General features: G+C 46.3%; 56 protein-coding genes and 1 tRNA gene (1 of these 57 only partly in view). 31 read left to right on the top strand and 26 right to left on the bottom strand.

Annotated elements, in window-relative coordinates:
* Nucleotides 1-174 precede the first annotated feature (174 nt).
* Genes CALK_RS06040 through CALK_RS06005 form a run of 8 tightly spaced genes read left to right on the top strand, consistent with a single transcriptional unit; the run spans nt 175 to nt 6,768 of the window.
* Nucleotides 175-411 carry a hypothetical protein gene (locus tag CALK_RS06040; protein WP_022636780.1) on the top strand — a complete coding sequence of 79 codons (237 nt, stop codon included), beginning with the start codon at nt 175-177 and terminating at the stop codon, nt 409-411.
* A 39-nt stretch (nt 412-450) separates the two neighbouring features.
* Complete coding sequence (locus tag CALK_RS06035; protein WP_022636779.1) at nt 451-2,457, top strand: motility associated factor glycosyltransferase family protein; 2,007 nt, start codon at nt 451-453, stop codon at nt 2,455-2,457.
* Between the two features lies 1 nt (nt 2,458).
* Complete coding sequence (locus tag CALK_RS06030; protein WP_022636778.1) at nt 2,459-2,770, top strand: hypothetical protein; 312 nt, start codon at nt 2,459-2,461, stop codon at nt 2,768-2,770.
* Nucleotides 2,757-3,686, top strand: coding sequence for a 6-hydroxymethylpterin diphosphokinase MptE-like protein (locus CALK_RS06025; protein WP_022636777.1), 930 nt, complete (start codon nt 2,757-2,759; stop codon nt 3,684-3,686). The genes CALK_RS06030 and CALK_RS06025 overlap by 14 nt, the downstream gene beginning before the upstream one ends.
* 44 nt (nt 3,687-3,730) lie before the next feature.
* Complete coding sequence (locus CALK_RS06020) at nt 3,731-4,069, top strand: hypothetical protein (RefSeq protein WP_022636776.1); 339 nt, start codon at nt 3,731-3,733, stop codon at nt 4,067-4,069.
* Between the two features lie 55 nt (nt 4,070-4,124).
* Nucleotides 4,125-4,508, top strand: coding sequence for a flagellar protein FlaG (locus CALK_RS12150; protein ID WP_022636775.1), 384 nt, complete (start codon nt 4,125-4,127; stop codon nt 4,506-4,508).
* Between the two features lie 18 nt (nt 4,509-4,526).
* Complete coding sequence (gene fliD, locus CALK_RS06010) at nt 4,527-6,383, top strand: flagellar filament capping protein FliD (RefSeq protein WP_022636774.1); 1,857 nt, start codon at nt 4,527-4,529, stop codon at nt 6,381-6,383.
* A 13-nt stretch (nt 6,384-6,396) separates the two neighbouring features.
* Nucleotides 6,397-6,768: a hypothetical protein gene (locus CALK_RS06005; RefSeq protein WP_022636773.1), complete on the top strand. Its 372-nt coding sequence runs from the start codon at nt 6,397-6,399 to the stop codon at nt 6,766-6,768.
* Here CALK_RS06005 and CALK_RS06000 read toward each other — a convergent pair.
* Both CALK_RS06000 and CALK_RS05995 read right to left on the bottom strand, forming a co-directional pair.
* The gene (locus CALK_RS06000) at nt 6,765-7,934 is read right to left on the bottom strand and encodes a class I SAM-dependent RNA methyltransferase (protein ID WP_022636772.1); all 1,170 of its coding nucleotides are present in this window, start codon (nt 7,932-7,934) and stop codon (nt 6,765-6,767) included. The two genes, CALK_RS06005 and CALK_RS06000, sit on opposite strands and share 4 nt — an antisense overlap.
* Nucleotides 7,909-8,742: a 50S ribosomal protein L11 methyltransferase gene (locus tag CALK_RS05995; protein WP_162146706.1), complete on the bottom strand. Its 834-nt coding sequence runs from the start codon at nt 8,740-8,742 to the stop codon at nt 7,909-7,911. The genes CALK_RS06000 and CALK_RS05995 overlap by 26 nt, the downstream gene beginning before the upstream one ends.
* A gap of 219 nt (nt 8,743-8,961) precedes the next feature.
* Between CALK_RS05995 and CALK_RS05990 the strand changes: the two genes are divergently transcribed.
* A tRNA-Arg gene (locus CALK_RS05990) sits at nt 8,962-9,038 on the top strand.
* A 487-nt stretch (nt 9,039-9,525) separates the two neighbouring features.
* Here the strand turns inward: CALK_RS05990 and CALK_RS05985 are convergent.
* The 8 genes from CALK_RS05985 to CALK_RS05950 form a co-directional block, all read right to left on the bottom strand.
* Entirely contained in the window at nt 9,526-10,206 is a 681-nt protein-coding gene (locus tag CALK_RS05985; RefSeq protein WP_022636770.1) for a hypothetical protein, read from the bottom strand.
* Nucleotides 10,207-10,216: 10 nt separating this feature from the next.
* Nucleotides 10,217-12,832, bottom strand: a complete 2,616-nt coding sequence (locus tag CALK_RS05980; protein WP_022636769.1) for a TonB-dependent receptor domain-containing protein — start codon at nt 12,830-12,832, stop codon at nt 10,217-10,219.
* Between the two features lie 179 nt (nt 12,833-13,011).
* Nucleotides 13,012-13,767: an energy transducer TonB gene (locus tag CALK_RS05975; RefSeq protein WP_022636768.1), complete on the bottom strand. Its 756-nt coding sequence runs from the start codon at nt 13,765-13,767 to the stop codon at nt 13,012-13,014.
* Nucleotides 13,767-14,222, bottom strand: a complete 456-nt coding sequence (locus tag CALK_RS05970; RefSeq protein WP_022636767.1) for an ExbD/TolR family protein — start codon at nt 14,220-14,222, stop codon at nt 13,767-13,769. Before CALK_RS05970 ends, CALK_RS05975 begins: the two co-directional genes overlap by 1 nt.
* Complete coding sequence (locus CALK_RS05965) at nt 14,219-14,686, bottom strand: biopolymer transporter ExbD (protein ID WP_022636766.1); 468 nt, start codon at nt 14,684-14,686, stop codon at nt 14,219-14,221. The genes CALK_RS05970 and CALK_RS05965 overlap by 4 nt, the downstream gene beginning before the upstream one ends.
* On the bottom strand, nt 14,683-15,240 hold the full coding sequence (locus CALK_RS05960) for a MotA/TolQ/ExbB proton channel family protein (protein WP_275574369.1): 558 nt from the start codon (nt 15,238-15,240) through the stop codon (nt 14,683-14,685). The genes CALK_RS05965 and CALK_RS05960 overlap by 4 nt, the downstream gene beginning before the upstream one ends.
* Nucleotides 15,152-15,349, bottom strand: a complete 198-nt coding sequence (locus CALK_RS12845) for a hypothetical protein (RefSeq protein WP_022636764.1) — start codon at nt 15,347-15,349, stop codon at nt 15,152-15,154. Before CALK_RS12845 ends, CALK_RS05960 begins: the two co-directional genes overlap by 89 nt.
* A 158-nt stretch (nt 15,350-15,507) precedes the next feature.
* Complete coding sequence (locus tag CALK_RS05950) at nt 15,508-15,969, bottom strand: DUF302 domain-containing protein (RefSeq protein ID WP_420806142.1); 462 nt, start codon at nt 15,967-15,969, stop codon at nt 15,508-15,510.
* A gap of 278 nt (nt 15,970-16,247) precedes the next feature.
* Here CALK_RS05950 and CALK_RS05945 point away from each other — a divergent pair, with 278 nt between their 5' ends.
* Together CALK_RS05945 and CALK_RS05940 are read left to right on the top strand one after the other, a co-directional pair.
* The gene (locus tag CALK_RS05945) at nt 16,248-17,102 is read left to right on the top strand and encodes a TIGR02147 family protein (RefSeq protein WP_022636762.1); all 855 of its coding nucleotides are present in this window, start codon (nt 16,248-16,250) and stop codon (nt 17,100-17,102) included.
* Nucleotides 17,089-18,195, top strand: coding sequence for a hypothetical protein (locus tag CALK_RS05940; protein WP_022636761.1), 1,107 nt, complete (start codon nt 17,089-17,091; stop codon nt 18,193-18,195). Before CALK_RS05945 ends, CALK_RS05940 begins: the two co-directional genes overlap by 14 nt.
* Nucleotides 18,196-18,245: 50 nt before the next feature.
* Here the strand turns inward: CALK_RS05940 and lysS are convergent, their stop codons facing one another.
* Entirely contained in the window at nt 18,246-19,721 is a 1,476-nt protein-coding gene (lysS, locus tag CALK_RS05935) for a lysine--tRNA ligase (protein ID WP_204365300.1), read from the bottom strand.
* A 190-nt stretch (nt 19,722-19,911) separates the two neighbouring features.
* On the opposite strand from lysS, the gene CALK_RS05930 reads away from it, so the two are divergent.
* From CALK_RS05930 to CALK_RS05855, 15 genes are all read left to right on the top strand, one after another.
* Nucleotides 19,912-20,517, top strand: a complete 606-nt coding sequence (locus tag CALK_RS05930) for a V-type ATPase subunit E (RefSeq protein ID WP_022636759.1) — start codon at nt 19,912-19,914, stop codon at nt 20,515-20,517.
* Nucleotides 20,518-20,522: 5 nt separating this feature from the next.
* Entirely contained in the window at nt 20,523-21,326 is an 804-nt protein-coding gene (locus tag CALK_RS05925) for a DUF2764 family protein (RefSeq protein ID WP_022636758.1), read from the top strand.
* Between the two features lie 21 nt (nt 21,327-21,347).
* Nucleotides 21,348-23,189, top strand: a complete 1,842-nt coding sequence (locus tag CALK_RS05920) for a V-type ATP synthase subunit A (RefSeq protein ID WP_022636757.1) — start codon at nt 21,348-21,350, stop codon at nt 23,187-23,189.
* Nucleotides 23,186-24,508, top strand: coding sequence for a V-type ATP synthase subunit B (locus tag CALK_RS05915; protein ID WP_022636756.1), 1,323 nt, complete (start codon nt 23,186-23,188; stop codon nt 24,506-24,508). Before CALK_RS05920 ends, CALK_RS05915 begins: the two co-directional genes overlap by 4 nt.
* Before the next feature lie 37 nt (nt 24,509-24,545).
* Nucleotides 24,546-25,145, top strand: coding sequence for a V-type ATP synthase subunit D (locus tag CALK_RS05910; RefSeq protein ID WP_022636755.1), 600 nt, complete (start codon nt 24,546-24,548; stop codon nt 25,143-25,145).
* A complete protein-coding gene (locus tag CALK_RS05905) occupies nt 25,142-27,022 on the top strand; it encodes a V-type ATP synthase subunit I (protein ID WP_022636754.1) in 1,881 nt (626 codons plus the stop codon). Before CALK_RS05910 ends, CALK_RS05905 begins: the two co-directional genes overlap by 4 nt.
* 20 nt (nt 27,023-27,042) lie before the next feature.
* A complete protein-coding gene (locus CALK_RS05900) occupies nt 27,043-27,504 on the top strand; it encodes a V-type ATPase subunit K (RefSeq protein ID WP_022636753.1) in 462 nt (153 codons plus the stop codon).
* Between the two features lie 541 nt (nt 27,505-28,045).
* Nucleotides 28,046-28,714 (top strand): sulfur carrier protein ThiS adenylyltransferase ThiF, encoded by a 669-nt coding sequence (gene thiF / locus CALK_RS05890; protein WP_081698025.1) that lies wholly within the window; start codon nt 28,046-28,048, stop codon nt 28,712-28,714.
* Between the two features lie 15 nt (nt 28,715-28,729).
* Nucleotides 28,730-28,921 (top strand): hypothetical protein, encoded by a 192-nt coding sequence (locus CALK_RS05885; protein ID WP_022636750.1) that lies wholly within the window; start codon nt 28,730-28,732, stop codon nt 28,919-28,921.
* 122 nt (nt 28,922-29,043) lie between these two features.
* A complete protein-coding gene (locus CALK_RS05880) occupies nt 29,044-30,300 on the top strand; it encodes a bacteriohemerythrin (RefSeq protein ID WP_022636749.1) in 1,257 nt (418 codons plus the stop codon).
* The gene (locus CALK_RS05875) at nt 30,300-33,365 is read left to right on the top strand and encodes a hybrid sensor histidine kinase/response regulator (protein ID WP_022636748.1); all 3,066 of its coding nucleotides are present in this window, start codon (nt 30,300-30,302) and stop codon (nt 33,363-33,365) included. The genes CALK_RS05880 and CALK_RS05875 overlap by 1 nt, the downstream gene beginning before the upstream one ends.
* Nucleotides 33,366-33,374: 9 nt before the next feature.
* Nucleotides 33,375-34,967: a bacteriohemerythrin gene (locus tag CALK_RS12145; protein ID WP_022636747.1), complete on the top strand. Its 1,593-nt coding sequence runs from the start codon at nt 33,375-33,377 to the stop codon at nt 34,965-34,967.
* Nucleotides 34,964-35,425: a chemotaxis protein CheW gene (locus CALK_RS05865; RefSeq protein WP_022636746.1), complete on the top strand. Its 462-nt coding sequence runs from the start codon at nt 34,964-34,966 to the stop codon at nt 35,423-35,425. The genes CALK_RS12145 and CALK_RS05865 overlap by 4 nt, the downstream gene beginning before the upstream one ends.
* Complete coding sequence (locus tag CALK_RS05860) at nt 35,422-36,450, top strand: protein-glutamate methylesterase/protein-glutamine glutaminase (RefSeq protein WP_022636745.1); 1,029 nt, start codon at nt 35,422-35,424, stop codon at nt 36,448-36,450. Before CALK_RS05865 ends, CALK_RS05860 begins: the two co-directional genes overlap by 4 nt.
* Nucleotides 36,447-37,265 carry a CheR family methyltransferase gene (locus CALK_RS05855; protein WP_022636744.1) on the top strand — a complete coding sequence of 273 codons (819 nt, stop codon included), beginning with the start codon at nt 36,447-36,449 and terminating at the stop codon, nt 37,263-37,265. The genes CALK_RS05860 and CALK_RS05855 overlap by 4 nt, the downstream gene beginning before the upstream one ends.
* Nucleotides 37,266-37,269: 4 nt before the next feature.
* On the opposite strand, the gene CALK_RS05850 is transcribed toward CALK_RS05855, so the two are convergent.
* The 8 genes from CALK_RS05850 to CALK_RS12840 form a co-directional block, all read right to left on the bottom strand.
* Entirely contained in the window at nt 37,270-37,683 is a 414-nt protein-coding gene (locus tag CALK_RS05850) for an Hsp20/alpha crystallin family protein (protein ID WP_022636743.1), read from the bottom strand.
* A 157-nt stretch (nt 37,684-37,840) separates the two neighbouring features.
* Entirely contained in the window at nt 37,841-38,632 is a 792-nt protein-coding gene (locus tag CALK_RS05845) for a DsbA family protein (protein ID WP_022636742.1), read from the bottom strand.
* Entirely contained in the window at nt 38,629-39,672 is a 1,044-nt protein-coding gene (locus CALK_RS05840; RefSeq protein ID WP_162146705.1) for a right-handed parallel beta-helix repeat-containing protein, read from the bottom strand. Before CALK_RS05840 ends, CALK_RS05845 begins: the two co-directional genes overlap by 4 nt.
* A gap of 106 nt (nt 39,673-39,778) precedes the next feature.
* Nucleotides 39,779-40,135, bottom strand: a complete 357-nt coding sequence (locus CALK_RS05835) for a response regulator (RefSeq protein WP_022636740.1) — start codon at nt 40,133-40,135, stop codon at nt 39,779-39,781.
* Nucleotides 40,136-40,144: 9 nt separating this feature from the next.
* Entirely contained in the window at nt 40,145-40,603 is a 459-nt protein-coding gene (locus tag CALK_RS05830) for a chemotaxis protein CheX (protein ID WP_022636739.1), read from the bottom strand.
* A gap of 306 nt (nt 40,604-40,909) precedes the next feature.
* Nucleotides 40,910-41,623, bottom strand: a complete 714-nt coding sequence (locus CALK_RS05820; RefSeq protein ID WP_022636737.1) for a hypothetical protein — start codon at nt 41,621-41,623, stop codon at nt 40,910-40,912.
* Between the two features lie 97 nt (nt 41,624-41,720).
* Nucleotides 41,721-43,142 carry a magnesium transporter gene (mgtE, locus tag CALK_RS05815; RefSeq protein WP_022636736.1) on the bottom strand — a complete coding sequence of 474 codons (1,422 nt, stop codon included), beginning with the start codon at nt 43,140-43,142 and terminating at the stop codon, nt 41,721-41,723.
* 78 nt (nt 43,143-43,220) lie between these two features.
* Complete coding sequence (locus CALK_RS12840; protein WP_022636735.1) at nt 43,221-43,361, bottom strand: hypothetical protein; 141 nt, start codon at nt 43,359-43,361, stop codon at nt 43,221-43,223.
* 163 nt (nt 43,362-43,524) lie between these two features.
* Between CALK_RS12840 and CALK_RS05810 the strand changes: the two genes are divergently transcribed.
* Complete coding sequence (locus CALK_RS05810; RefSeq protein WP_022636734.1) at nt 43,525-44,325, top strand: undecaprenyl-diphosphate phosphatase; 801 nt, start codon at nt 43,525-43,527, stop codon at nt 44,323-44,325.
* On the opposite strand, the gene CALK_RS05805 is transcribed toward CALK_RS05810, so the two are convergent.
* On the bottom strand, nt 44,303-45,070 hold the full coding sequence (locus CALK_RS05805; RefSeq protein WP_022636733.1) for a UDP-2,3-diacylglucosamine diphosphatase: 768 nt from the start codon (nt 45,068-45,070) through the stop codon (nt 44,303-44,305). The two genes, CALK_RS05810 and CALK_RS05805, sit on opposite strands and share 23 nt — an antisense overlap.
* A gap of 36 nt (nt 45,071-45,106) precedes the next feature.
* Complete coding sequence (locus tag CALK_RS05800) at nt 45,107-45,295, bottom strand: hypothetical protein (RefSeq protein WP_034636982.1); 189 nt, start codon at nt 45,293-45,295, stop codon at nt 45,107-45,109.
* A 181-nt stretch (nt 45,296-45,476) separates the two neighbouring features.
* Here CALK_RS05800 and CALK_RS05795 point away from each other — a divergent pair, with 181 nt between their 5' ends.
* The 4 genes from CALK_RS05795 (at nt 45,477) to glgA (ending at nt 50,451) form a co-directional block, all read left to right on the top strand.
* Nucleotides 45,477-47,234 carry an AMP-binding protein gene (locus CALK_RS05795; protein ID WP_022636732.1) on the top strand — a complete coding sequence of 586 codons (1,758 nt, stop codon included), beginning with the start codon at nt 45,477-45,479 and terminating at the stop codon, nt 47,232-47,234.
* 13 nt (nt 47,235-47,247) lie between these two features.
* Nucleotides 47,248-47,889 (top strand): HAD family hydrolase, encoded by a 642-nt coding sequence (locus CALK_RS05790; RefSeq protein WP_022636731.1) that lies wholly within the window; start codon nt 47,248-47,250, stop codon nt 47,887-47,889.
* Nucleotides 47,886-48,890, top strand: a complete 1,005-nt coding sequence (locus tag CALK_RS05785; RefSeq protein WP_022636730.1) for a hypothetical protein — start codon at nt 47,886-47,888, stop codon at nt 48,888-48,890. Before CALK_RS05790 ends, CALK_RS05785 begins: the two co-directional genes overlap by 4 nt.
* Before the next feature lie 73 nt (nt 48,891-48,963).
* Nucleotides 48,964-50,451 carry a glycogen synthase GlgA gene (glgA, locus tag CALK_RS05780; protein WP_022636729.1) on the top strand — a complete coding sequence of 496 codons (1,488 nt, stop codon included), beginning with the start codon at nt 48,964-48,966 and terminating at the stop codon, nt 50,449-50,451.
* A 6-nt stretch (nt 50,452-50,457) separates the two neighbouring features.
* Here glgA and mnmE read toward each other — a convergent pair whose 3' ends face one another.
* The 5 genes from mnmE to argS all read right to left on the bottom strand — a co-directional run.
* Nucleotides 50,458-51,822, bottom strand: coding sequence for a tRNA uridine-5-carboxymethylaminomethyl(34) synthesis GTPase MnmE (gene mnmE / locus CALK_RS05775; RefSeq protein WP_022636728.1), 1,365 nt, complete (start codon nt 51,820-51,822; stop codon nt 50,458-50,460).
* Between the two features lie 72 nt (nt 51,823-51,894).
* A complete protein-coding gene (locus tag CALK_RS05770; protein ID WP_022636727.1) occupies nt 51,895-52,494 on the bottom strand; it encodes an iron-sulfur cluster assembly scaffold protein in 600 nt (199 codons plus the stop codon).
* A gap of 12 nt (nt 52,495-52,506) precedes the next feature.
* Complete coding sequence (locus tag CALK_RS05765; protein ID WP_022636726.1) at nt 52,507-53,682, bottom strand: cysteine desulfurase family protein; 1,176 nt, start codon at nt 53,680-53,682, stop codon at nt 52,507-52,509.
* Nucleotides 53,683-53,775: 93 nt separating this feature from the next.
* Nucleotides 53,776-54,591 (bottom strand): HEAT repeat domain-containing protein, encoded by an 816-nt coding sequence (locus tag CALK_RS05760; RefSeq protein ID WP_022636725.1) that lies wholly within the window; start codon nt 54,589-54,591, stop codon nt 53,776-53,778.
* Nucleotides 54,592-54,726: 135 nt separating this feature from the next.
* On the bottom strand, nt 54,727-54,950 hold the 3' portion of the coding sequence (gene argS, locus CALK_RS05755; protein ID WP_022636724.1) for an arginine--tRNA ligase. 1,537 nt of this gene lie beyond the right edge of the window; the window shows 224 of its 1,761 coding nt (coding positions 1,538-1,761); the start codon falls outside the window, past its right edge; it ends in the stop codon at nt 54,727-54,729.

The following is a 54,950-nucleotide window of genomic DNA, read 5'->3' as shown; positions in this document are numbered from 1 at the left end:
AGCAAGCATCGCAATCTATGCTTGCCCAGGCAAACCAAGCACCCCAAGGAGTTTTGCAACTGCTACAGTAAAAAAAGATGGGAGTCTCAGGGAGGAGTTTTTACTCCTCCTTTTTATTTGTCTTTTTCGTACTGATAACATATACTTACTGTATCTATTATGAGGAGGAATATTGTGGATAGTCAGATATTTGACAGTCTGGATACGATTTTTCGTGAACACCGATTCCAAGAAGGTCATAGAGGCCTCACCGCTCTTATAGAAACCTATCTAGAGCAGGCACGACCAGACGAGCAGAGCCACCTGGCAGAATACCTCTCCATCTATGAAGACGCCTTGCATAATAAAGACACGGTTCGTCTTCTCGATGTACTCAACTACTTCATTCGTCCACTTCTCTGCACCTCGTAAGTTTTTTGAAAGGTTTTTCATGGATACATACGCAAAAATATGCAGGCTCTTGGCAAAACACAACGAAAGATTTGGGAACGACTTGACTCATTTTCCGACTTCTCTCAAAGCCCCCTGTATTCCATAGATACAGTGCAAGAACAGCCCTACCTTCTGCGGCGACGGAACAACTCTGAATATATCCAATTTACCAGCATGATGAATCCCCAAGGAGAAGCAGTTCTCTACGCAGATACAATCGACTTTTCAAAGAACCGCATTTCCGTTATTCAAATCGGTGTGGGTTTGGGGTATAAGGCACGGGAAATCCTGAACCGACTTAATAGCAAATCCATTCTATTTCTCTGCGAAGAAGACCCCCATCTCATTGTGGAGTTTCTTCGACGTCACGATGTCAGTCAGGCCATAGAAAAAACGCAACTGCTTTTCATATCCTCAGGCATAGAGTCCTACCCCATGGAACAGCAAATCAAAGAATTGGCGTGTGTGTATTTTCCCAATATGACCGCACCCAAGCGTGCGATTACCTTTCCCGTATATGATCCCGCCTATATTCGATTCTCCCGCACAGTTCTGCAGCGACTTGAAGAGGAGAAAAACTATGTGAAATTTGGCATGGGAAACAGCGTAGATGATACTCTGGTGGGGCTGAACAACTACTTGGCGAATCATGAATATCTTCTTACGCATGTGGGGATTCGTGAATTTATGAAAACTGCCCAGAAGCGTTACCGGAATAAACCCGCTGTTATTGTTGCCTCCGGCCCCTCCCTCAACAAAAACATATCACTCTTAAAAGAAATTGATGATCGCTGTCTGATATTATCCTGTGACGGCTCCATGAATCTCTTGCAAAAACATGGGATTCGGGTTGATGCCGTGGGATCTGTTGAAAGAATAATGTATACCTATGACTGTTTTTATCGAGATGCCACCTTCCCTGAAGAAACAGTAGTGGTAGCACCGACTGTGGTACAGCCTCCCCTTCTCGAAAAATTTTCCCGAGGTATTACCTTCCCCAAAGCGGGAATACCCACGGCAGAGTGGGTCAACCAATTCAGTGAAGATGCAAAGGGTTCTATGATCTGCGGCCCCTCCGTATCTCACATGCTGTTTAGTTTTGCATACCAAGGCGGATGCGACCCAATTATCCTCATTGGACAGGACCTCGCCTACTCAGAAGAAGGCTACTCTCATAATTCCGAAGCTGAGGCGGTACAAAAAAAAGTTGACACCATGGATGATCTGGAGCATTACGTTGAAGACTATGCAGGAAACAAGCTGCGAAGTACCGATGTCTGGACCAAATTTCTTAAGGCATATGAGAACATGATCCAGCTGACCAGGAATACCACCGTAATCGATGCAACTGAAGGCGGTGCATACATCCGTGGTACAGAGATTCTTCCCCTCCGTGAGGTTATTGACACCTACATTGCTCCCTCTGCTCCCATCGACCCTTTACATAGAGTCTACGACGAGTGGGAGATGGATACAGACCTCTATGAACGATCACGGATACGGGCTGTACAGAAAACAGAAGAAAAGATTGAGGAGTTCCTAACGTTTCTTACCGATGTGGAAACCCTCCTGGACATGCTTGAGGAAGCACGTGAGATTTGTGATGCAGGAATTACCACACAAAAGCAACTCGACTTTATATACGACACCATTGATTTTGGTGGCAAAGAACTTCTCAAAACAATTCGTGAAACTCCCATGTATAATATTCTCTTCCGTTACTACATTCAAGTGGCAATCTACTCGTTAAATACTGTTGATGGAGAACATTTTACCGAAGATAATATTCTGAAAAACATCCAAATTCTTGACGGGCTCTATAAAAAAATTGAGTTGTATGCGAAGAAAACCGTAAAAGTACTTCTCACGCACCACCGTTCCTTCTCGATATCTGCCACAGAGGAGCTGAAAGAAGCGGGAATTACACCGCGCGACTACGCACTTCGTGCAGAGGAATTCTCCGATGAGACCTACGACCTTCCCTTTCGGGTATTTTATGGAAATCAAGGAGTGAAAAAACCGTAGTATGAGCCGTACCCTTGCCACCATCATCGAAGAGATTCAGCTCTTGACAGAGGAATTCTACACCAATGGAGCGGAAGCACAGGCATTTCAGCGCGTGGTTCCCCTCCTCGATGAAGCCCAGGAGATTCTCCATGCCCTACACCATGAACCATCCTTGACAAACTATTACGAGTGGCTCCACAATATACTTCTCTTGTTACAGGATGCTCTTGACTTTGATGACTGGATAAAAATAACCGACCTTATCAGCTTTGAACTGCGTGAATTCTTTCTTACCTGTCACTCCCGGGGGATTCTCTGTGATCCTGAATAAAAACGTTCTCATCCAAAAGATACGCTCAGCCTTTCCTCCAACTTACACCACGGAGTTTGACACCCTTTCTCGCAAGGAGGAAGGCTCCTATTATCGCTCCTTTTACAGTTCATATAACGCTCCGCTTTTGGGAAAACTCTTTGCACAAAAGAACTTCCACCAAAAAGGCGACTACTTGGTCTATGGCCTCGGAGCGGGGCAATATATATTTGAACTGCTCGAAGCGGGGTTTTCCGGCACTCTCTACCTACTGGAGACTGATCCCTACCTCGTAAAACATCTTGAGGAGACCTCCCGTATACTCTCTCTTCTTGAAGACACCCCTCAGATCGTCTTTGCTCTATGCACAACCCAAGCAGAGCTCCACCAATTTCTTCACCGTCTTCCCACCACACTCCATGTCAGATACTTCCCCGGTTCTCTGAATACCATTGCGTCCCCCCTTACGGCACTGCAACACTGGCTGCAAAATCGACGTATCGACCTTGCCAACACCTCTGAAGAGCAAGAGCACTTGTTTGATGAAAACAGCAGCCACAACCACGCACGAAACGATCCAGATTTTACCACCACCATTCTCCCATCTCTCCATACCCTGCCCCTCCTCATACTCATGGGTGGCCCCTCCCTGCATGAAGCACTTCCGTACCTATCACAATTGCGTCCATATTTTGTACTGCTCTCTACCAGCAGAAACGGCTCCCTTTTAGCAGAGGCAAACATCCTCCCTGATTTCTGGATCGATATGGATCCATGGCCAAAACACAAGGTGTGGAGCCGTCTTAAAACGGCTGACCCACGAGCCGGCCTTATCTATCTTGATACCACCTCTACGCTCATTCATTCATACTTCTCCGGAAAAAAGTACATCCTCTATTCCCACACGTCCTCTCCAGGAAAAAAACAATTCCCTTAGGGCATTCCACCGTAGGATCCCTTGCCATAGGTATCGCCAACGCCATGGAGGCTTCGCAGGTTGTGCTTGCCGGCCAAGACCTTGTATTTTTCGAAAACAGATCTCACGCCACGGGCCTCCAAACACAACGCACCCTCAGGAAAACGGCCCCATCTCTCGGGTGTAATGATGGAGTGAGTCGCCCCAGTTCTCCCGAATTCATCCGTTTTAAGGAATCTCTGGAAAAGCAGCTCTCCCGCAGTGCTGCTCCATGCTATACCCTCTCTGAAAAAGGGGCGAAATTACAGGGCGTATCCTTCATATCCCCCAAGGATCTACAAAAATCGTGCTCCCACGGAGCGCAAGTGGCAGAGTTTCGCAAAAAACTCGGGCAGATTCAGTAAAAATGATAAAAGAATACGTAATTATACCGATACATATACTAGAAAGGGAGGAGCCATGGAGATACAAAACAGACCTTCAGCAGAACAAAATCCTACGGCTTCACTGTCGCGAACATCGGCATTGCAGAACGAACATCCCCAAGCATCTCGCCATGTCCATTCCCACGAGGAAGAAGCTGCAACAGCACCTCTTAGTGCACTAACGGATGAACATGCCAACAGAATGATTGAAGACAGTATTGCTCAGGCAAATAAAGTGTTGGAAACCTATAATAGAAGAATTGACCGTTCGGTTCATGAGACTACAAAGGCGATGATATACCGAATTTGGGATACAGAACGAGATGAGATTGTAAAAGAGTTCCCCCCGAAAAAAATTCAGGATATGATCTCAAAGATGTGGGAACTTGCTGGCCTTGTTGTGGACGAACAAGCCTAACTTTTCACGGAGGAAGCTATGGATGCCTCAAGAATGAGTGGCCTTATATCAGGCTTTGATACAGATACAAAAGTACAGGATCTAATGAAAACCTATCAACACCGTGTCGATCGGGTTGAACAGGACAAGACCTGGGTTGAGTGGCAGCAGGAGGAATATCGTAACACAATTTCTGATATAAACTCCTTTCAGAACTCCTATTTTGATATTTTGAACAGTGAGTCCAATCTCCGGTCTCCCCGTGCTTTTAACGAGTTTGAATCATCGGTCACTCTGGGTGGCACAGATACCCCTATTGTATCGGTGTCCGGACAGTCCCATATCTCCGATTTTAATCACAAGATTAGTGAGATCTCACAACTTGCCACGGCAGATACATGGCGCGGCGATTCAGTAATCCCCTCCATTGAGGGAGAAGGTCTCCATGTCCCCTCCGTAAACGACCTGATTAGCAATGGGTATGACACCATTGGAATTAGTGTAGACGGTACTACACGCAACATTACTCTTTCGGGCAACTATGACACAGCAGAGGATTTGGCAACCGATCTTCAAGAGCAAATAAACACCACCTTCGGCGACGACGTTATGGATATCTCCGTTGATGGAGGAGAGCTTCAGATAACCCCCGGAGCAGGACACTCCGTGCGACTCCTTTCGGTGGATGCAGGGGTTCTCGAAAATATTGGGTTTTCAAGTGGCGATAAAAACTATATTTCCACCACGGGAGAAATTCACGAGGTCTTTGACCTTGCTCCGGGAGAAACCTTCGAATTTGCCATCAACGGAGAAGAGTTTTCCTTCTCGTCTGACACCACCGTACGCGAATTTATGAATACGGTAAACTCCTCACAGGCAAATGTCAACCTCACATATAACTCCCTTGAAAACCGCTTTATTCTTATGAGTGATGAGACCGGTGTTTCAAATAATATTTCCCTTGATGATACAGACGGGTTCTTTGCGGATCAATTACAGATTACCAACTCAACAAATCCAGGGCAAAATGCACAGTTTACTCTCAATGGTGTCACCACAACGCGAAGCAGCAACACCTTTGAAATAGACAATGTTCGGTATGAACTCAATAACACCTACGATGGCAACATGGGGGATATTGATATTGAGATCAGCACAGACACCCAAGCAATTATTGACAAAATCACCTCCTTTGTAGATGATTACAACGCCCTTATTGAGGATATTAATGCCAAAACTGGGGAACGACGAAGTTTTGAGCACCGCCCCTTAACTGTCGACCAGCGTCGTGCCATGGATGAGCATGAAATTGAGTTGTGGGAGGAACAGGCCCGCCGCGGATTATTAGGCAGGGATACCCAACTGGAAAGTATGACCACTCAGATGCGCCGCGCCCTTGCTGATCCCGTAGAAGGAGTAAGTATTACCCTTTCCGATCTGGGTATAACAACATCACGAAACTATCTTGAACGGGGAAAGCTGGAGGTAGATGAGGACAAGTTGCGTCAAGCCCTCGACTCAAACTACAATGAAGTGGTAAACCTCTTCACCCAAACATCCTCTGTGCGATATAACGATTGGGAGGATCGGGCAACCCGGCGAAATGAGCAAGGCATTGCTGAACGACTGAACGATATCATGCAGGATTATACCCGGACCACCCGTGATAACAACGGTCAAAAGGGGATTCTTGTTGAACGTGCAGGGGTTGAAGGAGATACGAGCTTCTCAAATAATACTCTCTCAAAACAGTTGAAAGAGTTTGATACCCGCATTGCAGACCTTGAACGCACCCTTGCCGAAAGAGAAGCCTACTACTACAATCTCTTTGCCTCCATGGAACAAGCCATGGCGCGAATGGATAGCCAGGCTGGCGCACTCATGAACATGATGTAGGAGCATGCCCACCATGACGGCAGATGATCTTATAAAACAGATATACAAAAAAACACGCCTCATGGTAAGCAGTTTAGACGATGAGGATGTGGCGCTCTTCAATACCACCGTTGAAGAGCGCGGCGAGCTTATTCAGAAATATGAAACCCTCTCTCAAAAATCAGCTTCAACACCGGCCGTCTCCACGGAATCGCAACAGCTGCTGAGAAAAATTCAGCAGGAAGATGTACGTTGCCACCAAATTTATGAACGACTATACGAAAAATACTCACGGGAGTATTCCTCAATTCTGGAAGATATACACACCCTTTCACGAAAGAAGAATGCCTCACGAACCTATCTTGCAAAACCACAGGCAGGATCTCTCTTCGACCAGCGCCACTAACCCCTTTTCAACACTACTGCTGTCTCCAGATGCGCCGTGTGGGGATACATATCAAAGAAAGCACAGGCCGTAAGCTCATACCCCCTGCTTCGGAGAAAGCGAACATCTCGAACCTGTGTAGAGGGATTACAGGAGACATACAGGATATGTTCCGGTGCCAGCCTTATTAGCCCTTGCCGAACCGTTCGAGAAAGTCCTGGGCGCGGTGGATCTACAATTACCGTGGAGTATTCTCCTCTCTGTGCCGTGGAAAAAAAGCGCTCCGCTGACATACCACAGGCCTGGCCATGATGTATTCCTGCTCGATACATATTTTCCTGTGCGCGCCGTGCCATGGTCTTTGATGACTCCACAAGACATACCTTATCATAGCGATGCCCATGATGGAGCGCAAACAGTCCCGTCCCGCCAAAAAGATCGAGAAGAGAGTTCCCTCCCAGGGAATCTGCCTTCCACTGTGCCAAGGCAGAATAGAGATATCTATTACCTTGAAAAAAATCAGTACCCCGTAGCTCCACCTCTCCAGCGTCGGTAAAAAGAGAGCCGGAGGCAGATGACCAGTTTGCAAGGGGAGGAGAAGAGAGCACTGCCCTGCCTGTATCAAGACACATAACTCTGCGGGGCGGATTCGTAATCCTCTGCAGAATAGCCCCCTGATGTTCGAGAAGTTGCGAAAGGGAGGGAGTGAGAAGCGGGCAGGAAGTAATCTGTACCACCTGCCGACTCTGTTTTTGATAGAACCCCATTCCCTCTCCCTGCGGAGAGAGATTCAACTGACACCGCATGCGATAATGGCGGTCCGGCCCTGTGATAACCTCTATTTCAGGAAAGGTGTTGCACCCACCTACGCGCCGAAGCAGATCTTCAAAAATGTCTTTCTTAAATCTCGCCTGAGCCGCAGGGTGTATATGTTGCCAATCACAGCCACCGCACACTCCAAAATAGGGACAAAAGGGAGCAACGCGATGATCTGAAGGGTGTTCTACAGGAACAACACTCTCATAGACTGGAATACCGCCCTGTGTACGAAGATATCGGCATAAAGCTGTCTCTCCGGGAAGCAGCCCCGAAACAAACACAACCCCCGCAGCGGTACGACATAACCCCAAGCCGCCGAAGATCATCTTTTCACAGGTGAGCTTACCCTCGGAGACGAAATCGGCCATACCACCACTCTCCTTTTGTTCCTTCATGGCAGAGAACAAAACCAACCTTCTGAGCAAAGCTGACAACCTCATCCCGCTCTTCACACAAAATGCCGCTCCAGAGGAGGACACCCCCCGGCCGAAGATAGGAGGGAAGCTTTTCTACAATGGGACAGGAGTGTTGCTTAATAATATTTACCACAACCGTATCATAGGGGGGATGAGCAGAAATTGTGCTCAATGTACCAATGTCGTATGAGATGTGACAAGCACTTTTGTTCTGTCCAAGGTTTTCCCGTAAATTATCTTCACAGGCGGGGTCAATCTCAACACCGTGGGCATGGGTATATCCAGCAATTGCTGCAACAAAAAGGAGAATCCCCGAACCGGTGCCAACATCAAGAAGACGGTTTCCCTGCTCTGCAAGAACTGCTGCGGCAGCCAATTGAGTTGTCTCATGATGCCCCGTTCCGAAGGCCATCTTCGGTTCAATCTGTATCCAGTGCTGCCCCGGGCGTATAGACGGTTCTCTCCACACCGGCGAAACAACGATATCATCGGTAATCCACACTGGCTCAATACTTTCCCGCCATTTACTATTCCAATCATACTCCCTCTGCTCCTGCACGGTAGAAGGTTCATAGGCGGCAACCCCATGGTCCGCCACAGATTGTGCGGCAGAACGGGTTTCAAAATAACAAGTAAGCTCCATAGCATCGGGACGTGACAGTTCTTGACACGCAGACATGCCCTGTGCGTAGAGTATGCCAAGAGTCTCTTCATACGCCTCTATGGGCACAGTGATTTCTATATAGTACGTACTACTCATGATTCCCCTTTGAAGATATGAAGGAAAATATATCGTCGTGACAAAAAAGGGGTACCCACAGGAAATCATAGAACCTAGGGGAATTCCTCCTTCGCAGAAAACAAACTCTATCAGAAGAACACTTCGCAACTTTTTTTGCGAGTCCCCACGAAAAATTACGCATGGGTATCTACAGAGCCCTTGCCTCACAGAGGAAAAGAAACTATTTTATGCCACCTTGCACCAGTAGCTCAGCTGGATAGAGTGACGGTCTCCGAAGCCGTAGGTCGCAGGTTCGACTCCTGCCTGGTGCACCACCATAATGTGTCCGATGGTATGTAGATTTCTCGGACCATACTTCCCCGGGGACGCTGGGGCATATCCTCAAAATAATCCCAGAGATTCAACCAAATAAAAAAGCCCGAGCGAGCCTCAGCACCATTTTCAATTTCATACGCAAAAAGCGTATCACCACTATTTTTCACTGAGACGGGGGATACATTGGGAGTATTCTCTCCGTATTCGACAAAACGATAGAGCTCATGACGCTCTCGCGAAGTACCCCGGCCCGTACCGGAAAGACCACCAATGGCAGAATTGAGGCTGATTGTCTCTTGTCGCGGCGATGTATGAATACAAATATACCAGGTAAAGGAATCATCCTAAGGAATCATCCTGTGGAAGAAAAAGGGTATCCCCGATGGGTATAATCGTATCTATGTCAGAAAAAGAGAGGGGGGATCCAGCTGTGCGAGTTCCCCCAAGGTACAGTTGGTCCATGCGCGGGTTTTCATTGATAAATACCTAGGGAATATGATCAAAGCGTGAGTGGTACCGAACATATCCATCGTACCGCCGGGGATACCCCGCCTCAACAACGGCATCACCGGGGAGGGTCAAAATGAGGCGATACTGGGTTGTCAACATTTGCGAAAGGACCTCAATAAAAAGTCCCGGTTCCCCAACAGGGAGAGATTCCACGGCATCGGGGGTCTGAGAAAGAGCTTCGAGAAGATCAATAAGGTCTGTAGTCTTTGTTGAAAAATCCCAATCACTCAAATCAAGGGGAATATTATGATCACGGATAAAGACAGAAAAATCCTCTGGATGCTGCTCACTGGTATATACAAGGGAGTCGGGAATTTCATAGGTCATGCGAAATACCTGGGCTCCCGCAAGAGAGTCGGGGATCTCCTCAAGGGTAAGCCACGGCAGGTACATTGTGTCACGAATACTCCTGTTGCCGAAGAGATTGGTCACAACATTCCACGAGACCTCCCAGGTCATATCATCAACGGTAACGGGGTGTCCCGCAAACACAGCATACAGCACCGCCGTATCTCCGGGAGAAAGATCTGGGTCTTCCAGAGAGAAATCGATAATACGGATCATATCATGATGAACCTCGTCATAGCGGTAGAAAAAATCATCCGTACACCCAGTCAGAAGAATTATGCAGAAAAACAGAAAGCCGCGTATATTCATGTTCAGACTCCTAAAAGGCAAGGGTAAAACCAGCGTCAATGAGGGGGATCATGGAGATATCCTGCCGCTCTTTATAAAAATCATCCCACAGGGTAAACTCAGGATTTTTATGGAAAAACCAAGAAATATTCTGAATATCCACATGGGAGGTCAATATGGTACGTTCAAAAATCCATTGTTTCTCGGCCCGCAAATCAACCTTGAAAAAGGGATCCTTCCTGATAGAGTTTTCCTCACCCGATATCCGTCCGATAGATTTACCCTGTATGTTTTCATTTCCAATACTCACGGGCGTATCGGGGTTTCCCGTGGTATAGTGCATCCGACCGCCCACCTCCCAATTATTGGGAAGGGAAAAACTTCCCACAAGTTGGAGATTATGTGTCTGGTCTTGGTCAAAGAGGCGATACTCCTCTTTTTGCACATCCCACCGCTCACTTCGAGAGAGCGTATAGGCAAGCCATCCAAAAAAGCGTTCTCCCCTGTTGTGACGAAGCATCAATTCCATACCGTAGGTTCTGCCCGTTTCATCGGCTATAAAAAGATTCTGGTTTATATTCTCACGATCAAAATCATCATCAGAATTCTGCATACGGGGAATATCCCACTGCATATTGTAGTATCCTTGAATATCGGTGGAGATACGATCTGTAATCTGCCACTCATGGCCCACCACATAGTGGGCCGCCTTTGTTGCGGGAAGATCAGGATTTCCCCATGTTTCATGGGTGACAAAGCCAAAGGGTTGGGGTGACTGATTATAGGTACCCGCCGCAGCCTTCAGTACATGCGCATCCGAAAGGGAGTACCGTGTAGAGATACGGGCAGAGGGTTCACCTGAGTAGGGAATCCTGCGTCGTCTGGAATATTCCCAAAAATCTGGAAACCAGGCCCCTTCATGGTGTAGCAAGCCGTAGTGGTCATAGCGAATCCCCGGAATAACAAGCCAGTTCTCACGGGGGCGCAATTCCGCATAGACATATCCCCCAATACGGTTCATATCTCCCGTGAGGGTATCACGATTTACCCCATGCACCCCCAAAATATCAAGATAGAGATCATAGCTGCCCAGAGTAACATCTGTTCCCACATGAAGGGAGACTGATTCGGAAAATGTTTTAGAAAGAGTATTTTGAATATCCATACCGTGTACGGTGAGATCCTGCATAAAAAATCCGAAGGCGGCATTATAGGTTTTCTGCTGAAGCAGACTAAAGGTCAGCTCATTGGAAAGGTTTTCGAAAAGGCGGCTTTCCAGAGCTGTGGTAAAACGCACAAAGGAACTGTTATTCTGAATTTTATCAAGATGATCCATATCATCACTGCCAGCAGAAAACTCCTCCTCCCGGAGGTGTATCTCCAACGAATCATACGAACCATAAAGGGAGGTTCTTACGTGATGATCCGGTGAAATAGCATACTCAATGCTGGCAAGATAATCCCAATAAAAGGGAGTTAAGGAGACATCTGGTCCATCCTCAATATTATCAAGTACCGCCGAGGCAATGTCGCCAAAATAGCTTCGCCGGGCAGAGGCCATAATACGAAGATCATCCCGCAGGGGGCCCTCAACAAAGAAATAGGCATCAAGACTACTTGCTCCTACTTTCCCATGGAAGCGATCATCCCGAGCTCTGCGGGTTTGTACATCCACCAGTCCACCAATAGCTCCACCATGACGGACACCCCATCCGCCAGGATAAAAATCAACCGCCTCTATGGCCTCTGAATTTACCACGGACTTCAACCCGCCAAAGTGATAGAGCTGAGGAATTTCCACACCATCAAGGAGAAATTTTGAATCCCAAAGATAGCTTCCCCGTACGGAAATATTTCCACTGCCAAAACTAAGCCGCGCCACACCGGGAAGAGCCTGTACAACCCGTACAGCATCTCCCGATAATCCGGGTACCCGCTGTACTTCCGCAGCGGGGAGTGAACGCCGGCTTACCTCCCGTTCCTCCTTGCGGTAATAGGCCACCACTTCATAGTCATCATAGGAACGTGCCGGTATATAGTAGGTTACAAGGAGTTCTTCCCCTGCACTAATTGCTTCCTCACGACGGAATTCTTCATACCCTCCGGAAACAACCCGTACTGAAAGAGAACAAGCCGGCAGAGAGGCAAAGGAAAAACGCCCCTCTGAATCGGTCTCGGTAATCAGACGTCCCGCTTCAAAATCCTGTCCGTGAAACTCCCCGATACGCCGTAGATATACCTCCAGCGGAACGGCGATATCCTCTGTGTTACGAATATTTTCTAGGACTACCAAAGCATTTGCCATAGGCCGGCGAGTCCCTCGCTCACGGAGGCGCCCTTGAAAGTTTATCACCTCCTCCGTATCTGCCACAACTTCATCAAGGGAGAAATGATAGGCATACTGGAGCTGCACGGCAACAATATCCCCCGTATTAAGCCGGGCCGGTTCAAAGCGAAACTGTTTTGCTGCCGAAACGGCAGTACTATCAAGAACCGGATGAAGAGACTCATCTACAGAAACCTCCTCCACTGTACCGTCCTCTGAAATAAGAAGCTGTAAAAGCACGGTTCCCTCCACACCGGCAGAATAGAGTTCTCGAGGATAGTCTGCTGCAACAAACCTTGTTTGTTCAGGGAGAGTCTTCACAAAGGGCTCCTTATCAAGGAGTATCTCAGAATCCTCCGCGGAGGGGCAGAGGATGCCCAGGCAAGAACTGACAAAATAAGCACCCAAAACACACGGTTTACACCATACATAGCTCACCCTCACGAATGAAGTAATTGAAATCGAACAGGAATAGTGATCCACACTGCCACGGGCTCATTCTAGCGTTGGGCCGGTTCAAATTCCATTTGCAAAACAGCTTCAAGGGCAGCCTCACGACTCCCGTATCCCAGATCGTTTTGTGGTACCGCCTGTCGCACGCTTCCATCAGCATCAACAAGTACCCGTACAGAAATCACCCCCTCGACCCCTTCTTTTCTCATTTCATCGGTGGCAACAGGCGGTACGCGTCGACGAAAGGAGGGAGCCCGGCTGACCAACGCTGCTGATACCAAGGGACCACGAAGATCTGAATCCTCTGCCTGTATCGTATCATACGTTTTATTCAGAATATTTCCCCGACGTCCCACCACAGCATCCTCCGTATCTCCCCCGCTGCCTAATCCTTCACTATATACTTGCTCAACACCAAAAACGCGGCGAGACGACTCTTCCTCAACATCCTCCGAAGGCTCATCCAGTTCTTCTGTAATCTGCACTTCCGTTTTTTGTGACACCTCGGAAACCTCTTCGACAGCATCATATGGGGAAACATCTTCGGTGGGTGGCTCTTCCGAAATATCGACAATCTCCTCTGCGGCGTCTTTCTCAGGCTCCTCTTCAAAGGAAAGCTCCTCCGTATAAAAAAATTGTATCGACTCTTCCTGCGGTCTCTCTTCAAATTCAGGCAGAGAAATCCCCTGAAAAAAGAGCGCCACCAGAACACCGAGAATAATTGAGCAAAGAAGAATTAGACGAAATGGATCGGAGATGCCCCCATTTTCCGATACATGAAACCCTGGAGGTATCTGACTCATCACTCAACCTGTTCTACAAGGATGGAAAAATGTTCAACCCCTGCCTTTGATGAGGTATGCATCACCTTTTTAATAATCTCAAAGGGAATCGTCCGGTCTGCATGAATTAAAAGGCCTTCCTCTCTTCGATCCCGAAGCTCATCATACAAATCTGCTAAGAGCAGCTCTTCTTCTGCACCCGTTTTTTCTATGGACATGACTGGCTCCTGTTCCACCAGTATCATATCGGGGCGAATGTGAATATTTAGGGCGGGATGAAGCTCTGCATCTGTTGTGGACTGGGGCAGAGATATTTTTGGATCAGGGGTGATAAGCTGTCCATCCACGGAAAAATTCTTCAGAAGAAACACCAAAAGAATCACCATGACATCAATAAGAGATGTCAGCTGCGGCCGAAAAGCACCTCCCGCACCAGCAGGAGCTGTACGTGCCTGGGAGATACCCGTACGTTTCATTGTCCTTCCCGCGGGATAAAGGACGAGAGACCAATATCGGTAAATCCTGCTTGCGGCATAGATCCATAAACGGCAACAGGATCGGCGACAGATATAATACTGCGAGAATAATCATCACTGCGGTACCGTATTGTCCCCAGGGCAGAAAGAAAATAGTCTTCGTCAAAAGCAGTGCTGTCAAAGGCAAGAGAATCCAATTTTTCTGCACCCACGGTAATGTACAGGCTGTCCTGAGTAAGAACCACCGTGGAATACATCGAAACCTCTCCATCGGAAGGTGTTGTATCACTCACATTAGAGGGAAGATAAAAATCATGAATGGAGTAGTGTGCAAAAACCGTCATAGATACAAGCAGAGGGATAAGAACAATCATGAGATTCATTACGGGGGTCACATCGAGATCTATCTCTGCCCCGGTTACTTCTGACGGTAAAAACGGCCGTTTTGAAGAGGCGAGCTTCACCGGGACTGTCGTTTATGAAGAAAATTATGGAATCGCAACATCGCATCGTCAAGACGATGGGTGAGGGCCACCTGTGTATTGTGGAGAAAGGTATAGGCCACCATACAAGGTACAGCAATAACAAGACCAAAGGCGGTGGTATTCATAGCCTTTGATATGCCGCCGGCAAGCATGGCCGCCCGCTGGGACGCCTCAAGAGAGTCAAGGGCCATGAAAGCCTCCTGCAACCCCGCGATTGTCCCTAAGAGACCAAGTAAGGTGGCAATGTTTGCAAAGAGAGAAAGATAGTTGAGACGCTGAGAAAAACGGGGAATCTGCAATACAGCCGCTTCGTCAACAGCTTCTGCCACCTCTTCTGGGTTTCCCGTATCATTATAAGTCTTCAAGGCAGTTGCTAAAAGCAGGGAGAGAGGATCTTTTTTTGCTTCTGCAAAGCAGACAGGGTCTCTCCTATTCTGTCTTCGCTCACCGCCTGAGCAGCAGCAAGAGCTGTTTGCGGAGATACGCGTCGGCAGGTGATGTAATAAATATAAGACGTTCAAAAACAACAGCACCAGCTAGAACAAGTACACCAAGAAGTACCCAGCCAAAACTTCCGCTCTCCTGGAAATTTTGTGCGAGAGTTCTCACAAAATCGGGACCGGTAAAGACATCCTGTTCCATAAAATCTCCCGTAGAAAAGAGTTTTCACACGAGCTGTATGCCCTGTGTCCTTAAAAATATATCCCCCAAGCGGTATGGGGGATAGATCTTTACAAAATACGAAGAGTTAGATACACACCTTGCTGCTCGTCGAAGAGCAGCAAAGCCGAGAAAACAGATTATCTTCGAGCCCGGTCAATAATTTCCGATATTTCCGCATCCGATTGCTCCATAACTTCAGCCACCTCAGGATCCATCATCGACCCAAAGGCTCCTGCGTTCATACGGCTGAAGAATACCGTTCCATCAGCAGTTTTATAGATACTCACCCGACACGGCATAAAGGCGGAAACCGGACGATACGCATCTTCAGAAAGAATCCGCGCACTGTATTGCCCACTGCACACATCAATAATAACCACCGGCTGCATTGTGTACCCGCGTGAAGACAGTACACCCGCCATATTATTTACGTTTAACACACTCCAGCCAGCCTGTGAAACTTCATCTTTAAAGGCCGAAACGGTCTCCGCAAACCCCCGCTCACTTGGCTGAACAATGACGGGATCCGGTTGCTGCCCATGGTCGTGAGCAAACACAGTTGCGACACTTCCCATTGCTAGGAATACGGTAAGAATCATTGCGATCATAGATACTTCTCTTTTCATAGATACACTCCTGATAAAAAACATAGTAGTTACATAGTTCCATGATAGTATAAAAACACTACCATAACAACTACTTTCTCTTCAAGCAATCGGCATGCCAATTACCACCGCCACTATTTCACTGCAAAGAGCAGCACAAACACAACACCATTGCATCAAACGAAACACGCGTGCAACACGCCGACCGTCCCTTCCATAAAAATATCTGCAAAGACGATTTTGTGATATATTTTAATAGCAGAGGCAGCCATATGAAAACCATTTTTGAATATCTTGACTACCGCGTATTTCTTCGGGAGTACTACGAACAAAAAAAGGAGGGAAGCGCTTCTTTTTCTCTCCGGCTCTTTGGAAAAAAATCGGGGATAGACCCAAGCTATCTTTCCAAGGTCATCAAAGAAAAACGACACATCGGTGAGCGAAATGTACCCGATCTGGCAGAAGCACTTTCCCTTGACAACCTTGAACGGGAATATTTGGAAACACTCCTTCGTTTCAACAAAGCCCCCACGGAAGAACAAAAACAGCAATTTTTTGAGCAGCTTCTCAGCCTCCGCAGGCCCCATACCAAATGCCTTACGGAAGAGCAATTTCAGTTTTACAGCAAATGGTATTACTCCGCCTTACGAAACCTTCTGGAATTCTACCCCTTCTACGCAGGTGATGACTATGGAGATCTGGGCAAAGAACTATCACCGCCCATTTCAGCAGAAGAGGCACAACAAGGGATTGCTCTTTTAGAAAAACTCTCCCTTATAAAACAAGATCGCTCCCAACGGTATCGCCTCACGGAACACGCCATTTCAACGGGAGAATCGTGGTCCTCCCTGGCGATACGAAACTTTCAGAAAGAAACAATTCTACTCTCCAGTGAGGCCCTACGCAGACACGGCAAGCAGGAGCGTGACATCTCTTCGATTACCATGAATATTACGGAAAAGGAGTTTCCCACTATCCAGAACATGCTTCGGCGCTTTCGTGCCTCCCTTATCAGCTACGTGAATGAAATACCACGGCCAAACCGCGTATACCAGCTCAACCTTCAATTAATACCCCTCTCTCAAAAGCATACCGATACGTCCGGAGACACCAATGATACAGAATAGATTTTGGATACTCCTCTGTGTTCTGCTTACCTATTCATGCTCTCTCGATATCGCCGGAGCAACCTCTGAAACAACCAACGGAGCCGTCGCCATTGTTGACACAGGTCCAGGCGGCATGCAGCCGGCTGCCCATGCCTCTGTATATATTCGTCCTGCCCAGGCACCCCATGACACCGAGGTACTACAGCTCCATACTGACAGAAATGGGCTGGTTCGCATTGACACCGCCCTTACCCCCGGACCCTATCTCTGTGAATTTGTCTATGAGGATACGCTCATGGCCGTGACACAACTCTATGTCACCTCCAGCAACATTATTGATATTACGGACAGTCTCACCCTTCATAAAGGCGGGGTGCTTCAGGGAGATATCGCTCTTCCCGAAGCGGTGGAAGAAGCCACGGTTTCTCTCCCCGGCCTTGGACGGAAAACATCCCTTGACTCTTCGGGAGCGTTCACTTTTCCTCATATTCCTCAGGGAGAAGTAACCCTCCGATACCGCGTCGCTTCTGCGACGCATACACAAGTCCATGAAAAAAATACCACCATTATGTCCGGTGATACAACCCACACACCCACGTTTACTCCCTTGGAAAAAGATTTGGAGCAGGTGTGGCGCTTTATGGAACGCAACTACATGGAACCGAATACGGAAAAGCTGTGGAATCATATTGACACAACGAATAATCGTGTAAGCCATATGTATTTTGATCGCGCGGGTATCCACTATCTTACCTCGGAGATTTTCTCTCTACCCCTTCGACATCTCTCCATGGCGCATAACTACATTACCGAGATTCCCGGAGAAATCCAACAACTAAACAAGCTTACCCACCTTGACTTCAGTAGAAATAATATTCGTGAGGTTCCTGCGGAGATTGCCTCCCTCAACCGCTGCAGGAAAATAGATTTGAGTATGAATGAAATAGAAGATCTTCCCGCACGCATGCTTGAAGATAACACCCTGCGTTCCCTGGACTATATCTATTTAGCTCATAATTATCTTGTAAACCTTGCCCAAGACGCCGCCTTTAACGACTGGCTCAAAAAATTCTCCTATGAAGCGTGGGCAGAAGATCAATACAGCCGATAAAAAAGGGAGCCTTCTCGAGGCTCCCTACTCTAAAAAATAGCGGTAGCCCCCTACTCTTCCGGACGAAGCAAAGGAAACAGGACCACATCACGCAAGGTTTTGGCATTTGTCAGTAATGCCACAATTCTGTCAATACCCATACCCCATCCTGACATGGGAGGCATCCCATATTCCATACAAGTCAGGAAATCTTCATCAACTTCCATGGCATCTTCATCACCGGCATCCTTCGCTGCAGCCTGTTGACGGAACCGCTCTTTCTGATCAAGGGGATCAACCAACTCAGAATAGGCGTTAATTACTTCCCACCCGTTTATCACCAATTGAAATCGATCTGTCTCTTTCTCATTATCATCACTCTGACGAGCAAGGGGAGATAAATCGAGGGGGTGTTTGATAATAAAGAGGGGGTCAATAATGGAAGGACGTGAGACCTTTTTGTACAATAAGTCGATGAGGGTTCCTCGTCCGGCATTACGAATATCAATGTCATCATCAAGGCGAATATTTTTGTCTTCCATGGCCTCCAAAATATCTTCCCGCTCAAGGCATTCGTAGATATCAATACCACAATCGCGCAAAATGAGATCTCGAAAGGAGATTCGCGGCCATTCACCTCCAAAGGAAATCTCTCTCCCATCATACTCAATAGTATCACTTCCTGTTATCTTATTCACAAGATCCTTCATAAGCTGCTCGGTAAAATTCATATTATCCTCATAGTTCCAATATGAGGCGTAATACTCCAGCAGCGTAAAGTCCGGTAGATGTGACGCATCCACCCCTTCATTACGGAAGGAACGGGCAAACTCATAGACCCGCTCAAACCCCCCAGCAGCAGCACGTTTCAAGTACGTTTCAGGGGCAATACGCAAATACACATCAATATCAAGAGCATTATTATGGGTAACAAAAGGACGGGCCAAGGCGCCGCTGGCCTTATTTGTTAAGACGGGCGTATCTATTTCAACAAAATCATGGGCATCAAGAAAGGAGCGGATAGTCTGTATTACCTTTGATCGTGTTTTAAATCGCTCCATAACATCCGGGTTCGAGATGAGTTCAAGATACCGTCGGCGCAGCTTTAGCTCCGAATCGGTCAACCCGTGAAACTTCTCAGGTTGCGGGCGCAATGCCTTGGACAAAAAAGTCCACCCGGTACTGTTGAGAGTTTTTTCACCGGTTTTTGTACGAATCATTTCCCCCTCGATCCCCACGAAATCACCAATATCAACAACACTCTTAAAATCTTTAAAGGTGTCACCGAGATTTTTTTTCTGTAAGGCAAACTGAATCTTACCATCATAGCCGAAAAGATGTCCGAACATGAGATTTCCCATCTTCCGCAGAGCAACAACGCGCCCCGCAAGACGGACACCACCATGTCCTTCCGGGAGCTCCACGGCTTCAGCGATGGTATGTGTTCGTTCGTACCGATCGGCATAGGGATGTTGACCGATCTCTCTAATCTTCTCTGTTTTCTCTAGGCGAACATTCATTTGATCATTCATTGTTTCCTTCGTCACGTCTCACCTCATACTGACAATGTAATATTCCTGATAAAATACGTTATGGAGAGAATCATGTTCTTCTTCTCTCTCTAAATCCTACTTATTGTTCCACTGAGGAATATAAAATTTCATTTTTATATACTCTTTGCTTCCCAATTATGTATAATTTATACGTTACGGAATAACCAAACCCACAGGAGGTTCAATGGAAGGCAAAATTTCCCAACTCGCGGAAAAACTTCTGAACGAAGGTGTTGAAAAGGGTGAAGCGGAAAAGAAACGGATTATTCAAGAAGCGCAGAAAGAAGCAGAATCCATCGTTCAAGAAGCGGAGAAACGAGCGGAAAAAATCAAAGATGCGGCGGAGAAAAAAGCCCAAGAGATGATTGAAAATGCTCAGTCCGAGATACGCCTTGCAGGTAATCAGGCTGTGAGCGCCCTCAAGCAGGAAATTACCGACCTCATTATCCACAAAACAGTGGATAATCCTGTAAAAGAAACCCTGTCAGACCCAGCCGTAATGAGCGAATATGTGACAAATGCCTTGAAAAATTGGGAAGGTGGTGAGACATCCCTCGAGGTGATTATCCCCGCCAAGATGCGTGCGGAGATGGACAAAAAACTCATTGCATCTTTAGAAAAAGAGTTGGGGCGCACAATCACCCTTACAGAATCAACGTCTCTGCAGGGAGGATTCCAAATCGCCTCTCCTGAGGAGGGATATAAGATTACCTTCTCAAAGGATGACTTTGCGGCATTTTTCGGCGAATATCTTCGTCCGAAAATTAAAACATTGTTGTTTGGAGAGTAAGAGTTATGAAACGCAACTACTACTACCTTGTTGCGGGGTTGCCAGACCTACTACGCGGGCGGAGCAGTAAAAAGCTACAGGCCCATACGCTTCGTGCGGAAATTCTACAGGAACTCGACCCGGCAGACCAGCGCTTAGTGCGGTATCTTTGTCATCGCTACGATAATGATAACTGCCTTGCCCTTCTTGCGGGGAGAAAGCAATTTGACCATCGCGGTTTTTTCTCCCGTGAAGTTCTTGAGTTTCGTCTGGAAACCCTTGAGGGACTTCCCTCATACCTGTGTGAATATCTGCAAAACAGGAAGGACGAAGTACGCCTCTTCAGCACTCTCACGAAAGAGGATGAACTCCATGCCCTGTACTATGAATCGCTTCGTTCCATGAACAACTCTTTCGTGAATGCGTGGGCTGAGTTTGACCTAAACATGCATAACTTTTTCGGCGCCCGAAATGCGGATATTCTTGGCAAGGAACGTGAGAAAAGCGTACTTCCTCTCAACGAAACGGCGGAGCGTATTCTCAAAAGCACTGCCAGCGACTTCGGCATGTCTGCACAGCACCCCTGGGTAGAGGAAGTTCTTTCAAATTACGACACCCCCATAGATCTGGAAAACAGCCGCGACAGAATTATCTGGAATACCCTTGATGAACTCACACAAGGGTATACGTTCACCGTAGAGGTCGTTCTTGCATTTATTATTAAATTGCATACCGTAGAACGATGGAACAACCTCAATTCTGAGCGAGCTGAGAAGCGACTCAAAGAGTTGCTTCAAGAAACAAAATCCATGGTACAACTAAAGAAATAGTAACGGAAGGATAAACAAACAATGAGCACCACAGGTAAAATAGAAGGAATCGTTTCAAACCTCATTAAGATATCCGTTGATGGTCCAGTAGGCCAAAACGAGATCTGTTATATTGCTCATGACGAGACAGAACTCATGGCAGAGGTGATAAAAATTGATGGAGACACCATTGCGGCCCAGGTCTTTGAAAGCACTCGAGGCCTAAAAGTCGGTTCAAAAGTGCGCTTCACCGGGGAAATGCTCTCCGTATCTCTTGGACCGGGGCTCCTTTCAAAAACGTACGATGGGTTGCAGAACGATTTACAAAAAATGGACGGCGTCTTCCTTACAAGAGGTGAGTACACCGATCCTCTTGAGAAAGAAAAGAAATGGGATTTTACCCCCACAGCTGCGGCCGGAGACACGGTGCAAGCAGGTTCGTGGATTGGTAAAGTAAAAGAAAACTGGCTTGACCATAAAATAATGGTACCCTTCGACCTCTCCGGAACCGCCACAATCAAAACAATTGTGGATGAAGGAGCGTACACCAGTGATGAGGAAATTGCGGTCATTGTAGATGAGAATGGTGAAGAACGAAGCTTGACCATGACCGTAAAATGGGCTGTAAAAGAAGGTATCACGGCCTATAAAAACAAACCCCGTCCCAAGAAAATGTTTGAAACAGGGGTTCGCGCCATAGATACACTCAACCCTATTGCTGAGGGTGGCACCGGTTTTATCCCCGGCCCCTTCGGCGCAGGAAAAACGGTTTTGCAACACGCTCTTTCAATGCATGCCGAGGCCGATATTATCGTCATGGTTGCCTGTGGTGAGCGAGCCAACGAGGTAGTGGAGATTTTTACAGAGTTTCCTGAGCTTGAAGATCCCAAATCAGGTCGAAAACTCATGGAACGGACCATTATTATTGCCAACACCTCGAATATGCCCGTGGCAGCCCGTGAAGCATCGGTGTACACCGGCATGACCATTGCCGAATACTATCGTTCCATGGGAAAGAAGGTGCTGCTTCTTGCAGACTCTACATCGCGCTGGGCTCAAGCACTTCGGGAAATGTCAAACCGTCTTGAAGAACTTCCCGGCCAAGATGCCTTCCCCATGGACCTTTCTGCCATTATATCAAACTTCTATGCACGTAATGGATATGTGGAGCTTCCCAATGGAGAAAGTGGTTCTATTACGTTTCTCGGAACGGTCTCACCCGCCGGGGGGAATCTCAAAGAGCCTGTGACAGAATCAACAAAGAAGGTTGCACGCTGTTTCTATGCCCTTGCACAGGAACGGGCTGACAGTAAACGATACCCCGCCATCGACCCAATTGAAAGTTATTCAAAATATCTTGAATATCCCGAGGTGGCAGCTGATCTTGACGAAAAGATCCAGAAGGGGTGGTCTGAGATGGTCTTTGAAATGAAGGATATTCTTCTACGTGGGAAAGAGTCGCGCGAGCAAATTAACATTCTTGGCGATGACGGGGTTCCCATTGAGTACCATGTCATCTTTAATAAGTCTGAGATTATTGACTTTGCCATTCTTCAACAGGATGCCTTTAATGACATTGATGCCTCGACCCCCATAGAGCGACAGGCATACATGGTCAACATTGTAATGAATATCTGCCGAAACTCCTTTGAATTTGACAATTTTGATGAGGTTGGTGGATTTTTTATTAAGATCATAAACTTCCTGAAACAGATGAATTACCAAGAGTTTCAGAGTGACGATTTTAAACGAATTGAAAAAGAGCTTATGGAGCATGTAGAGACACGACGTATCGACTTTTCTCAAAAGGAAAAATACGCTGATGAGTCTCTTGATATGGAAGCGGAATTGGAAGCAAAAGAAGCCGGAGGCGTTGACCGATGAAAACCAAGGCATTTAAGAAAATTTATACAAAAATAGAGAAAATTACGAAGGCCACATGTACCATTCGTGCCACGGGTATTGGAAACGAAGAGATGGCCTATGTAGGAGGAAAGCCCGCCCAGGTTGTAAAAATCAACGGCGACGAAGTAACCTTACAGGTATTCCCCGGAACCATGGGGATTGCCACAAATACAGAGGTGGTTTTTACGGGAAAAGCTCCGACGTTGAAAGTTTCTGATGAGTTACGGGGACGCTTCTTTAACGCCTATGGAGAACCCATCGACAGTGGATCGGCCATTGAAGGAAATGAAATTGAAATAGATGGGCCTTCTGTAAACCCCGTAAGACGACAACAGCCGTCAGAGTATATGCCCACAGGGATTGCAGGAATTGACCTCAATAACGCCCTCGTAACGGGCCAAAAAATTCCCTTTTTTGCGGATCCTGACCAGCCATACAACCAGGTAATGGCTGATGTTGCATTGAAAGCTGAAGCAGATATGATCGTCCTTGGTGGCATGGGGTTATCAAACGATGACTACCTCTACTATAAAGCGCGTTTTGACGATGCCGGAGCCCTGGATCGGATTGTGAGTTTTGTGAATACCACTGACGATGCTCCCGTAGAACGGCTTCTGGTGCCGGGAATGTCCCTTTCTGCGGCAGAGTATTTTGCCGTCGAAAAGAATATGAAAGTCCTTGTACTTCTTACGGACATGACCCTCTATGCCGACGCCTTGGCCATTGTATCAAACCGTATGGACCAAATTCCGTCCAAGGACAGTATGCCTGGTTCTCTCTACTCCGATCTGGCCAGAAATTATGAAAAGGCGGTCCAATTTCCTGATGGCGGCTCAATCACAATTATTGCGGTTACCACCCTCAGCGGCGGCGATATCACCCACGCTATTCCCGATAACACGGGGTATATCACTGAGGGACAACTCTACCTTCGTCGCGACACTGACGTCGGGAAGGTTATTGTAGATCCATTCCGTTCTCTTTCACGGTTGAAACAACTGGTAATTGGAAAGAAAACACGGGAAGATCATCCACAGGTGATGAACGCCTGCGTCCGTCTCTACGCCGACGCGGCAAATGCCAAAACAAAACAGGAAAACGGCTTCGATCTCACCGACTACGACGAACGGTGTCTTTCCTATGCCTCAGATTATTCCGAGAAACTCTTAGCAATTGACGTTGAAATTAAGACTGAAAAAATGCTTGATACAGCGTGGGAAGTCATTTCTAAATACTTTTCCAAGGAAGAGGTGGGTATCAAGAAAGACGTCATGGACAAATATTGGAAACACAATTAATCTTCGGTCACCATACTGCCGAAGGAGGTTGTAGAAAATGGCATTAAAATTTCAATTTAATAAAACGGAAATGCAGCGCCTCGAAAAGGATTTAAAAATCCGACGGCGCGCCCTTCCAACCCTCAAGGCAAAGGAAACAGCCCTTCGTCTTGAGGTAAAAAAGGCGAAGGAAGAGCTGCGCACAGCCCGGTCTGTATATGAACAGCATTATGAACGAATGATGGAGTTTCATCTTCTGTGGGAAGAATTCCCCGAGCAGATATTCACCGTTCGGGATGTTTCTTTGCAATTTAAAAAAATTGCCGGCGTGAAAATACCCTTTCTGACAGATGTTGACTTCTCTATTTCAGCGGAGAGTTTTTTCACTACCCCCTCATGGATAGCAACGGGTATTCAAATACTGAAAGAAGCTGCGCGCCTTGATATTGAAATAGAGGTGGCACGGGAACGGCTCGTTATTCTTGAGTACGCACGAAAGAAGACGACCCAGAAGGTGAACCTCTATGAGAAGGTTCAAATACCGGCATACCAAGGGGCAATAACCAGTATTAAACGGTTCCTCGAAGATAAAGAAAATATTGCAAAAGCCGCCCAGAAGATAACAAAAAAGAAACTTGAACTTGCGGGGGCACAATGATTGAACCAATGAAAAAACTTGAGTTACTGCTCTACCATCGTGAACAAGAGCCTTTCTTAGAAAGCCTTCGCGAAGCAGGGGTTGTTCACATTGAGACACAGCAAGAAACACTCAGCAAAAAGGAAGAAGCTGCGAGAAGCGAGTTACTCCGTATCGACAAGGTTCTTCGTGAGATCTCACGGATGAAAGGCCTCTCTTTGGATGAGGAACCCAATACCCATGGGGAAAAACTTGTTGCGCAATTTGAGGAACTCTGTGAGAAAGAAGAAGCTCTGAAAACTGAGAAAAACAGCCTTCGAAAAGATGTTCTACAGCTCACAAACTGGGGTAATTTCTCACCGAAAGAACTTGACAAACTCCGCCATCATGGAGTCTATGCACATTTTTTTGATCTCCCAAATAAAGATATGAAACTTCTTGAAGGCCAGACCTATGAAGTGATTACCGATGCGGGAGCATCAAAGTATGTCGTTGTGTTCTCACGGGATGAAGTGCTAACCCTCCACGGCATGGAAGCTGCAGCTATCCCTATGAAATCCCTCAGAGAAGTTGAAGATACAATCGCTCGTATCGACTCCACCCTTGAGGAAATTGCTCAGGAAAAAAAGGCTGTGAGTAAACAGCGTGCCTGCATACAAGAGTTTCGTGATGAAGTAGAGGGTGCTCTTCGCTTTGAACGGGCCCGAAACTCTATGACTGGTCTCACCCAGGACAAGCTCCTCCATCTTACGGGCTGGGTTCCGGTGAAGGTTGAGGAAAAAACACAGGCGGTCCTTGAGGAATACTCCTGCTGGTATGAATTTACAGAGCCAACCCGCGGTGACAAGGTTCCGGTAAAAATGAAAAATAAACGCGGAGCACAACTCTTTGAACCAATCACAAAGATTTTTGACCTCCCCGACTATTTTGAACTCGACCCAACCCCGTTCTTTGCGCCCTTTTATGCGCTTTTTTTCGGGCTCTGCCTTGGAGATCTTGGGTATGGATTTCTTATGGTTCTTGCAGCAGTGCTGGGAATAAAGCTTCTTCCTCAAAAAATGCTGCCACTCCTGTTTCTTGGCGCAATTCTCGGAGGAGCAACCATGATTAGTGGCGTACTGCTTAATACCGTGTTTGGTGCCCCTCTGTTCAATGGATGGCAGGGAGAACTCTTTTCCGGGCAACACATGGCACTTTTGCAGGAGCAGGAAATTGGAGGACAAACGGTGTATCCCGCCATGGCATTCTCCGTTTTTCTCGGTGTTATCCAAATTTGCCTGGGCATACTTCTCAAGGGGGTAAATCGATTTCGAGACGGAGGAATACGCTTTACACTCTTTCCGCTCGGCTCGTTGCTTCTCACTCTTTCTGTTGCCCTTTCCCTCGTAAAGATTAACTTTTTGGATATGGCGACATTTTTCCAAATCGTTTCACGGGACTCTGTGGCAGCAACGGATGTGATGAATGCCCTCTCATGGTCTGCCATAAGCAGTGTTGCACTATTTGGTCTGTTCTTGCTCTTTTTCTTTAATAATCCAGACAAAAAGATCGGCCTCCGACTTCCTCTTGGGTTTTGGGAGCTGTATCAATTTGTCACAGGAATTATGGGAGACGGGCTTTCCTACATCCGTCTCTTTGCATTAGGATTAGCAAGTGGACTTCTCGCAAACGCCTTTAATGAAATCGCCTTTATGGTTTCAGGCGGGGATGCCCCCGCTGTCATGGGTGTTCTTACTGTAGCAATACTTCTTCTGGGACATACCATTAATTTTATTTTGGCAGCCCTCGGAGCATTTGTACACCCTCTTCGATTAACCTTTGTAGAATTTTATAATAACTTGGAGTTCAACGGTGGTGCAGCCCCGTACGCTCCTTTTTCTCGAACCAACGATAACTAACCAACAACGGAGGATTTTCTATGGATATTGGAACTATTCTGGCACTAACAGGTATTGGACTCATGATCGGGCTTTCCGGGGCAGGATCTGCAATTGGAACAGCTATTGGCGGCTCATCCGTAGTGGGTATGCTAAAAAAGAAACCTGAAGCATTTGGTAACGGCATGGTACTTGCGGCCCTTCCGGCAACGCAAGGGCTCTATGGGTTTGTCGGCTTCATTATGTACAATAATCAGATTGGTGCCGTCGGCGGAGAAGAGCTCACGGCCTTTCAAGGCGGTATTGTCCTTGCAGCGGGACTCGCGATCGGTATTGCAGCTCTTATTTCTGCCATTCAGCAGGGAAAAGTGTGTGCCAACGGTATTTCTGCCATCGGCAGCGGACATGACGTTTTCGGTAACACCCTTATTCTCGCAGCATTTCCCGAATTTTATGCGATCCTTGCCTTGGTCGCAGCAATTCTTATGCTAAATCTTCTGTAAAGAATACTTACACCGCAAACAGGAAAAGGGGGGCTCCAAGAGCTCCCCTTTTTAGGATACATCATTTTTTTATTGCAGGTATGTGCGTGGCGTGGTATACTCTTAGATATCTATTCAAGGAGAGTGTATGCCACAGATACATGAGATATTAAAGAACTGTATTGACACCATCAGCTCAGTTGCTGCTGAATCCGTTGAAGCACTCCTCATGGAGGACTGTCAGCCCGTCAAATCCACATGGAAAACGGCCAAGAGTACGGATATGCGAGCAGACCATATCCTTTCCGTATCTAGTTCAAATGCACAATACCAGGCAGTTATTTTTTTGGCATCGCGGATTCTGTTGCCTCAGAGTTTGCCGAGGACAAGGATGAGATACAAGATTTATTTGGAGAAATTGCAAATACCTTCTTCGGTCTGATTGGAGATAAATCTGATTTTTCTGATTTCTTCGGCTTCCTGGAGCAATCAATTCCCATATACTCAGTTAATGAATCAGCATCACATAAAGTAGATAGTGTGCAGGGAACTGTTGAAATTGATGGGGGACATATCCTTACCGTTGTATTTGCTGCACGAAAAAACAGGGAGAAGAAAGCATAGAGATGAAATGAACAAATATTTTAAAGCATTGTACGATGATACATCGTATAGAAAGATCACCGAAACCACCATTGGAATTGCTGGTACGGGTGGGCTGGGGTCAAACTGTGCCATGAACCTTGTGCGGTCTGGGTTTACGAAATTCTTTCTATACGATTTTGATACCGTAGACTACTCAAATTTAAATCGGCAGTTTTTTTTCCGTGACCAAGTGGGCAAAGCAAAGGTTGATGCTCTGCAAGAAAACCTCCTGCGAATTGAACCGTCCCTTGATATAACCTGCCAAAAGCTTAGAATCACCCCGGAAAACATCTCCTCACTCTTTACCGAGTGCACCGTGGTTGTTGAAGCCTTTGATGAAGTTGCGGCAAAGAGAATGATTGTTGAGTCATTCCTAAACTCACCCAAGCTCCTTGTGGCAGCATCGGGGCTTGCCGGATACGGCAATACGGAGAGTATTACGGTACAGAAAATCAAGGATACGTTTTACTTTATTGGAGACTTTACCCAAGGAGTGACGGAAACAACCCCGCCCCTTTCACCCCGCGTAAATATGGTGGCTGCTCTACAGGCAGATACCATACTCACGCATATACTGACAACATAAGAAACGAGGTGTTATATGCTTTTTCGAGGAAAATCCCCCACGCTTCACCTCCAGCACGAGGATATTGAACGAGTACTTTCACTGCTCTGTACAGTATGCGGGGTACAACAAACCTCCTGCGAAGGACTCACAAAGGAAGAGTTTTCCACCCTGCTAGAAAACCTTGAGAAGAAAGCAGCGGCGCAGAAAAAAACCTTGAAGAGGTAAGTTCTTTACTGAAAACACAAGCTCGATCATCAAAAAATCTTGATGCAAGCAGTCGCTCTATTTATACCAATGCCCGTTCTATTCATGTTGAAACAGCCAAAACGACTCACCTCTCAAAGGAAATGCAGGCTAAAATTACCACCATCTCTTCAAAAAATGAAGACCTTTCGCAAACCATGCAGACTGTTGCACAGAGTGCAAGCCATACCCAGGAAATGATTCAGGAACTGCAAAACACAACAGAAACAACCTATGCCGATGCAGAGAGCATCGCCGCCATAGCGCAGCGAACCGGAGAAATTACGACGAACTCACAACGGGAAGCCGAAAAGAGCGTCCACCATGTGGAGTCCTTAGAAAAAGCCACCTCGGAAATTGGCGCCGTAACCACAACAATTGCGGATATTTCTGAACAAACAAAACTCCTTGCACTCAATGCAACAATTGAAGCCGCCCGGGCGGGTGAGGCGGGAAAAGGTTTTGCCGTGGTGGCACGTGAAGTGAAGGAACTCGCACAGCAGACAAACGCCGCAACAACGGACATAAACAACCGTATTGCTCAAATCCAAGAGGCAACTCAGGCTACCACCAAATCAATTGCGCAAATCACAGATATAATAGACTCCCTGAGCTCAGAGATGGGCGGAATAACGTCATCCACCCAAAATCAAACAGAACTTATGAGCCGACTCTTAGAATCAATACAGAAAAACAGGTCTCAGATACATAACATGGTATCTCATGTCGCACAAGGCAAAGAAGCCCTTGGGGACGTACAAGCATGTATCGAAGAGACTGTCTCGCTCTCTACGAATGCTCAGGAAACCTTATCAAAAATATCTCAGGAAACAGAACGAATTTCACAGGAAACTGTCACCAATTATGCCCTCTCCTTGGAAACATCCAGCCAAGGCGAAACCATGATTGCCCTATCACAATATTTTCCTGTTAGAACAACTCAAGGACGGACACCGGCGCTTGCACATTTTACCCATCAGTTTAATGTGGGCATAGCTCTTTTTAATGAGGAACACCAAAAGATCTTTAACTATGTAAACACCATTCATGAAAAAATTAAGACCAACACCCCTCTTCATACGCTCCTTCCACTCTGTAAGGAATTTGCCCAATTTACGCAAAAACATTTCTCCGATGAAGAGACCCTCATGGAAAAAGAGGGATATCCGCTCTATTCAGAACACAGCAGGGCTCACGGAAAACTCTTAGGGAAGGTGACAGAAATAATTCACGATTTGGAAGAAGGAAAAGACCTCAATCTCTTTGATGTGCTCCTTTTTCTTCGAGACTGGCTGTATACCCATATCATGAAAGATGATATGAAATATAGTAAATTCTTTATTACACGGACGCATCAGTAATGGGACAACAAGAAGAAGAACTCGTACAGCTGTTTATCGAAGAGTCTCGGGAATACCTCCATCAGGTAGAACAACTTCTTTTGGATCTTGAAGAGGAAGATTCGCCTACGGGAACAGAGGAAATTAACGAACTGTTTCGTGCCATCCATACAATAAAAGGAGGAGCAGGTTTCTTTAGTATGGAAAAAGTGCATGCCCTTGCCCATACCATGGAAAATATTCTGGGAGATCTCCGGGAACACAAATATGCCCTCACAGAATCTCTTATCTCAGCCCTTCTTGCTGGAACAGACACACTTGGCTCCTTGCTTGAATCGCCCGAGGATGCAGGAGATATTTCCATAGAAGAACTGGTTAATACTCTCATGACACTACAAAATGAGAGTCTCTCTCAAGAAACCTCCTCCACACCCCATACAGAACAGGTACTACAACTCAAAACCGCGCAGGGAGTTGTCCTGTTTGAAATACCCGCAAAGAAAATCATGACAGCCCAAAAGGAAGAGCCCTGTCTGTATTTTTTCTATTACGACCTTGCCCTGGAAAACTCCGAAGAGAAAGAAAAACAGTGGCGAGAAAACATTGCCTCCCTTGTAACCATTCTATCTTCATGCTGTTCCACAGAAACAACGCCTGACCAAGGAACTCGCGAATTTTTTGTCGGCGCAACGGTTTTAGAGCCCAATCTTTTTGCGGAAGCACTCTCCCTTCCACAAACACAAGTGGAAACAATTACCACACACCGGTTTGCTGCTCTATCAGAAATTCCTCATGACTATATGCTGGAATATTCCACAGAAGCTCCAAAAACGAAACCTGTGAAAAAAAAGACTCATAAAGGCAAAAGTACGCCGCAAGGAAACAACGCACCACGTCCCAAGGGACGAGCTGAGGATACATCAATTCGTATACATCTTAGTACTATTGATACGCTCCTCAACCTTACGGCAGAACTCGTGCTGACGCGAAATGAACTTTTGAGTACAGTAGAGAAAGAGCAGCACTCCCCCATAACCCACACAGCAAGCAGATTAAACACCATAACAAGCGAACTGCAGGATACGGTGTTAAAAACACGCCTGCAGCCTTTGGGAGTCGTTTTTGACAAGTTTAAACGTATTGTCCGAGATCTCTCGAAAAAGGTAGGAAAAGAGGTATCACTTCGCATTGACGGTGCCGAAGTAGAACTGGATCGTACAATTATTGAAACTATTGGGGATCCCCTAACCCATTTAGTACGAAATGCCCTTGACCATGGTATAGAGTCACCCGACATACGACAGCAACAGGGCAAACCGCGGGAAGGAACGCTACATATTTCTGCCACACGAGAGACCGATCTGATTCGCCTCTCAATTCGAGATGACGGCGCAGGAATGGACCCCGTAAAGATAGCAACAGCCGCCGTAGAAAAGGGCGTTGCGACCCGTGAAGAGTGTGATCGCATGAGCGAAGAGGAGCTCCGTTTTCTTATCTTCCGTCCGGGATTTTCCACCGCAGCAGAAATAACAGACATCTCAGGACGCGGAGTAGGAATGGATGTAGTATACCGAACCATCACCTCCGTAGGGGGAAAACTCTCCCTTGAATCAAGCCCCAATGCGGGAACAACCGTTACGATAAAACTTCCCTTACTCCTCTCTATTATGCCCTGTCTTACCGTAAAAACACAGGGTGAAATTTTTGCGATCCCGCAAAAGAACATCCTGACAATTATGCGTATCCCCCCCGCTGAAAGAGCTCAGAAGATCTATACGATTGGTGATGGTGCCGTTGTATCATGGGAAGATACCTTGATACCCCTCGCCCGTCTCTCTGATATTCTTGGTATTCCACCGGCAGAAATTAGAACCGCTCCAGGGGAAGTTCTCACAGATCGTCGTCAAAGAATTGCAGACCGGCGATCAGAAGATCTTACAGAACATAGAGATGCAAAGCCCATAAGAGAGATGAGAACACAAGGAAAAGAGCGCCGTAGAGCCCCCGCAAGTTTTTTGCACATCGTAATCGTGCAAACAGAAACTTCTTTATATGGCCTTGTGGTAGACTCCTTAGGGGATTCTGAAGAAATTGTGGTAAAACCCCTTGGATATCATATCAAACAAGCTCCCTACTACAGTGGTGCCACCCTTTTAGGAAATGGAGAAACCGCCTTAATTCTCAATATTGACAGTATTCAAAGGTCTCCCCATATCAGTAATGAACAAAACTCAATACAGCAGATTTCCCGCCCCCGTGATGAGGAATCACTTCCGAAAGATACCCATGCCATATTAACCGTGTCACATGAAGGTGATGCAACAAACTACGCAGTCCCCATGGATCTTATCCAACGCATCCACCCCGTAAAAAGATCAGATATTGAATCCTTGGGGTCACGAAGGGTTATTTCGTATGAGGGAAAAACTGTTCCCCTCATCACACCCGACATGGTGCTTGATACCCCCCCTCTACCGGAGAGTTCCCGCTACCATATTCTGCTTTTTGAAATGACCGGTCTTCGCGTTGGACTCATGGTCTCAGAAATTCATGATATCGAATATGTTCGTGGAGAAATTGATGCACACGCTTATGTGCAAAAGGGAATTATGGGCACCCTGTCAATTCAAGGAAAAACCACCGCCATTATTGATCTCTACCAAATGGTAAAATATGGGTGTCCCGATCTTATTCGAGATGAATCCCTTCCCCGTACCACAGAAAAACATACCGTTCTTATTGCGGAAGATTCTGCTTTTTTCCGAGCACAACTGGAATCTATTGCGGAGGAACTTAACTATGATAAAATTGTGGTTGAAGATGGTCAAAGAGCAATAGAAATCCTTCGTGAGAATGATGCTATTGATCTAATCCTTACCGATATAGAAATGCCCCGTGTAGATGGATTACAACTTGCCAAAGAGGCACGTAAGCTACCATCCTACAAAAACACCCCTATTATTGCGTGTACCACCCTCTCTGCACCGAGTGATCAGCGCAGTGGAATAGAAGCAGGAATCACAGAATATCTCATTAAGATTGATAAAAGTCAAATTATTGAAACCTGTCAAAAATACCTCCCTTAAGGAGTAACAATGTTTAATACATTTCGAAAAAAGAGCTCACAGAGCACCGTATCTCAAAAGGAGATTGATCTCCTCAGAAAGACCTTACAAAAGCTGGCGCACTATGATTTTTCCAGCCCCTTTCCGGAAGTAGAAGACGATTCAACCGGGGTGTTTTCTGAACTTGCCCAAGTATACAAGGCATTTAAAGAAACCTTCTCGGAAGCACTCTCTTCCTCCTCTGGGATGCTTACCTCCTCGAAGGCGCTAAACAAAGAAAGCAAAACCATCCGAGACAAGAATATTCAAATCTACGAGTATACTTCCGCCGTGGCCGAATCAACCACAGAGATGAGCACCAATATGAATACCGTCTCATCTGCTACGGAAGAGTTAAGTATTAATATGCAAACCATTGCCGATGGTTCCGGAGAGAGTCGAAACGCCTTAACCTCCATAGAAGACAGTACCAAAGAGCTCTCTATTGCTGCTCATGAGATAGCAGACAGTACCGAACAGGCTACAGGAATAACCACACGTGCCCTCGATCGAGCAGAAGAATCTTCACACCGGGTTACCGCCCTTGAGACCGCAGCCAAGGAGATTAGCGCGGTGACCACCACGATATCAGACATATCAAATCAAACAAAGCTTCTTGCCTTAAACGCAACCATCGAGGCAGCCCGGGCCGGAGAATCGGGAAAAGGCTTTGCGGTTGTGGCTCGTGAGGTAAAAGATCTTGCCCATCAAACCCACGAAGCAACAGGGGATATCCGTACAAAAATAGATATTATTCAGGAAGCAACTGATCAAACTATTGAAACAATAGAAGATATCCGTTCTGTCATTGGCGAAATAAACGATGTTGTTACCACGATTGCTTCTGCTGCAGAGGAGCAGTCTGCCAGTACGACAACGATCGCTACACATATTCAAAACACCGTGGAACGTATTGATGAAATGGTGACAAATGTAAAACAGGGAGCCCAAGCAGTACAAGATGTAAATATATCCATTGCAGACCTCAATAATTTGTCTCAAGGGGTGGCGGAATCTATTTCCAATATTCGATCAGAAAGCAATACCATAAAAGAAAGTGCCATCACAAACTATATCCTGAGCCTTGAAACTACCGGCCAGGGAGAAGCACTGAGAGATAGTATTGATCAGATTACTCTTCCTGGGCAAGAGAAGGAAACACGGACGAAAGCCAAGCCTGTTCTCTGCACATTTTCCCGCTCATACGATGTTCATGTTGCGAAGATGAACGATGACCATAAAGGGATATTTCAACGTATTAATCGTGTCAGTGAAGCGGTTAAAGAACGGCTTCCCAAGGAGGAAATGTTGAATCGCCTCCGCGAGCTCCAAACATATACGGTAGAGCATTTTGCCGATGAAGAGAGACTCATGGACCAAGCATCCTATCCTGAACTGCCGCAACAGAAACAAGCCCATGAAAAATATCTGGATCGCATCGGTACGATTATTCAAAATGTAGAAGAAGATACCACTGTCGATCTCATAGAAATCATGGTATTTCTCCGTGACTGGCTCGTTCATCACATTCAAGGTATGGACAAAAAATATGGACCACACCTGAACGAAAAGGGTATAGAATGAGTGATTCTACCACGAAACAGCTTCAGGTTCTTCTTTTTTCTGCGGGAAGTGAGTCGGTTGCCCTCGAATTACAAGATATCCACGAGATACAAAGGGTTACAACCTTTACTCCTGTTTACGGAGTACCCGAACCTATTCGTGGGATTCTTAATGTCCGGGGAACACTCATAACACTCTTTGATCTCCCCCTTTTCTTTACGGGAAATCTCACCCCCATTGAAACAACAAGGCCAGCATTCTGCGTAATTGCTCAAGGAGATACGGAACCTCTTGCCCTGATAAGTACAGGTATTGAAGACTGCAAAACCATTTCTCATGAATGTGTACATACCCTGCCGCAAAACAGCTCGCCTGTTCTCCACGCCTGTGCAGAACAGGCCATACACCACGAAGAACGGCTTTTCGCCCTTTTACAACTGCAGCGTCTTTTTACAAAACGCCCTACGGAGGAGCAATGAAACGGGTACTTATAGTTGATGACTCTCTGGTATATCGAACAATCCTTTCACAAATTATCACCTCTCTTGAGGGAGTTCGTTTGGCAGGGCAAGCACGAGACGGCAAGGACGCTCTTGAAAAAATAGAGCTTCTCTCTCCCGACCTTATTACCCTTGATGTGGAAATGCCCGTACTTGATGGTATCAAGACCTTAAAAATAATAAAAGAACGTTGGCCGCACATCCCGGTAATCATGCTCAGTTCCACCACTCGCTACGGAAAAGAGGCTACCATTCGAGCCTTGGATGATGGTGCCTTCTCTTTTATCGCCAAACCGGACACCACCGATGATACAAACCAGCAGCATCTCACAGATCAACTACAACAGACCTTTGCTGAGATACTCCTCCCCACAGAGAAAAGAGGACCTGACCATTCGGACCTTTACACGAGAAAGACACCTGTACAACCAACCTATGGACGTCCGGAAATTCTTGCCGTGGGCTGTTCAACCGGTGGACCAAAAGCGCTTGGTGCGATTTTACCAAACCTCCCCAAAGACCTGCCCGTCCCCATGGTGATTACCCAACACATGCCCGCAGGTTTCACCACCGCCTTGGCGACATCCCTTGATACTAAATGCGCTCTCACAGTGAAAGAAGGAGAAGATGGAGAACCCCTTCGCCCAGGGTATGTCTATATTGCCCCCGGAGGACGTCATATGAAGGTTGGCAATGGGCGAATACGTATAACCAACGATCCGCCGGAACATCATTGTCGCCCCTCTGTTGACTACCTTTTTCGGAGTATTGCTCAGGAATATGGAGACCGTGTCATGGCAATTATCCTCACCGGAATGGGGCGTGACGGTACAGCAGGATTGGAACAGATTCAGAAAAAAGGTCGAGCAAAGGCTATCGGACAGGACAAAGCAACAAGTACCGTTTTTGGCATGCCCCGTGAAGCATATAAGGCCGGGCACATAGACCAGCTTCTACCACTTGATCGCATCGCCGCGGAAATACTACGGACATTCTCCAGATGAACCTCAGTACCGCTCAATTTTCTCTGATACGAGATATTCTCCACGAGAAAAGTGGCATACTTATTTCTCCGGACAAACAGTATCTACCAGAACAACGCCTTCCCCACCTGCTCCGTGAGAGGAACTATCAAAGCCTTACCAGTTTTTTAGATGATCTTAAAAAGTGCACTGACCTCCAAGACGACTTTATCAACCATATGACAACAAACGAAACCTCGTTTTTTCGAGACCGACCAATCTTCAATCTCCTCAAAACGCATCTTATTCCACAATTATGCGCACAAAAAGAACATGTACGAATATGGTCTGCAGCAACAGCAACAGGTCAGGAAGCCTATAGCTTAGCCATGACTATTTCTGAACTCACAGCAGGGCACAAAAATATATCAATATGGGGAAGCGATATCTCTTCACGGGCTATTGAAGTAGCCCGTACAGGCGTGTACAGTGCCTTTGAGGTTCGACGGGGTACAACCCAAGAAGAACGGACACATTATTTTACCGCCCACGGAAATACCTATTCCGTGAAAGCCCCCTATAAGTCAATGGTTCAGTTTTCGGTAGAAAATATTCTTACGGATTCTCTTCCGCACGGAACAATAGATCTTTTGCTCTGCCGTAACGTGGCAATTTACTTTGACCGTCCCTCACAAGAAGTGTTGTACCAACGACTCCATAATGCTCTTTCTGAATCAGGAATACTTATTATCGGAGGAACAGAATCTATCCGCTCGGGTGAAAAGTACTTTCAGAGAAACAAATGGGGTTCACTGCTTTACTACACAAAAAAAGGAGGGGACACCCCCTCCCGATAGAATCTTAGGAGATTTTAACATCTATCTCCCGAGGCTTCTTGGACTCTTCCTTTTTAAGAGCTATGGTGAGCACCCCGTCTTTCATATTTGCACTAATATTACCGGGGTTCACATCTTCGGGCAAACGGAAATCACGGCTGAAGCGGCCAAAGGCACGTTCTGAGTAGTGATATCCGTCACGCTCTTCGCGCACCGTATTTTTACGCTCACCTGATACCCGAAGAGTTCCGCTTTCACTGGTCACCCGAACATCCTTCTTATCGACGCCGGGAAGATCCATGTGGATATAGTAATTATCCTTATCCTCGCTGATATCCACTTGTGGATTCAGCAAATTCTCATCGAGAAAATTACGATTTCCAAAGACTTCATCCATCAAAGAAGCTACGGGGTTTCTGTAATGTGTTAAGGCTCTCATATGATCCTCCTTGTTAGAATTTTACCGTTCTCACCGGAGGAAAAGCAAAGGGTATGCCAATTAGACGTACAAGCAAATAAAGCGGGATACTTCCAGTAATTTGTTCAAGGATGTAACCTCTGTTGTATTCTGTGACATCCCCCTGTTACGATATGCATCACCTTTCACTGATAAAATCAATATAATCGAGAATCCACCTACTGTCCATGGCACCAGTATACTCCCTCCCGTTAATAAAAAAGGTTGGGACAAACTCAAGACCTGCCGATTCAGCTTGGGTTCTATTCCTTTCTATTTCTGCAGAAATCTTCTGTTCTTCAGCATCAAGGATATGTACAAAATCGCTCAAGGAGTAGCCCAAATCTTCCACAGCATCAAAAAGCTCTTCGTCTTCTATACGACCACGAATATCCCCGTAGGCCGTAAAAAGCTCCCAGAAAAACCCCATGCGTGCTGCTGCAATAAGACCACGGTCGGCAATAATAAGATTGATTGGAAGAGCCGCATAGGAGATAGCATCTCCCGTAGCCTGGCGTATTTCTTCATAGAGAGGGATGGCATAGCGCTTACAATGAGGACAATTTGAAGAGACAAAAACCACCACCTGCACCCCCTCTTGGGGGTCTCCCAAGATATACTCAGGTAGAGAAAAGGAGTGTTTTTCCACCGTATCAGAAGGAATGAACAGAGAAATGCGATCTGAGACCCGACGCGTAACAAACTCCGTGGGATAATTCATATGACTCTGCCATGCAGCATAATTTGCAAGACGACGGGCAAGCTCATCGGTTTCAAGAAAACTCTTCAACATACCATCATTCTGGGGATGGGCTACGGTGGCAATAACGGAATCGTAGACATTCTGCTGACGCGATGAGAGTGAATCGGGATACCAAACATCCCCCAATACGTTTCCAAGACATAGCATAACAAGGCATAGCATTTTCATGGCAACACTCCATTACTATTCAAAATATTCGGGACCATCCCAGAGCCCAAGATCTGCCGGGTCTCCTGCGGGAGTAAGGAAGGGGCGAGTTTTTTTCCGGCAGAACGTGCCGGTGAGTACTCAGACAATCGAAAGGTAGGCTCTTGAAACTCTTCGGTAAAAGAAAGTTCATCTGGGAAAGAGCGGGTAATATCTTCTTCTGCTTGTTCTGTTTCACGTTCTTGCAAAAACCGCTGTTCCGCCACAGAGCCGGCAAAAAGAGGATTCGAAAAAATATTGCCCCATGTATCAGTGGAATCTCCCCGGGAATTGGTGGTGACACAATGTCCCATACCCGGTGGCGCCCCTACAAAATGTCGATCTCCGCTTTTATACACCAAGTTATGCTCAAAGACAAAATCACTCACCCCATCTGCCCAAACACCGATATTACGATTATCATACAGAATAGAATTGTAAATAGAGGGATTACTACCGCGTATCCGAATGGCTGCAACGTAGTTATCCGTAAAAAGAGACTGAAGAAGACGCGGCGCTGCTTGATTTTCCGTAAAGATTCCTGTTGTGTTTTTCATAAACAGAATATTCCGTAGAAGAGGTCTGCCCTGGCGCACATGTACCCCCCGAATACTATTCATAATATGGGCATGGGAAATTTCAACTTCACCCTGTCGCTGTGACTGCAAAACAACCCCCCCCCAATGGGCATACAAATCATCCATGTACCGTCCACGAAACCGAATGGGCTCATCCGTTGTGCCTCGAGCATTCAAGGCTCCTTCTACAATAAAAGATACCGTAAAGGAATCTCGACGACGGGAGGGAGGAATATCAGGGATAATTTCTCGTGGTTTTTCCACCAATATCTCAACCCCCGGTTCTATAACAAGACGTGCATCATGAGGTATTTTAACATCAGCAACCAACACATATGGACTTTCTTCGCGGGTCCATCGATTACTTCCACGTAGCACCCCGGAGACTACGGTTTCTGCAACAGATAGGGATACGAGGAAGATACAGTACAAACACGTTTTCATCCCCATTATGGAACACTCCTCCTCAGTACACACATAAAAAGGGTAGACACATACAAGGCCCACCCATATCAATATAGTTTATAAAAAAAGTCATCGGTAGAGAAAATTAGATACTAAGCTTCTCTTTAAGAACATCTGGAGTAAAAGGTTTCACCATATATTGGTTCGCTCCGGCCTTTAAGGCCTTAATCACCTTTGTTTTCTCCGATTCTGAAGTACACATAATTACCTTGACATCCTTATACGTATCGTCTTTACGAACCTCCTCCAGCATGGATAGGCCATCCATCCTTGGCATGTTCCAGTCAAGAAGTATGGTGTCAACAGGCATATTTTCTGCGAGCACCTTAAGCCCATCCATACCATCTTCCGCTTCTACCACATCTTCAACGCCGAGGTTCTTCAACTGTGTTTTCTGTATTCGCCGCATTGTGGATGAGTCATCGACAAGTAAGATTTTCATGGATTCCCCCTAACGGGTTTTCAGGGCAACTTCAACCGCAAATGACCCCAGCTCACAGGAAAAGGGTACAACAATCGTGGGTACTCCCGAAGGTGCTGCTAGTTCGTGCGATTTTCCAATAACAACATTGGGCAGACTGATATCAACCTTAAACTCCGTCAAATATTGCTTTGCATATCCTGCAATAATATTGGCTATTTCACCAATACCATCAGTAAGCTCTGCTCCCACAATTTTAATTTCTGCACCCAGCAGCTTAGACACAACTTTAAGGGACGCTTTTTTTTCAAAGCTGATAGCAATAGTTCCCTGTGCTTCACCAGAAAGGCCAATCACCCCCGAAACATCATAGTGGTGACGTGCATCTTGCTTCACAATGGGTTTTTCCATTTCAGTCTCAACGCCCACCATGGTTTTAAAGGTCTCTTTTGTAGCTTTGAGAAAGGGATTTACGTATGATACATCCATTTGATCATCCTCAGTTAAATGTAACCAACCTCAGTACTTTATACAAGAGTCTACCATAGAAAAGATGTTTTGCAAGGTCTTTTTGTAACTCCATAGGGAAGTATGACTCATTCCTTCCTCTGAAAGCTCAAATATCACCCAAATACAGGCAGTTTGCACCGCACAAACCTCATAGAGACCTGCTCTATACGTGCCGTAGAAAAGAGAGGGGAATACAAAAAGAGAGGGAGAACACACTCCCTCTCAACATACATTTGCACAGCTACGCACATTCTTCACGAAGTACAAAGCTGTAGGTTCACGGATCTACAGCGAAAAGCCCAGACCCATGTGATACACCATATGTGCATCATCCTCATCCAGATCTGAGAGCCCCTTCAAGGGCACAATTCCCGAGACGCCATTGAAAAGGAAAAGAGATGTTTCACCAATCTCATAGGTAAAGTCCGCACCGAACTCCATATGGTTTACAGTAAAACCGTTATCTTCATCGACAAGTCCGTGATCTACCCCGAGAAGTATAAAGGGAGCAATTTCCACAGCCTCAGGAGCAACGGGAAGATCTCCCTCAAGAAGGAATTCAGAGAAGAACGCTTCCTCGCCGCTGTTAAAAAAGATCATATGGGAAAGGCCAAATCCTGCGGGAAGTTCAAGGCTATTTTCAATAAAGAGCTCTACTTCCAAATCTTCCCAATCATCATCTTCATGTACACCGATAGCGGCACCACCGAAGGTTGCATCCCAGGGAAGCATGGGGAGGGTGTAGAAAAGACCCATAACGATCTCATTAAAATTCACACTCTCACCGGAGAGCCATTCAACCTCCGCTGCAAAATCTCCAAACTCAACTTCGCCATGGGTTACATGAACAGGACCCACTCCTTCATCGATACCCTCTCCGACAAAACGGTTAAAGCGGGTAAATGAAAGGGTTTTCTCTCCTGCAAGAACGCGTTCTGGAAGAAGGATTAGTGCAAAAACAAAGGCCATCATTATTCTAATCATTGTTACTATTTTCATTTCTATCTCCTTTTGCCCACAGGGCATTTTTGGTATACCCACCCAGAAGATGAGAAATTGATTCTCATCAAAAGAGTGGGAGGTTGTATAGGGAAGCTTAGCTTACAAGCCCCGGAAGTAGCAGTGAAACCATACCGAAATAAATTGCCAATCCGGTCATATCCTTCACCGTTGTAATAATGGGATCAGACCCTGCTGCTTGGTCAAAGCCCATTTTAATTAATAGAAAGGGCACAAGAAAACCAAGGCTTGTTGCTATGGTAATGGTTGCCCACAGAGACAATCCCACGGCCAGACCAAGCTCTGGCGATCCCTGCCAAACAATGGCAATACCACCGCCAAGAACACCTAAGATCGCTCCCAAACCTACACCATGCAGGGTTTCGCGGATCCAGTGTTTTATAAAACGCTCCATATTAATTTGCCCCAGAACCATGGCACGAGTGAAAATCGTGGATGACTGTGTTCCCACATTTCCTCCCATGTCCATAATAACAGGAATAAAGAGAGCCGTTGCAGCAACAGCATCGAGGATATCTTCAAAGACCTCTATAACACCGCCAGCCAGCATACCCCCAATAAGGGTTATGATAAGAAAGGGTACCCGCACGGCAAAAACATGACCAAACCCCTTATGAATTAGGCCATAGCTCCGATCACTTTCACGGGAATTTAAATCCAGGAGCCCCACCTTATCATACATGTCATCGGTCACCTCTTCGCTAATGACATCCAAGGCATCGTAGGCACGAAGGGTTCCCACAAGATACCCGTCGTCATCACACACGGGAAGTTCGAATACGGCAAGGCGCTGAATCAGACGTGCAGCCTTTTCCTGGTCATCCTGTACACGAATAACCACAGGTTCAGCCGTAACCATATCACCAATCAAGCGTGTCTCATCTTTTTCAGCAAGAACTGCTGTAAGGGGAACGGAACCGCAAACACCGCCATCTTCATTACATACATAGACGTGTACGGCATCCCGTCCGGCATCGCCGGCCCGGACAATGTGCAGAACCTCAGACAGGGGGGCTGTTTGCTTAAAAGAGTAGTACGCCGGTGACATAATACGCCCAACGGTATCATCGGGATAAGACATAAGACGGCGTACATCTTCCTGATTGGTTTTAGGAAGCATATCCAAAAGCTGCGTGGTTATATTTGAGGGAAGCTCATCAAAAAGACGGAGTTGATCGTCTGCTTCAAGCTTACGAATCAGACGCAATGCCTCTGAGGAGTTGGTAAAAGCTTCAAGTAATTGTGCTTGAAACGGCGCACCCATATGCTCAAATACTTCCGCCGCAAGCCCCTTGGGGAAAAGACGAAAAATAAGAGGAACATCGGTCTCACTGCTCATGCGGAGAAGGCTGCATGCCTGCACCATATCCATGTGCTGAACCGAAAAAGCAACGGATTCATAATCTTCTTTTCTCAAACGGTTGTGAATAAAATCTGCAATTTTCTGATCGGGACGGCGCGCAAGAACGCCATCGTTGTACGTACGATTTTCTTTCATTTTGGTCCTCCAAAAATACTGTGTTACACTTACTGAACTGTTTTTCAGCGCAACAGGAGAAGACCATACAGATACATGTTATGTGGTTCGCATGATATCCACCCGTTGCACCAAAGACTGCACGTCTGCTTCACAGGGAAATAGCCACAGTGAAACCAAGGAATGCATTCCGATACGCATCGGAACGTCATCTAGGCAATGACAACTGTCACATTCCATGAACAACCTCCTTCGGTTTGGGTGAATAATTTGGGGATAATATATGTTTTTACATTATGGCAAGAGTTTTTTTTACAACAAGGTTTTTTTTCAATGGTGACATTTTTCACTGTGCACTTCATATATTTATCGCACGATAATTCACCCTTTTCCGGAGCATTCAATGTACGAAGCATTCAACATGATTATCATTGCCATTATTCAAGGCATTACTGAGTTTATCCCTGTCTCATCCTCTGGCCACATTGTGCTGGCACAACATTTTACCGGCATGAGTGTCGATGCCGAGTCTGATTTCGCCGTAAATATTCTCCTCCACATGGGAACATTCGTGGCCGTCATCTATATATATCGTATGACCATAATGGAGCTCTTTAAAAACCTTGTTTCAAAGGATGCACAAGAGCAACGGGAATCCTTTCTCTACCTGTGGTACATTGTGCTTGCATCAATTCCAGTGGGCATTGTGGGAATTCTCTTTGCCGACGATTTTGAAGCTGCCTTTGGAAACCCATTTTTTGTCTCATTGATGCTCTTTATTACCGCAGCAATACTCTTTGCCTCTCGCTTCGGCTCGGTGAAAGATGCTGGCATAATCACCGCAAAAACAGCTCTCTTAATTGGGCTTGCTCAGGTATTTGCTCTCTTTCCTGGCATTTCACGAAGCGGAACCACCATAACCGCAGCAATTCTTCTCGGTATTACACGGGAAGAGGCTGGACGCTTTTCCTTTATGATTTTTCTCCCGGCAATTGGGGGTGCAGCACTGTTAAAGCTGCCGAATATTACACAGACAGACTACTCTTTCGCCCTTCTTACCATTGCCTTTTTCACCTCACTTGTTGTGGGTATTTTTGCCTTAAAGGTTTTGTTGAAATTTGTGAACAAGGGAAAACTGTACATTTTCAGCCCCTACTGTTTGGTCGTAGCCATACTCAGTCTCATAAGCTTACAGTTTTTATAGGCTCCTGCGGCGTACCGTCGGGGCAAAGACGGCTCAAGATAAGGGTGGTATCCTGCAAATAGAGAAGCGGATATTCACCCTCCTCCATCCATGTGCCGCAATTTGCGTATACCCCTGTGGATACCGTCTCTACAGAACAGACATGAAGATGCCCTAAAATGCAGAGATCATACCCTCGTTGCCCCATTACGTTTTCGATGCACCCCCGATATCGTTCATACTTATGGGGATGATGGGCTGCAACTCCCTTTTTACGGCTGAGGTGTGCAGCTCCTTCTGCAAGGGGCACAGAAATACAAAGAGGAAGCATTTTATACAGTTGTTGAAGAACCCTGTTTTCCGTAATGCCATATAATACCCCTCGCTTTGTTCCCTTCCGAATGCGGTGCCCATGTTCCAAGTGAACACATTTTCCTGCATGGTGAAAGGTCTGTTCCGTCACAATTCGAACCCCCATTCGCTCTAGGAACGACATGGGCATAAAGTCGTGATTTCCTTGTAAATAGGTAACAGATACACCATCCTTTATCAGCTCCTTCATGGCGCTTAAAAGGGGGAGGTATGTCCGTCGAGGTTTTCCCGCACGTTCTATCCAAAAATCAAAAAAATCACCCAAGATGTAGAGCTCTGCTCCGGGGAGCGTGCGAAGGTATGTGCAAAAATGTAAAAAAACACTTCGGCGCTCTGCCTCATCGCGGACAAAAGAAGCGCCGAAGTGTTGATCTGAAATAAAAAATCGTATCACCGGCGTAACTCCGGGGAAATATGTGTTCCCCGGAATCTACTCCCAGAGATCTTCTGCAGTGTCAAGGTCACTGGCAATATCGTTAAAGTTTGCGTTCTCATCAAAACGATTCCCAAAGTTGAGTTCCCGTACGTCATCATCATCTTCATCAGACTCAAGGAAGAGATCATCTTCGGAATCCATATCTCGGAGAACCTCATCAGCATCAAATTCTTCATCTATCATACGTTGTATTCCTTTCCGTTAAGCCGTGTTTCATTTTAGTAACTGATAATATTGTTATAAAACTTCCCCCTGTCAATGTTTTTTTATTATTTATCTTTATGGGAACCACAACGTATCCCTTTGATATTTCCCAAAGATCATGATATACTCTTTGTGTAGGAATTGCGAAAGGATCATTCACATGAAGAATACTGAGACAGTCACCGCACTCTGGCAACACAGTGTGGAAATGTTTTCCCACCGTACGGCTCTGTATTTCCCGCGGGAAGAGTTTGAATATTTTGGAGAGAGAGAGCTGACCAGCCTTTCCTACCAACAAGCTGAAGAACAGGTTATTAATATCGGAGAGGGGCTTGCCTATATTGGCCTAAAAGAAGAAGACCACTGTCTTATTATCTGCGAGAGGAACTCCCGTCTACCCCTTACAGAGCTGGCAGTTTTGGGAAACCGGGCCGTGGCGATCCCCGTAAACCCCCACTACTCTCCCCATGAGATGGAACAGGTGTTTACCCTCGTTGCCCCCCGGATTGTGTTTGTTGAAAACAGAGATCTCCTGGAGAAATACAAGAACCATATCACCAGTGCAGCCACAGTAAAAGCCGTGGTGGTTATGTCAGAGGACTACATTGCCGTGGATGAGTATGATGAAAAAACAACCTTTGCCTTTGAACATCTCTTACAGATTGGTTTTGAATCACGAATTTTTAGAATTTTTCGAGGACGAAGAAAGAAGTCCAGCCCCGATGATACAGCACATATTTTTATTACCCAAAATAGTGAGGGAATGTTACAGGATGTCCCTCTTTCTCAGGGACAAATTGCTCGTACCATAGGGAAAACAAAAGAGATTCACCACCCCGGATCAGATACAATCCATCTCTCACTTCTCCCGCCGTGGCATTGCCTCGATCACACAATTAACTACGTACTTCTTAGTGCCGGTGCTGCCCTTGTCTGCCTGTGGGAAGAAAAATACTGGCGTCTTATTGCGCATATTGAACCAACAAGCATCGCTGCTCTTCCGGCACAATGGGTACAACTCTACAAGAAATGTGTTGAAATTTGGGAACGGAAAAAACATTTCGGCCTATGCAAAGGCATTTATCGCTTCTGTGAAAAGGGGATTCAAAACCAAGGGCACACGCGGGAAACACCACATCCACTTATTCATAGCATCGGACGACTTCTTTTTCATGGCCCCTTGCGTTCCAAAGGGGGAAAAAATCTCCGAACCGCCTATATCGGTGCTAGCCCCGCCCCGTGGTACGTCCTCACACTTCTGGAGATGCTTCATGTACAAACATACAGCATCTACTCCCGTACACATGCTGCATCGATACTCTCCCTGGGAAAAGCACGACCAAGATCCCCCGCGTATTGCGGAACCCTTCTCGGGGATACGGAGGTTCGTATTGACAAGGAATCTGAACGTCACTCCTTCGGGGAAATACATCTACGCAGCCCACGAATTAGTACGGACCCCACATACTGGCATCATACAGGAGATATGGGAACAATTGAGGGAAACCAACTCTCTGTGCACGGTGCTTCAAAATCAGAAATTATACTGCGGGGCAGGTCTCTCTTTCCCGAATGGATAGAGCTGATCATGGATCGATCAGAGTTTGTAGAACGCTCCGCCCTCTTTTCCCATGGAGAAAACCTCTATGCCTGTATCGCCCCGAATGTAGAAGCACTCCAGAGAGTTCTTCCGCGAAAAAAGGAGTATGACCTAGAGGAGATTCTTCGTAGTACCGTAGCCCGAAAGATCATTCTCAATGAGATCAATACTCTTTTGGAGGATGCACGTAATCCGCATGTTGTCCACGACATATATTTGATTCCAGAAATCTCCTGTGCAAAGGGCCTTCTCCTTCATACCTATCGAATTAACCGGAGTGCCCTTGCACGGGTCGTAAGAACCTTAAACCTGCCGTAAAGGAACCGACTGTATGAAAGAGTATGACCTCTACCTATTTGACTGTGACGGAACCATTCTTGATACATCAGAATTAATCTGCAAGTCCTATGAATTTCTCTGCACACGGTATGGCCGTCCCTTCAATGCACAGGAAGTGCAACGCTCCATCGGTATCCCCTTGCGTCGGCAAATGGAATTTCTCTTCGGTCCCATGTCAGATACGCATTACGACACCTTACAGAAAGAATTTATGGAGTATCAATACGCCCATGCAGACTCTCTCTTACGGGTATTCCCCGGCGTACGCGACACGCTGTTGCAACTTACTAAACACAATAAACACCTCAGCATTGTAACCTCCCGACGACGCGCCTCACTGCTACGCTACCTTGAATTTGTCTCTCTCAAAGATCTTTTCGAATACTGTATTACCCCTGAAGATACCGCGCTCCCAAAGCCGGCGCCAGACCCAGTGAAGAAGGCTCTTTCATACTATCCCCCCAGCACGGCTGTGTTTATCGGCGATTCATCCGTTGATATTCAAAGCGGCACTCAGGCGGGAATAGAAACGGTGTTTGTAAGGTGGAACAAGACCTCCCTTCCCACAGGGTGTATCCCCACCACCACAATAGATACCCCTCAGGAACTTCTTTTTTCAGGAGCATCGCAGTGAGCCCTCCCTATCCTGCTCCCTTTGAAGAATTTGAGCCGACCCTATGGCATACAAAAAAACGGCTGTTCAAGAATATTGCCGCCCCCTATGTGGTTGGAAGAGCCCACGGAGTGGAAGGCAGGATCATCTACCATAATCTAACGGATGAGGTAAATGAGGATATTCCCTTTCTTGATAAAATACTCCTTGAGTATCAAATCGGAGATCGCGGGTATGTCATTTTCTCTGTACGTGATATTTTTGAAGCTCCCTATAGTTTCTCCCACGCAGGATTTGGCAATATTACAGGAGAACTGGGTGAGCGAATTTCCCGGCGTATTGTCAAGTTTTTCCTCAAACACCTCTCTGATTCTGGAAAAACCGGAGGAATTTTCGATAAACGGTTTAACCCGCAAAAGAAAAACGGCTACTTAGTTGCCAATACCGACACCTATGTACTAAAGATTGATGAATACCCAAACTTGGTGATTCTTGAAAAAGATAAGATCCCTCCATGGCAGTATACCTGTATTAAAGAATTGGACGGTCTTTTTGACTACCGATATGGCAATGAACGCCACATACTTGTCTTGGAAACGAAACTGGATAAATTACAAATAAACTGCGCCAAATTAAAGGACAACCTTTTCTCTCCCCTGGAAAAGCTTCTCCCGGATGCTCATTTCCACTACATCCTTTTTTCAAGTGAGCATGCCCTGTATAAGCACATTCAGAAATACCCTATTCTTCGGGAGAAACCTCTCGAAATATATACCGCTTTGAAAGAACAGGGAATATCAACCATCTTTTTCACCTTCAATGAAAGTCGAGACGCCTTTGATAGGATGGCGCACCATCTTGTAACCCAATACTCACGAATCGGCTATCAAACAGTGGAATTTTCTGGAAGAATTGTTATGGATCATCATAAAATTGCAATCTACAACAACGGTGAAAACCCCTTTCTCTATCTCGAAAAAGATAAAAAATTGGGGTACTGGCGGGAAACGCCCTTTAAATAAGTTCTATTCCTTGAAATAGTTCAATTGTATTTTATAATAGATATGCCGTAAACCTTTGATAACAGGATTATCTATGAACGTATTATTTGTCTCATCTGAAGTAGTCCCCTTTGCCAAGACTGGTGGGTTGGCCGATGTTGTCTCCGCCCTTGGCGCTCATATGAAAAAACGCGGACATGATGTGCGTATTGTCTTGCCCTACTATAGCTCCATACGAGACACGGGCGTAGAAACAGAGACAGTTCTTGAATCCATGGGTGTTTCCATGGGCCCCGGCATCGAGATCTGGTGTAGTGTAAAGCAGGTTATCGGGACAGGAGGCGTACAGGTACTCCTTATTGAGCATGACGGTTTTTTTAATCGTGAAGGCTTGTATCATGACAATCAATTTACAGACTACGGAGATAACGCAAAACGGTTTGGGTTTCTCGCCCGCGCTGCATTGCAAGTAGCTATTGACACACAATTTTCTCCCGACATTATCCATGCCAACGATTGGCAGGCAGCCCTGGTTGCAGCATATCAAAAAGTGTGGTTTTGGGATAACCCCATCGTGGGTCAGGCTGCGACAGTATTAACCATTCATAATGCCCGCTATCAGGGGAATTATCCCGGAGACAATTATCACTGGCTGGGGTTTGGCCCAGAGCATTTTACCCCGGATAAGTTTGAGGATTATGGTGATATTAACATGCTGAAAGCGGGAATCTATTTTGCCGATATGGTGAATACGGTAAGCCCAACCCACGCAGCAGAACTAATTCGTCCCTATTCTGACTTTGGAATGGAAGTTGCCCTAAACAATAAGGGCGACTCCTTTCTCGGCATATTAAACGGCGTAGACTACGACGAATGGTGTCCTGAGAAGGATCCCCTTATCCCCCAGAAATTCTCCGTAGATGATCTTTCCGGAAAAGCCCGTTGCAAAGAAGAGCTTCAAGATGCCTTCCTCCTCGAAAAACGGGATACCCCTCCCATTATCGGCATTGTGGGACGCATGGTAGAACAAAAAGGATACCATCTGCTTATTCCCGTCATTGAAACCATTCTTGCCACCCATGATGTGCAGTTTGTGATACTTGGAAGCGGAGACAAGGGAATGGAAGATTTCTTTGGCGCACTTCCGGAACGATATCCCGGCAAAGTAGGCTCGTGGATTGGCTATTCAAACGAGAAAGCCCATCTTATTGAGGCAGGGGCGGATATGTTTCTCATGCCATCCATATTTGAGCCCTGCGGATTAAATCAAATCTATTCGCTTAAATATGGAACCCTGCCCATTGTTCGAGCCGTTGGCGGCCTGGATGACACGGTTCGTAACTTTGATATTCAGCGAAACGAGGGTACAGGGTTTAAATTTTGGGATGCAACTCCCGAAGCCCTGCAAGGCACAATAGAATGGGCTCTGGATATTTGGTATACTCACCACACCGCCTTTGATTGGCTTCGCCGCTGTGCCATGCGCGAAAATTTCTCGTGGGAGATTGCCACAGACCATTATGTGGACTTCTACCACGAAGCCCAGCTCAAACGGGCAGAGTATAATCGAAGCTTTCAATAGCAAAGCCTATTTACCGATGCAGAAACTCCCGAATATGTCATTGAGGACCTCTTCGGGAGAACTCTTTCCATAAATACTTTCCAAATGGGAAAGTATGGAGCGAAGATATTCTGCCTGAATTTCCATGGGTGTTCCAAGGTCTATCTTATCAAGCTCCTGTACAATTCTTCGTACAAGGGCTTCTTCTCGTTCAGTCCCTATGACAGTCTCATACTCTACATCACAGTATCTTTCATGTATTCGCGTCTCGATCTCCCTGAGAAGCTGAGACACCCCCTCCCCCGTCCGAGCAGAAACGGAGCACGTATACACACCATGTTTCGTGAGAAACGATTCTGCACTCTCAACCTGCGGAGAATCACACTTATTCGCAACCCCCAGCACTTCCGCCATACCTGAAGATACCGCAGAAAAATCACTTGGGGTACAGCCGCTATCTTCTGATACAAGCCATACTACCAGAGCACTCTGAGCTATCGCTTGTTGCGTTCGCCGAATCCCCTCCTGCTCTATTTCATCGGTGGTTTCATTTAAACCAGCCGTATCAATAAAGCGAACGCGCATTCCTCCGAGAAGACGCGTTTCAGTGATAATATCCCGGGTTGTCCCTTTACGTGCATTAATAATCGCACGATCATACCCAAGAAGAGCATTTAAGAGTGATGACTTTCCTGCGTTGGCACGACCCACAATGCAGACATCCACCCCCGTATCTATCTCACGCAGGCGCTGACGTTTTTCCAACTCCTTCTCAAAATCACGGTGTATTTTTTGCAAGAGATGTTCCATTCGTTCTGTAAAGGCCGCACTTTCTCCCACGTCGTCGGTATCGCTAAATTCAATGGCTGTCTCCATATCTACTAAAAGAGCATGAATATCATCTTTCAGAGCATCAAAGAAGGGACGTTCCTGCCCTAGATAGTGGGCAAGGGCATTTTTATGAGCCTGCACACTTTCTGCATGGATCAGACGGTGAATGGACTCCGCTTTTTTCAAGTCCAGCTTTCCATGCAAAAAAGCCCGCCGGCTAAACTCTCCCGGATCTGCATAGCGAAGAGGGGTGGACAAAAATAGAGATATGATACGTTCAAGAAGCGTTGTTCCGCCATGACAGATGAGCTCAACCATATCTTCCCCCGTAAATGAACGGGGCGCAGAAAACTTCACCGCTGTGATCTCATCAATAACCTCTCCCTTTGCACAAAGAAGATACCGCCGCAATTGCCCCGGACTGGCCGTCTCAAACCGCTTTTTTTCTTGAATAAAGTCGGCACAAAGTGCATGTGCGTCAGGACCGGAAATACGCAAAACCGCAAGGGCTGCGTTTCCTCGCGGCGTAGCGAGGGCAACTATCGTATCGGAAGAAACCATGAACACCTCTTGTTATTAACAGTTATCAACACTTTCAACATGTATATACAAATCCCCCCTCATGGTACACCGCTACTTAAAATGCTTCTCGATGTAGTGTTCCAAAAGAGATTCTGCCGTCTCACGACAGCGGCCACACACCGTTCCCAGACCGGTATCATCCTGTAGATCGGTGTAGGTACGACTTCCTTCAAGAATAGACTCTTCAATATCAAGATCTGTCACATTTTTACACTCACAAATAAGCTTCGCCTTGGGCTCAACGACACGATCTTCCATACCGTTTTTACGAAAATAATCATTTGCAGCAGCGCAAAGGGCCTTATCCCCCAATACAGAGCAGTGGATTTTGTTATCGGGGAGACCACCAAGCCGTTCCGTAATATCCTTCGGGGTTATCTTCATGGCCTCTTCAAGGGTTAAGCCCTTTATCGCTTCAGACAACATGGACGTGCTCGCAATGGCACTGGCGCACCCAAAGGTCTGCCATCGACAGTCAATGATTTTCTCTGTCTCTGCATCTATCTGCAAGGCAAAAAGCATTTCATCGCCGCACTGAACATTCCCATCTTTCCCCATACAGTCATAGGCAAAATCTTCGTCATTTTTCCACGCATTCCGCGGATTAATAAAGTGATCCTTCACAACTTCGCTATACACCCAACCTGACATAGTTACTCCTTGTTATTTTCTGTATACTGTCGATATCTCCCGCAGCTTTGTAATGGTACTCTCAACATGGTCTAACACATAAATGACATCTTCCTGAGTTGTATCGCGTCCAAAACTAAACCGAATTGATCCGTGCGCCATTTCAGCATCATGTGCCGTGGCAAGTAATACATGGGATGGATCAAGTGAACCTGTTGAACAGGCAGATCCCGTGGAAACGGCAATGCCAAACATATCAAGATACAAGAGAACTGACTCGCCCTCTACACCGCGAAAAGAGACGTTAACTGTACCGGGGATCACCTCGGTTTCATGGCCATTAATAGAAACATCATCCACGCGATTACGAAGCTCTGAGATAAAAAACCGTCGTAGGTCCCACAGCCGCTTACCCTCTTCTTCCATCTCCTGCTTCCGCTGACGAACCGCCTCTCCCATGCCAACAATGCCCAGAGTGTTCTCTGTGCCGGCACGGCGGCCCTGCTCTTGATGTCCGCCCAAAATAAAGGGGCAAAAATCTGCTTTATCGGCCACATATAAAGCGCCTATTCCCTTGGGACCGTAGATCTTATGAGCAGAAAAGGACATAAAGTCCGCTCGAATCTCAGACACATCAATGGGTATTTTTCCCAGTGCCTGCACGGCGTCGGTATGAAACAAGGCGTTTTTAGCATGAATAATTTTTCCAGCGCTAACCAGATCCTGAATTGTTCCAATTTCATTATTTACCATCATAATGGAAACAAGGGCGGTTTTCTCTGTAACCAGCTCTGCCAATTGTTCTAAATTGATGCGTCCAAAGCGGTCCACATCAAGATATCTCACCACAACTCCACGCAACTCTGCTTTTTTCGCAGACTCAAGGATACACGGATGTTCAATTTTCGTTGTCACGATTTCGGTCTTTCCGCACATGGAGCGGCTACAATCACGATGTCGACAGGGAAAAAGGTTAAAAATGGTATTGTTCGCCTCAGAGCCACTTCCCACAAAAATGATATTTTTCGGGCGTGCCCCCACAAAGGAAGCGACCTCCTCACGAGCCGCTTCTATTTCCTCACGGGCCTGTCGGCCTTGGGTGTGCATACTGGAAGGATTGCCATATAGATCCATGGCAGCCTTCATGCGCTCCTGCACGGCGGGATGAAGCGGGGTTGTGGCATTATAATCCATATATACAGGTTTCATATTCACTCCAAAAACAGTAGTACTCCCGTAAATATACAAAGAAGCGGGATTTCCGTGCAGATTTTCCGCAAAAAAGTCTACCGATTGAGTAAACTATTGTCGAGAGAGGGGAGCAGCCTGCTGTTGTTTCCACCCGAGAAGTTTCTCCCATGCCAAGGCGGCGCGGCGTTGTATGTCGCCATCATCATGATCAAGATAGAGATCACAAAGATCTTCCAGCTCTTTTGAACAAAGAGGAATAACCGTAAGGAGCCACAAAGCAGTAAGGATCATATTTTTTTCTGAACTGGTCATCATTTTCAGCACATCAGGAAGCACATCCCGTTTTTCAAGAGTGTATAGCGCCTTGAGAGTATTGCCGCGAACCCGATTATTGGGATCATTTTTGAAACGAATAATCATGTATACCAAACGGGGCTCATGAAGCATCTCAATAGCTTCAATCGCATTGGCACGCACTCGCGGATCAGAATCTTGCAAAATAGAACGGAATAGGTGATGCTCGAGAGAATTAACAAAATACCCCAGAACTTTTACCGCTGTGGCTCGTACATGCGTTACCTTACTGCGCAGGAGCGTAATAAGGACTTTTCGTACAACCTCATCGTCGTTCATATATCGTAGCAATTGTATGGCATGGACACGGCGTCCCTCACTTCCGCGCCGAATCTCACTCAACACATTGGCAAGAAAGTCAGGAGTCAGTTTCCGCACCACCTCAATCAGTTTCTGTACTTCCTCACAGGAAAGCTCCTCAAGACGATCTAAAAGAATATTTCTGATGAAATCTGCGGCGGTTTCACGTGCAATATGGGAAATATGTTCGTTGGAACTTTGGACAAGAGGAATAAGGTATTTTAAATCATGGGGGGATGCATGGGCGGTAAAACGCAGCAACCCCTGAATCACCTGTTCTTCCTCAGGAGAAGATAGTTTCTCAAGAAGCTCCGCTTTTTTTCATATGCACTTCCGTGATGAATACACCCATATAGAGGGTATCATATTCATCAGAAAGTGCAACCCTAAAAAAAGAGAAGTCCCGATTTACATTTTCTCCGGGACCACAATACCTAAAATGCTCAGAACATCTTCCACGGTTTTAAGCGTCCATTGACAAAGGCTAATCCAACTCCCCCTCAGCGCCGTGTCTGCTTCTTTCATAATATGACAATCACGATAAAACCGGTTAAAAACCTGTGAAAGGTCATACACATAATCGCACAAATAATTAGGCGCACAATCTTCGGCAGCTTTTTCATAGACATCAC

This window comes from Chitinivibrio alkaliphilus ACht1 (assembly GCF_000474745.1).
Classification (GTDB): domain Bacteria; phylum Fibrobacterota; class Chitinivibrionia; order Chitinivibrionales; family Chitinivibrionaceae; genus Chitinivibrio; species Chitinivibrio alkaliphilus.
This window is presented reverse-complemented; position numbering and strand designations above follow the sequence as displayed.

Coding starts and splice junctions, on each gene's coding strand:
- glgA (WP_022636729.1), top strand. CDS start 48,964: ATGAACGTATTATTTGTCTCATCTGAAGTAGTCCCCTTTGCCAAGACT.
- CALK_RS05800 (WP_034636982.1), bottom strand. CDS start 45,295: ATGATAGATGAAGAATTTGATGCTGATGAGGTTCTCCGAGATATGGAT.
- CALK_RS05830 (WP_022636739.1), bottom strand. CDS start 40,603: ATGGATGTATCATACGTAAATCCCTTTCTCAAAGCTACAAAAGAGACC.
- CALK_RS12145 (WP_022636747.1), top strand. CDS start 33,375: ATGTTTAATACATTTCGAAAAAAGAGCTCACAGAGCACCGTATCTCAA.
- CALK_RS05865 (WP_022636746.1), top strand. CDS start 34,964: ATGAGTGATTCTACCACGAAACAGCTTCAGGTTCTTCTTTTTTCTGCG.
- CALK_RS06020 (WP_022636776.1), top strand. CDS start 3,731: ATGGAGGCTTCGCAGGTTGTGCTTGCCGGCCAAGACCTTGTATTTTTC.
- mgtE (WP_022636736.1), bottom strand. CDS start 43,142: ATGAAAGAAAATCGTACGTACAACGATGGCGTTCTTGCGCGCCGTCCC.
- CALK_RS05875 (WP_022636748.1), top strand. CDS start 30,300: ATGGGACAACAAGAAGAAGAACTCGTACAGCTGTTTATCGAAGAGTCT.
- CALK_RS05835 (WP_022636740.1), bottom strand. CDS start 40,135: ATGAAAATCTTACTTGTCGATGACTCATCCACAATGCGGCGAATACAG.
- CALK_RS05770 (WP_022636727.1), bottom strand. CDS start 52,494: ATGTCAGGTTGGGTGTATAGCGAAGTTGTGAAGGATCACTTTATTAAT.
- CALK_RS05850 (WP_022636743.1), bottom strand. CDS start 37,683: ATGAGAGCCTTAACACATTACAGAAACCCCGTAGCTTCTTTGATGGAT.
- CALK_RS05915 (WP_022636756.1), top strand. CDS start 23,186: ATGAAAACCAAGGCATTTAAGAAAATTTATACAAAAATAGAGAAAATT.
- CALK_RS05910 (WP_022636755.1), top strand. CDS start 24,546: ATGGCATTAAAATTTCAATTTAATAAAACGGAAATGCAGCGCCTCGAA.
- CALK_RS05925 (WP_022636758.1), top strand. CDS start 20,523: ATGAAACGCAACTACTACTACCTTGTTGCGGGGTTGCCAGACCTACTA.
- CALK_RS05880 (WP_022636749.1), top strand. CDS start 29,044: ATGCAGGCTAAAATTACCACCATCTCTTCAAAAAATGAAGACCTTTCG.
- CALK_RS05940 (WP_022636761.1), top strand. CDS start 17,089: ATGATACAGAATAGATTTTGGATACTCCTCTGTGTTCTGCTTACCTAT.
- CALK_RS05795 (WP_022636732.1), top strand. CDS start 45,477: ATGAAGAATACTGAGACAGTCACCGCACTCTGGCAACACAGTGTGGAA.
- mnmE (WP_022636728.1), bottom strand. CDS start 51,822: ATGGTTTCTTCCGATACGATAGTTGCCCTCGCTACGCCGCGAGGAAAC.
- CALK_RS06000 (WP_022636772.1), bottom strand. CDS start 7,934: ATGGCCGATTTCGTCTCCGAGGGTAAGCTCACCTGTGAAAAGATGATC.
- CALK_RS05905 (WP_022636754.1), top strand. CDS start 25,142: ATGATTGAACCAATGAAAAAACTTGAGTTACTGCTCTACCATCGTGAA.
- CALK_RS05985 (WP_022636770.1), bottom strand. CDS start 10,206: ATGAATATACGCGGCTTTCTGTTTTTCTGCATAATTCTTCTGACTGGG.
- CALK_RS05950 (WP_420806142.1), bottom strand. CDS start 15,969: ATGATTCTTACCGTATTCCTAGCAATGGGAAGTGTCGCAACTGTGTTT.
- CALK_RS05860 (WP_022636745.1), top strand. CDS start 35,422: ATGAAACGGGTACTTATAGTTGATGACTCTCTGGTATATCGAACAATC.
- CALK_RS05995 (WP_162146706.1), bottom strand. CDS start 8,742: ATGAGTAGTACGTACTATATAGAAATCACTGTGCCCATAGAGGCGTAT.
- CALK_RS05790 (WP_022636731.1), top strand. CDS start 47,248: ATGAAAGAGTATGACCTCTACCTATTTGACTGTGACGGAACCATTCTT.
- CALK_RS05840 (WP_162146705.1), bottom strand. CDS start 39,672: ATGAAAACGTGTTTGTACTGTATCTTCCTCGTATCCCTATCTGTTGCA.
- CALK_RS05845 (WP_022636742.1), bottom strand. CDS start 38,632: ATGAAAATGCTATGCCTTGTTATGCTATGTCTTGGAAACGTATTGGGG.
- CALK_RS06005 (WP_022636773.1), top strand. CDS start 6,397: ATGACGGCAGATGATCTTATAAAACAGATATACAAAAAAACACGCCTC.
- CALK_RS12845 (WP_022636764.1), bottom strand. CDS start 15,349: ATGGAACAGGATGTCTTTACCGGTCCCGATTTTGTGAGAACTCTCGCA.
- CALK_RS05970 (WP_022636767.1), bottom strand. CDS start 14,222: ATGAAACGTACGGGTATCTCCCAGGCACGTACAGCTCCTGCTGGTGCG.
- CALK_RS05975 (WP_022636768.1), bottom strand. CDS start 13,767: ATGAGTCAGATACCTCCAGGGTTTCATGTATCGGAAAATGGGGGCATC.
- CALK_RS05900 (WP_022636753.1), top strand. CDS start 27,043: ATGGATATTGGAACTATTCTGGCACTAACAGGTATTGGACTCATGATC.
- fliD (WP_022636774.1), top strand. CDS start 4,527: ATGGATGCCTCAAGAATGAGTGGCCTTATATCAGGCTTTGATACAGAT.
- CALK_RS05810 (WP_022636734.1), top strand. CDS start 43,525: ATGTACGAAGCATTCAACATGATTATCATTGCCATTATTCAAGGCATT.
- CALK_RS06030 (WP_022636778.1), top strand. CDS start 2,459: ATGAGCCGTACCCTTGCCACCATCATCGAAGAGATTCAGCTCTTGACA.
- CALK_RS05855 (WP_022636744.1), top strand. CDS start 36,447: ATGAACCTCAGTACCGCTCAATTTTCTCTGATACGAGATATTCTCCAC.
- CALK_RS12840 (WP_022636735.1), bottom strand. CDS start 43,361: ATGGAATGTGACAGTTGTCATTGCCTAGATGACGTTCCGATGCGTATC.
- CALK_RS05930 (WP_022636759.1), top strand. CDS start 19,912: ATGGAAGGCAAAATTTCCCAACTCGCGGAAAAACTTCTGAACGAAGGT.
- CALK_RS05920 (WP_022636757.1), top strand. CDS start 21,348: ATGAGCACCACAGGTAAAATAGAAGGAATCGTTTCAAACCTCATTAAG.
- CALK_RS05885 (WP_022636750.1), top strand. CDS start 28,730: ATGCTTTTTCGAGGAAAATCCCCCACGCTTCACCTCCAGCACGAGGAT.
- CALK_RS12150 (WP_022636775.1), top strand. CDS start 4,125: ATGGAGATACAAAACAGACCTTCAGCAGAACAAAATCCTACGGCTTCA.
- CALK_RS06035 (WP_022636779.1), top strand. CDS start 451: ATGCAGGCTCTTGGCAAAACACAACGAAAGATTTGGGAACGACTTGAC.
- CALK_RS05945 (WP_022636762.1), top strand. CDS start 16,248: ATGAAAACCATTTTTGAATATCTTGACTACCGCGTATTTCTTCGGGAG.
- CALK_RS05820 (WP_022636737.1), bottom strand. CDS start 41,623: ATGAAAATAGTAACAATGATTAGAATAATGATGGCCTTTGTTTTTGCA.
- CALK_RS05765 (WP_022636726.1), bottom strand. CDS start 53,682: ATGAAACCTGTATATATGGATTATAATGCCACAACCCCGCTTCATCCC.
- thiF (WP_081698025.1), top strand. CDS start 28,046: ATGGGGGACATATCCTTACCGTTGTATTTGCTGCACGAAAAAACAGGG.